The organism is Saccharopolyspora spinosa NRRL 18395 (assembly GCF_000194155.1).
GTDB lineage: Bacteria > Actinomycetota > Actinomycetes > Mycobacteriales > Pseudonocardiaceae > Saccharopolyspora > Saccharopolyspora spinosa.
This window is the reverse complement of the sequence record NZ_GL877878.1, coordinates 3432899-3490569: the sequence shown is the minus strand read 5'-3', so window position 1 is coordinate 3490569 and position 57671 is coordinate 3432899. Positions and strand designations below refer to the sequence as shown.

50 protein-coding genes (1 of these 50 cut by a window edge) are annotated in these 57671 nt (G+C 67.3%); 19 read left to right on the top strand and 31 right to left on the bottom strand.

Features of this window, described 5'->3' with window-relative positions:
- Window positions 1-267 precede the first annotated feature (267 nt).
- The 6 genes from SSPN_RS0117125 to SSPN_RS0117105 all read left to right on the top strand — a co-directional run bounded on the left by SSPN_RS0117125 (window position 268) and on the right by SSPN_RS0117105 (window position 4675).
- Window positions 268-522: a hypothetical protein gene (locus SSPN_RS0117125; protein WP_010696423.1), complete on the top strand. Its 255-nt coding sequence runs from the start codon at window positions 268-270 to the stop codon at window positions 520-522.
- Window positions 519-1331, top strand: a complete 813-nt coding sequence (locus tag SSPN_RS54885) for a CdiA C-terminal domain-containing protein (protein ID WP_143539566.1) — start codon at window positions 519-521, stop codon at window positions 1329-1331. The genes SSPN_RS0117125 and SSPN_RS54885 overlap by 4 nt, the downstream gene beginning before the upstream one ends.
- Window positions 1331-1786 (top strand): hypothetical protein, encoded by a 456-nt coding sequence (locus SSPN_RS0117120; RefSeq protein WP_010696421.1) that lies wholly within the window; start codon window positions 1331-1333, stop codon window positions 1784-1786. The genes SSPN_RS54885 and SSPN_RS0117120 overlap by 1 nt, the downstream gene beginning before the upstream one ends.
- A gap of 470 nt (window positions 1787-2256) precedes the next feature.
- A complete protein-coding gene (locus SSPN_RS0117115) occupies window positions 2257-2655 on the top strand; it encodes a putative antibiotic biosynthesis monooxygenase (protein WP_010696419.1) in 399 nt (132 codons plus the stop codon).
- Between the two features lie 11 nt (window positions 2656-2666).
- Complete coding sequence (solA, locus tag SSPN_RS0117110) at window positions 2667-3842, top strand: N-methyl-L-tryptophan oxidase (RefSeq protein ID WP_029535428.1); 1176 nt, start codon at window positions 2667-2669, stop codon at window positions 3840-3842.
- 98 nt (window positions 3843-3940) lie between these two features.
- Window positions 3941-4675, top strand: a complete 735-nt coding sequence (locus tag SSPN_RS0117105; RefSeq protein WP_010696415.1) for a GntR family transcriptional regulator — start codon at window positions 3941-3943, stop codon at window positions 4673-4675.
- 214 nt (window positions 4676-4889) lie between these two features.
- Here SSPN_RS0117105 and SSPN_RS0117100 read toward each other — a convergent pair whose 3' ends face one another.
- Window positions 4890-5819 carry an NAD(P)H-binding protein gene (locus tag SSPN_RS0117100; RefSeq protein WP_010696413.1) on the bottom strand — a complete coding sequence of 310 codons (930 nt, stop codon included), beginning with the start codon at window positions 5817-5819 and terminating at the stop codon, window positions 4890-4892.
- 453 nt (window positions 5820-6272) lie between these two features.
- On the opposite strand from SSPN_RS0117100, the gene SSPN_RS0117095 reads away from it, so the two are divergent.
- From SSPN_RS0117095 to SSPN_RS0117085, 3 genes are all read left to right on the top strand, one after another.
- Window positions 6273-7433, top strand: a complete 1161-nt coding sequence (locus SSPN_RS0117095; protein WP_010696411.1) for a hypothetical protein — start codon at window positions 6273-6275, stop codon at window positions 7431-7433.
- A gap of 151 nt (window positions 7434-7584) precedes the next feature.
- A complete protein-coding gene (locus SSPN_RS56770; RefSeq protein ID WP_010696409.1) occupies window positions 7585-7746 on the top strand; it encodes a hypothetical protein in 162 nt (53 codons plus the stop codon).
- A gap of 19 nt (window positions 7747-7765) precedes the next feature.
- A complete protein-coding gene (locus SSPN_RS0117085; RefSeq protein WP_010696407.1) occupies window positions 7766-8980 on the top strand; it encodes a helix-turn-helix domain-containing protein in 1215 nt (404 codons plus the stop codon).
- Between the two features lie 145 nt (window positions 8981-9125).
- Here SSPN_RS0117085 and SSPN_RS0117080 read toward each other — a convergent pair whose 3' ends face one another.
- From SSPN_RS0117080 to bioB, 12 genes are all read right to left on the bottom strand, one after another.
- Window positions 9126-11498: a glycoside hydrolase family 65 protein gene (locus tag SSPN_RS0117080; protein WP_044574236.1), complete on the bottom strand. Its 2373-nt coding sequence runs from the start codon at window positions 11496-11498 to the stop codon at window positions 9126-9128.
- Window positions 11499-11518: 20 nt separating this feature from the next.
- Window positions 11519-12289 (bottom strand): HAD family hydrolase, encoded by a 771-nt coding sequence (locus SSPN_RS0117075; protein WP_010696405.1) that lies wholly within the window; start codon window positions 12287-12289, stop codon window positions 11519-11521.
- A 336-nt stretch (window positions 12290-12625) separates the two neighbouring features.
- A complete protein-coding gene (locus SSPN_RS0117070) occupies window positions 12626-13594 on the bottom strand; it encodes a LysR family transcriptional regulator (RefSeq protein WP_010696404.1) in 969 nt (322 codons plus the stop codon).
- Window positions 13595-14051: 457 nt separating this feature from the next.
- Window positions 14052-17834 carry a DNA polymerase III subunit alpha gene (locus tag SSPN_RS57725; protein ID WP_420187966.1) on the bottom strand — a complete coding sequence of 1261 codons (3783 nt, stop codon included), beginning with the start codon at window positions 17832-17834 and terminating at the stop codon, window positions 14052-14054.
- A gap of 541 nt (window positions 17835-18375) precedes the next feature.
- The gene (locus SSPN_RS0117060) at window positions 18376-19131 is read right to left on the bottom strand and encodes a thioesterase II family protein (RefSeq protein ID WP_010696402.1); all 756 of its coding nucleotides are present in this window, start codon (window positions 19129-19131) and stop codon (window positions 18376-18378) included.
- Between the two features lie 393 nt (window positions 19132-19524).
- Entirely contained in the window at window positions 19525-20340 is an 816-nt protein-coding gene (locus SSPN_RS0117055; protein WP_010696401.1) for an enolase C-terminal domain-like protein, read from the bottom strand.
- Window positions 20340-20510, bottom strand: a complete 171-nt coding sequence (locus tag SSPN_RS56765) for a hypothetical protein (protein ID WP_010696400.1) — start codon at window positions 20508-20510, stop codon at window positions 20340-20342. Before SSPN_RS56765 ends, SSPN_RS0117055 begins: the two co-directional genes overlap by 1 nt.
- A 34-nt stretch (window positions 20511-20544) precedes the next feature.
- Window positions 20545-21432 carry an NsdA family TPR-like regulatory protein gene (locus SSPN_RS44250; protein ID WP_010696399.1) on the bottom strand — a complete coding sequence of 296 codons (888 nt, stop codon included), beginning with the start codon at window positions 21430-21432 and terminating at the stop codon, window positions 20545-20547.
- Window positions 21433-21803: 371 nt separating this feature from the next.
- Complete coding sequence (gene bioD, locus SSPN_RS44245; RefSeq protein ID WP_010696398.1) at window positions 21804-22565, bottom strand: dethiobiotin synthase; 762 nt, start codon at window positions 22563-22565, stop codon at window positions 21804-21806.
- Window positions 22562-23701, bottom strand: coding sequence for an 8-amino-7-oxononanoate synthase (locus tag SSPN_RS0117040; RefSeq protein WP_010696397.1), 1140 nt, complete (start codon window positions 23699-23701; stop codon window positions 22562-22564). Before SSPN_RS0117040 ends, bioD begins: the two co-directional genes overlap by 4 nt.
- The gene (locus SSPN_RS0117035; RefSeq protein ID WP_010696396.1) at window positions 23698-24957 is read right to left on the bottom strand and encodes an adenosylmethionine--8-amino-7-oxononanoate transaminase; all 1260 of its coding nucleotides are present in this window, start codon (window positions 24955-24957) and stop codon (window positions 23698-23700) included. The genes SSPN_RS0117040 and SSPN_RS0117035 overlap by 4 nt, the downstream gene beginning before the upstream one ends.
- Before the next feature lies 1 nt (window position 24958).
- Window positions 24959-26032 (bottom strand): biotin synthase BioB, encoded by a 1074-nt coding sequence (bioB, locus tag SSPN_RS0117030; protein WP_010696395.1) that lies wholly within the window; start codon window positions 26030-26032, stop codon window positions 24959-24961.
- Between the two features lie 102 nt (window positions 26033-26134).
- Here bioB and SSPN_RS0117025 point away from each other — a divergent pair, with 102 nt between their 5' ends.
- The gene (locus SSPN_RS0117025) at window positions 26135-26689 is read left to right on the top strand and encodes a TetR/AcrR family transcriptional regulator C-terminal domain-containing protein (protein ID WP_010696394.1); all 555 of its coding nucleotides are present in this window, start codon (window positions 26135-26137) and stop codon (window positions 26687-26689) included.
- A 211-nt stretch (window positions 26690-26900) separates the two neighbouring features.
- On the opposite strand, the gene SSPN_RS0117020 is transcribed toward SSPN_RS0117025, so the two are convergent.
- The 8 genes from SSPN_RS0117020 to SSPN_RS44230 all read right to left on the bottom strand — a co-directional run bounded on the left by SSPN_RS0117020 (window position 26901) and on the right by SSPN_RS44230 (window position 37183).
- A complete protein-coding gene (locus SSPN_RS0117020; RefSeq protein ID WP_029535424.1) occupies window positions 26901-28163 on the bottom strand; it encodes a nucleotide sugar dehydrogenase in 1263 nt (420 codons plus the stop codon).
- A 104-nt stretch (window positions 28164-28267) separates the two neighbouring features.
- On the bottom strand, window positions 28268-30310 hold the full coding sequence (locus SSPN_RS49960) for a GNAT family N-acetyltransferase (protein ID WP_010696392.1): 2043 nt from the start codon (window positions 30308-30310) through the stop codon (window positions 28268-28270).
- Window positions 30307-31047, bottom strand: coding sequence for a sugar transferase (locus SSPN_RS0117010; protein ID WP_237710572.1), 741 nt, complete (start codon window positions 31045-31047; stop codon window positions 30307-30309). The genes SSPN_RS49960 and SSPN_RS0117010 overlap by 4 nt, the downstream gene beginning before the upstream one ends.
- Window positions 30995-32443, bottom strand: a complete 1449-nt coding sequence (locus SSPN_RS44235; RefSeq protein WP_010696390.1) for a hypothetical protein — start codon at window positions 32441-32443, stop codon at window positions 30995-30997. Before SSPN_RS44235 ends, SSPN_RS0117010 begins: the two co-directional genes overlap by 53 nt.
- Entirely contained in the window at window positions 32440-33699 is a 1260-nt protein-coding gene (locus SSPN_RS0117000; RefSeq protein ID WP_010696389.1) for a lipid II flippase MurJ, read from the bottom strand. Before SSPN_RS0117000 ends, SSPN_RS44235 begins: the two co-directional genes overlap by 4 nt.
- 366 nt (window positions 33700-34065) lie before the next feature.
- Window positions 34066-34974, bottom strand: coding sequence for a GumC domain-containing protein (locus SSPN_RS0116995; RefSeq protein WP_010696388.1), 909 nt, complete (start codon window positions 34972-34974; stop codon window positions 34066-34068).
- A 2-nt stretch (window positions 34975-34976) separates the two neighbouring features.
- Window positions 34977-36080: a DegT/DnrJ/EryC1/StrS family aminotransferase gene (locus SSPN_RS0116990; RefSeq protein ID WP_010696387.1), complete on the bottom strand. Its 1104-nt coding sequence runs from the start codon at window positions 36078-36080 to the stop codon at window positions 34977-34979.
- On the bottom strand, window positions 36077-37183 hold the full coding sequence (locus SSPN_RS44230; protein ID WP_237710571.1) for a Gfo/Idh/MocA family protein: 1107 nt from the start codon (window positions 37181-37183) through the stop codon (window positions 36077-36079). Before SSPN_RS44230 ends, SSPN_RS0116990 begins: the two co-directional genes overlap by 4 nt.
- 708 nt (window positions 37184-37891) lie before the next feature.
- On the opposite strand from SSPN_RS44230, the gene SSPN_RS0116980 reads away from it, so the two are divergent.
- The 7 genes from SSPN_RS0116980 (at window position 37892) to SSPN_RS61660 (ending at window position 47149) form a co-directional block, all read left to right on the top strand.
- The gene (locus SSPN_RS0116980) at window positions 37892-38860 is read left to right on the top strand and encodes a chitinase (protein WP_063713925.1); all 969 of its coding nucleotides are present in this window, start codon (window positions 37892-37894) and stop codon (window positions 38858-38860) included.
- Between the two features lie 345 nt (window positions 38861-39205).
- Window positions 39206-40300, top strand: coding sequence for a phenylacetate--CoA ligase family protein (locus tag SSPN_RS0116975; protein WP_148271981.1), 1095 nt, complete (start codon window positions 39206-39208; stop codon window positions 40298-40300).
- A gap of 490 nt (window positions 40301-40790) precedes the next feature.
- Window positions 40791-41252 carry a VOC family protein gene (locus SSPN_RS63275; RefSeq protein ID WP_010696383.1) on the top strand — a complete coding sequence of 154 codons (462 nt, stop codon included), beginning with the start codon at window positions 40791-40793 and terminating at the stop codon, window positions 41250-41252.
- A 551-nt stretch (window positions 41253-41803) separates the two neighbouring features.
- Entirely contained in the window at window positions 41804-42745 is a 942-nt protein-coding gene (locus SSPN_RS0116955) for an ABC transporter ATP-binding protein (RefSeq protein ID WP_010696381.1), read from the top strand.
- Window positions 42742-44100, top strand: a complete 1359-nt coding sequence (locus SSPN_RS0116950; protein WP_010696380.1) for an ABC transporter permease — start codon at window positions 42742-42744, stop codon at window positions 44098-44100. Before SSPN_RS0116955 ends, SSPN_RS0116950 begins: the two co-directional genes overlap by 4 nt.
- A gap of 7 nt (window positions 44101-44107) precedes the next feature.
- Complete coding sequence (locus SSPN_RS0116945; protein ID WP_010696379.1) at window positions 44108-46864, top strand: bifunctional YncE family protein/alkaline phosphatase family protein; 2757 nt, start codon at window positions 44108-44110, stop codon at window positions 46862-46864.
- Window positions 46865-47014: 150 nt separating this feature from the next.
- Window positions 47015-47149 carry a hypothetical protein gene (locus SSPN_RS61660; protein ID WP_010696378.1) on the top strand — a complete coding sequence of 45 codons (135 nt, stop codon included), beginning with the start codon at window positions 47015-47017 and terminating at the stop codon, window positions 47147-47149.
- A 110-nt stretch (window positions 47150-47259) separates the two neighbouring features.
- Here SSPN_RS61660 and SSPN_RS0116935 read toward each other — a convergent pair whose 3' ends face one another.
- Window positions 47260-47754 carry a GyrI-like domain-containing protein gene (locus SSPN_RS0116935; RefSeq protein WP_044573014.1) on the bottom strand — a complete coding sequence of 165 codons (495 nt, stop codon included), beginning with the start codon at window positions 47752-47754 and terminating at the stop codon, window positions 47260-47262.
- A gap of 293 nt (window positions 47755-48047) precedes the next feature.
- Here SSPN_RS0116935 and SSPN_RS44220 point away from each other — a divergent pair, with 293 nt between their 5' ends.
- Window positions 48048-48635: a zinc-binding dehydrogenase gene (locus SSPN_RS44220; RefSeq protein WP_143539571.1), complete on the top strand. Its 588-nt coding sequence runs from the start codon at window positions 48048-48050 to the stop codon at window positions 48633-48635.
- Window positions 48636-49055: 420 nt separating this feature from the next.
- Here SSPN_RS44220 and SSPN_RS0116925 read toward each other — a convergent pair whose 3' ends face one another.
- The 9 genes from SSPN_RS0116925 to SSPN_RS44215 all read right to left on the bottom strand — a co-directional run bounded on the left by SSPN_RS0116925 (window position 49056) and on the right by SSPN_RS44215 (window position 56773).
- Window positions 49056-49835, bottom strand: coding sequence for a putative hydro-lyase (locus SSPN_RS0116925; protein ID WP_010696375.1), 780 nt, complete (start codon window positions 49833-49835; stop codon window positions 49056-49058).
- Complete coding sequence (locus SSPN_RS0116920) at window positions 49832-51142, bottom strand: MFS transporter (RefSeq protein WP_010696374.1); 1311 nt, start codon at window positions 51140-51142, stop codon at window positions 49832-49834. Before SSPN_RS0116920 ends, SSPN_RS0116925 begins: the two co-directional genes overlap by 4 nt.
- 180 nt (window positions 51143-51322) lie before the next feature.
- Window positions 51323-52279 carry a 5-oxoprolinase subunit C family protein gene (locus tag SSPN_RS0116915; RefSeq protein WP_029535421.1) on the bottom strand — a complete coding sequence of 319 codons (957 nt, stop codon included), beginning with the start codon at window positions 52277-52279 and terminating at the stop codon, window positions 51323-51325.
- Window positions 52273-52929 (bottom strand): 5-oxoprolinase subunit B family protein, encoded by a 657-nt coding sequence (locus SSPN_RS0116910; protein ID WP_010696372.1) that lies wholly within the window; start codon window positions 52927-52929, stop codon window positions 52273-52275. Before SSPN_RS0116910 ends, SSPN_RS0116915 begins: the two co-directional genes overlap by 7 nt.
- A gap of 7 nt (window positions 52930-52936) precedes the next feature.
- Window positions 52937-53695, bottom strand: coding sequence for a LamB/YcsF family protein (locus SSPN_RS0116905; protein ID WP_010696371.1), 759 nt, complete (start codon window positions 53693-53695; stop codon window positions 52937-52939).
- Window positions 53692-54270, bottom strand: coding sequence for a thiamine pyrophosphate-dependent enzyme (locus SSPN_RS0116900; protein ID WP_010696370.1), 579 nt, complete (start codon window positions 54268-54270; stop codon window positions 53692-53694). The genes SSPN_RS0116905 and SSPN_RS0116900 overlap by 4 nt, the downstream gene beginning before the upstream one ends.
- Complete coding sequence (locus SSPN_RS0116895) at window positions 54267-54809, bottom strand: thiamine pyrophosphate enzyme-like TPP-binding protein (RefSeq protein ID WP_010696369.1); 543 nt, start codon at window positions 54807-54809, stop codon at window positions 54267-54269. Before SSPN_RS0116895 ends, SSPN_RS0116900 begins: the two co-directional genes overlap by 4 nt.
- A gap of 87 nt (window positions 54810-54896) precedes the next feature.
- Complete coding sequence (locus SSPN_RS0116890) at window positions 54897-56075, bottom strand: pyridoxal phosphate-dependent aminotransferase (protein WP_010696368.1); 1179 nt, start codon at window positions 56073-56075, stop codon at window positions 54897-54899.
- The gene (locus SSPN_RS44215) at window positions 56072-56773 is read right to left on the bottom strand and encodes a GntR family transcriptional regulator (RefSeq protein ID WP_010696367.1); all 702 of its coding nucleotides are present in this window, start codon (window positions 56771-56773) and stop codon (window positions 56072-56074) included. Before SSPN_RS44215 ends, SSPN_RS0116890 begins: the two co-directional genes overlap by 4 nt.
- Before the next feature lie 91 nt (window positions 56774-56864).
- Between SSPN_RS44215 and SSPN_RS0116880 the strand changes: the two genes are divergently transcribed.
- A protein-coding gene (locus SSPN_RS0116880; RefSeq protein WP_010696366.1) for an NAD-dependent succinate-semialdehyde dehydrogenase crosses the window boundary here: on the top strand, window positions 56865-57671 show its 5' portion. Its footprint extends 663 nt past the window's final position; only the first 807 of its 1470 coding nucleotides appear in the window; its start codon is at window positions 56865-56867; the stop codon falls past the right edge of the window.

Below are 57671 nucleotides of genomic sequence, written 5' to 3'. Positions count from 1 at the left end.
GGCCGCACACGCCCACTCCCCATAAGCCCCGGTGCGGGTGTCGTCGTCATAGCCCCCCAACCGGCACCCGCACCGGTTCCCGTCCCCTGAGTGACCCACTCGCGAAATCCGCTCCCTGATCCGGCCCGGTGCTGTAACCGCCCGCCCCTTGGAAGCACCGGGCCGTGCCTGGCCAATGCGCGAGGCACAGTGCCGGACCGCTGCCTTGGCCAGGCATCCAAACCTCACCAACTGTCCACAGTAAACACCTAGACGGAGGAGTAATCCTTGTCCATCGCCGAACAGGCGCAGCAGTTGCACGCCTTGGCCGACGACGTGCCCGTTGGTCAGGCCGAAGCGATCAGGGAACAGCTTGGATCCATGCAACAGCAGGTCGCCGGCATCCTCGGGGAGACCTCCAGCGCCCAAGAACTGCACGGCCAGATCAGCGCCGTCTCCAACGAGGTGCGCGCCGTCTCCGCCGGGCTCGAACACCTCCGGCAGCTGGTGATCGACAAGGCCGCATACCACCAGCAGGGATGAGCGACCACACCATCGGCGGACAGGCGGAAGCCCTCCGTCTGTCCGCCGACGCCGTGCCACTTACCTACGCCAACGCACTGTGCGACACCATCGAAGTCCTCCGGGACCACCTCGCCGCAATCCTCGGCACCAACGACGAAATCGTCAGCGAAGCGCACCGCATCGCAGAGACCGCAGCCGACATCGTGCGAGCCCTCGCAACCCTACGGGCCAAGATCGAAAACGCGGGCAACTATCACCACGGAAGCGCAGGAGCTCACAGACCCACGAACATTCCCAACCCCACGGCTCGCCCGCAAACTCTCGATAGACCATATGACCGCCTACCAAAACCGCTGATATCCAAGCCGCAACCACTGCCAGCCGAAGTCACCGACGACCCCGCAACATGGCCCGGCAGAATCGAGGACAGCGGAACCACCGACGAACAAAGATTCAGCGCCGACGAAGCCTCTGTCGCCAAACGGCTCGCCCAGACCGGGCGCAACATTGTGCGAAGGTTGCCGACCAGCGACCGCCGTACAGCTGACGCTACCGTGAACGGTCATGCAGTAGAGTTCAAGACACTACAACAAAAAGACGGCAAGATACCGACACGCAAAACCGTAAAGAAAATGCTTCGAAATTCACAGAAAAACGGAGGGCAAAGTTCCGACGTCATCATCGACGCAAGGCGCACAGGCCTAACGCAAGACGACGCAGTTAGTGGTTTAAAGGCTTTCGTGAATGCCCCTGGAAACGAGAGCAAGCTCACCCGGGTAAGGATCTGGGGAAAGAATTTTGACTTCAACTGGAGGCGAGGAAGCTGATGCCCAGCTATTTTGAAGTGTTCTTTGGTGGTAGCGATCAGGAATCCATAGTTGGCACTATCGAGCAAATTATCCGGCTTAGGCTCGACCCAACCGAGGAAGAATATGCAGACTTCATAGGCGTACGCGATTCCGGTACCGAACACTTCGTTTCCTTCGAGCTGCTGCTTAAGCACAGGCTTGACTACGAGGCTGACGAAGACACCGGGATCCCTTTCGAACAGATGCCCAGCAGTCTGACCGTCCGGGGGCCACGAGGCGACGAAGAACAACACGAGGCACTCGCACACGGTATCTTCACCCAGCTTAAGGAAAGCGGCTACAAGCCGATCTATTTCGTCTGGGACCTCGACCAAGTGATCGAACTCTGGGATCCCGACCAAAAAGGCGACTCCGAAGTCATGGAATTCTGGGAACCCGGCCAGAAAGGCGACCACGGCAAAGCGGAGGACTAACCCATATCGGGCTTGCCCCGTTTCGGTTCCTGTTGGCCGAGCGGGGCATCAGCCGAATTACCAGTCATCCGGAGAAAAAAATGGAGAGGCTGGCACTGGGCGAGTCGAAAGTTGGCGAACGGCGAGTGTTAGTCTACTTAAAGAAGTCCGCCGTGCCTCGCATCTAAATGCCGACATGCACGTGGCCTTACTCGCGCCGCCCTTGGCGAAGCATCCCGCGTACTTGCGTATGTGGGGTACCTCCCTTGTTGTCAGGGTAGTAGGAGCTGTGCCGTAGGGCGTGTCAGCCAAATTTTCTCCAGTAGATACTCATTCCGCGTAGGTGACCACCCGCAGCGGAAGAACCTGCGGGTGGTCACCTCGCACACGTGGGCCAAGCGGCTCCGCCGCTGCCAAGGCGGATAGCGGAATGCGAAACCGCGAAATGACATCGGCTTGATCGACCGACGACGAAACGTGAGGAAAGCACCATGACCAAACGACGTGACGTGTTCATCTACGTGTGTGAGCCCGGCAAGGTCGGCGAGGCCCAGGCCTGCCTCCAGGGCTTCCTGCGGTCCCTGGACGGGCACCCCGGCTACCTGGGCGGCTCGGTCCTGGAGGAAGTCGCGGGCGAACTGCTTCCCGGCACGCTCGTGCTGATCATCGAGTTCGAGTCCACCGAAGCGGCCCGCGCGCTGTGGCCGAAGATCGAGAACACCACCAACCCGCTGTACCCCGACGACAAGTCCGACAAGTCGCCGGATCAGGGCGCGGCGTTCTTCAACGGCACCGAACTACCGTTGAAGTTCTCGCGCGGCAACGGCTTGCTGGCGCGCATGCTGCACATCCACGCGGCCGAGGTCGACGAGTTCGTCCCTGCGGCCTGAGGCAGCCGTACATGCGTCCAACAACGAAGTACGCCGCCGACGTCGCAGTGATCGGCCTCGGCGCGATCGGATCCATGACCGCGTGGCGGCTCGCCGTGCGCGGCCATCGTGTCCACGGCTACGAACGGTTCGGCGTCGGGCACGACCGAGGCGCGTTCTCCGGGCAGACCCGGCGGTTCTCCGTGCAAAGCCAGCGCGAGCCGCGCCTCACAGCGCTCGCGCTGCAGGCGTTGGACCTCTGGCGCGGACTGGAGAGCGCGACCGGGCGCAGCCTCCTGCACCTCGTCGGAGGCCTGATCCTCGGACCCTGCGACGCGCCCGCGCTCGTCGCGGCGCACGCCTCGGCGAAAGCGGCCGGCCTCGCCCACGAAGTCCTGGACAGCTCCGAGCTGAAGGAACGATTCCCGCAGCACCTGATCCGGGCCACCGATGCCGGTGTCATCGACCCCGAAGCGGGTTTCCTGCGGCCGGAGTTGTCGGTGGTCACCGCGGCGCGGCGGGCGGAGGAGCTCGGTGCCGCCGTGTTCGACCACACCCGGGTGCTGGGTCTGGAGCCCGACGCCGACGGGGTCGTCGTGCGGACCGAGAGTGGTTCCCAGCGCTACGCCCACGTCGTCGTCGCACCTGGCGCGCGGGCCCGGGACGTCCTCCCGGCGATGCGCACGGCGGTGCTGCCGAGACGCCTGGTGCAGGCCTGGTACGTGCCGGACGACATCGACCGGTACCGCGAGAAGGTCTTCCCGGTCTTCGAACGCGTGGGGGACCTCAACGCCTACGGCTTCCCCACGCTCGACGGTGCCACGATCAAGATCGGGATCTACACCACGGGACACCCGATCGTCTACGACACCGACAACACTCCGCTGACCGTCGGCGGGGAGCTGCTCCGCCGCTTCCGGGAAACGGTGGAGGTCTACTTCCCCGGACTGCACGCGGACCCGGTGACCACCACGGTCGGCGTGGAGGGCTACACCACCGACGGCCACCCGCTGCTCGGACCGCTGCCCGAGGCATCGCGGGTCATCCTCGCCTGCGGGTTCTCCGGTGCCGGGTTCAAGTTCGCCCCGGCCATCGGCGACGTCGTCGCGGACCTGGTCATCGACGGGCGGACCACGCGCGACGTCGGCTTCCTCGCCCCGGACCGGCCGCTGGCGGACTGGCCGCCGGACGCCCTCACCCCGGCATGATCCGCCGTCGCGCTGCCGACCGGTACCATCGGTTCTGATATGTCACGAAACGTTTCATGGCAGCTGCTCGTGGGAGCGGTCGAAGGGGGCTCCGCCTCATGACGGTGCCACCGGGCAACGCTCCGCAGCGCGGCAGCGCGACCGAGAATGCGTACGAGCACATCAAGCACCTGATCCTGACCAGCGAACTCGCGCCGGGGGAGGAGCTGCGCGAAGTCGCGCTCACCGAATCCACCGGATTCGGCCGCTCACCGGTCCGCGAGGCCCTGCGCCGCCTGGTGCAGGAGGGCTTCGTCGAGGTGCGCCCCAGGCAGGGCTACCGGGTCTCCGTCATCACGCTGGCCAGCGTCCAGGACCTGTTCGAGATGCGGCTGGTGCTCGAACCGGTAGCGGTGGAGTTCGCCGCGCAGCGTGCACCGAAGGAAGAACTCGAAGCCCTGCACGCGCTGGCGCACAAGACCTACGTCCACGGCGACACCCGCAGCTACGAGCAGTTCCTCCAGGACAACCGCGAGTTCCACGTCCGCATCGCGAAGGCGACCGGCAACGAGCGGCTCGCCCGAGCCTTGCAAGGCCTCCTCGAAGAAATGCAGCGCCTGTTCTTCATCAGCCTCGGCAACCGGGACCGGGCGTCGGAGATGGTGCACGAACACCACGGCCTGCACGACGCGCTGCTCGCGCGAGACGCGGCCCGCGCCCGCGAGATCGTGGTCGAACAGATCGAGGCGAGCCGGGCACGCGTGCTCGAAGGCCTCATCGAGGGCACCAATCGCGGTGTCCGCCCCGCCACCGGCATCGTCCTGGCGGAGAAGACCTCGCAGCGTCGCAAGTAGTGACCACCCGTTGCCGGACCCGCACAGCCCTGGCCCAGCGAGGTTGGACTGCCGCGGCGAGGTGTGGTCGCCGGCGGGTGGCGGACGGTGCTCAGGGTGTCGATCAGAAGCAGCACAGTCGATCATCATGCGCACCTGCGTCGGCTCGGTGCGGGCGTTTGGGTCTGCTGAGCGGTTGCCAAGGTGTGGCGGGTGGCCGTGGAGGGGAAGTGCCTTACGGCTCATCTCGCCGGGAGCTGAACATTTCGCGCCGTTCTCGCACGTATTGCTCCACTGTTCGGGCGGGTTGGCCGGTGATCTGTTCGACGTCGGTGGTGGAGCGGTTGTAGCGGTCGTCGCGGTGCAGCTTGGCCATCGTGGCGATGTGTTGCTGCACGTGGGGGCTCAAGTCGGCGCTCGTCATCTGGTCGAACCACTCGTCGTAGGAGAGGTGCGCGGCGGTGATGGGCCGGCCCAGTGCGCGTGAATACTCGTGGGCGAGTTCGTCGATGTCCAGGGCCACGGGGCCGGTCAGCTCGTGCACCGAGCCGATGTGGCGTTGCGGTGCGAGCAGAACGGCGGTCACCACGTCGGCGACATCGCTGGCGGCGACGGGGGAGGTGCGGCCTGTTCCGAAGGGCAGCGCCAGCTCGTCGTGGTCACGGATCGATTGCGCGGCGAGCACGGAAAACAGCGGGTTCTCGAGCAGCACCGTGGGCCTGATGTGCATGGCCGGGACCGCGGACCAGTCGATGACGTGTTCGGCCAGCCAGTGCAGGCGTTGCTGGTGGGATTCCGCCGTGCTGGTCGCCGTCATCTGGGAGACGGTCATCTGCGACATGTTGACCAGTACTTCGATGCCGGGCGGTTCTCGGACTGCCGCGCAGACGACAGTGGTGGCTTCGAGGTAGTCGGGTGAGACGCTCATGTTGAAGAACATGCGGCTGATGCCCTCGGTTGCCGCGGCGACGTGCACGGGGTTGGTTAGGTCGCCGACGACGACATCGGCACCGAGGGCACGCAGCGCTTCGGCCCGGGCGTCGTCGTGGTGGACCATGCCCCGAACTGCCCGTCCGCGAGCGAGGAGCCGTTCCACGACGAGTCGGCTCATCCCGCCGACTCCGCCGCCGGCCCCGGTGATCAGGTAAGTGGGTTCGCTGGCCATCGAAAACCCTTGCGCATCATCGGTCCTTGGTGTTCCTGTCACGCCGCTTGCGGGTGCTTCGCCGCCGAGAACTCCCAGTTAGCGGCCGGCACCGGCGATCTCGGGCTTGTCGTTGGTCGCGGGAGTCCTTGCGGGAGCGGCACCCTGCGGCACTGGACGGCGAACGGCGCTGCCCAACCACTGCCCCGGAACTGCGTCGTCCCGTTTCCCACCAGCGGTTTCGCCAGTTTCCGCTCCCGAACTGCCAGCGCGCTAGGTTCGTTGGTCCCGCGTTTCCCGGGGTACTCCGAGACGAGCCTGATCGGTGATGGCCAGCTGGGCACCTCCGCAACACGGCTCTATCCGCATCGCCGCGCTCAACATTAGACTTTTCGGGTCAATTCGATGCTCGGAATGATCGAAAGGCCGGTGACCGGCGGGGAAAGTTCACAGTGGATGGTTAACGGGATGTGCATGGCGCAGTTGGACGGGAGGACGGCCGTGCCGACCGGCGGCGTCGGCCCGGCTGTTGCGGTCGTCGTGGCCGTCGTGGGCGGTCTGCTCGTGGCGGTGGTGACGGCGAGCGTCGCACGGACGCTGGTCATCGCGCGTGCGCGCCCCGGTGGTCTCACGCGTTTGGTCCGCAGGGCGGTGGATTCGTTCTTCGTGCTGCTCACCAGGTCTGCGTCCGACTACGCGACGCGGGACCGGATTCTCGCTGCGCAGCCGGTCACCTTCCTCGCCGCGATGCTGGCCACGTGGCTCGCGGGTTATTTCCTCGGCTACACGCTTCTGCTGTTCCCGTGGGAGCCAGGTCTGACCGAGTCCGCTCGGGAGGCCGGGTCTTCGCTGTTCACGCTGGGTTTCTCCACCACCGCCACGGCAGCTCCGAGCGTCATCGATTTCCTGGCGGCCGGAACGGGACTTCTGGTCGTGGCCCTCCAGATCGCCTACCTGCCAGCCTTGTATTCAGCATTCAACCGCCGCGAAACCGAGGTGACCTTGCTGGGGGCGCGGGCGGGATCTCCGCCGTGGGGACCGGAGCTGCTAGCCCGCACCAGGTACGGCATCCAGCTCGGCGAAGATGACCTCACCGAGTTGTACCGGATCTGGGAGAGGTGGGCGGCCGACATCGGCGAGAGCCACAGCAACTATCCGGTCCTGGTCTGGTTCCGCTCCCCGCAGCCGCGCCATTCGTGGCTGGTCGGACTGCTGGCCGTGCTGGACTCGGCGGCGCTGCTGCTCGCGCTGTGCCCGAGCCGGGACCGGATCGAGCCGCGGCTGTGCCTGCGGATGGGCTTCACCGCTCTGCGGCAGATCGCGTTTGCCGTGGGCATTCCGGTCGACGAGGACCCGGATCCGGACTCCGGAATTCAGCTGTCGTACGGCGAATACCGCGCCGCGGTCGACCGGCTGACCGAGGTCGGGTTCCCCGTGGAGCGCACCCCGGCGGAAGCGTGGCCGCACTTCCGGGGCTGGCGGGTCAATTACGAGCCCACCGCGTACGCGCTCGCGGCCGCGACCGACGCCGTGCCCGCCCTGTGGTCCGGACCGCGACGCTGGCCCAGCCACCCGATCCCGCCAGTGCGCCCGGCGGACCGCCGCCCCGGGCCCGGCGGTGAGAACCCGTCCTGAGCTCGATGGGATTCAACGCGCCCTCGACATGACAGGAGCCGGCGGTGGGAGCATCGCCGGCTGTCCAGCGGCGTCGCGGGTCTCAGGCCACGGGGCCGTGAGTCTTTTGGGTTGCCATACCAAGAGTTCATTTGGATCCTTATTTGGGTGTATGGGTGATCTTGCGGGTCAGGGGCAGCGGCGGTCGGTTTTCGATTCCTACGCGCGGTTGTCGCGACTGCAGGAGACGGGCGAGCTGGAGAAGATCGAGACGCAGCACGCCGACAATCGCAAGGTGATCGAGCATCTCGGCGGGGTGCTGGGTGAGTCGTAGCACGCCGGAGCCTTAAGCGTTGAGGCACGGCTGCTTCGCAGGCAAGACCATCGGCGAACGACTTCAGATCATTCGTGAACGCACAGGGAAGTCCCGGACGGTCGTCGCTGGCCTGGTTGGCAGGTCATCTGACTGGCTCAAGCAGGTCGAGAAGGGGAAGATCCAGACGCCCAGGCTTCCTACCCTGGTGAAGCTGGCAGAAGCTCTTGGCGTCCATGATCTGGCCGAAATTACCGGTTCAACCGCCATGCCAATCGACCTGAGCCGCCGCGCCGGCCATCCGGCAGTCGAAGCGCTGCGCGAAGCCATCGAAGAGATGCCCCTTGCGGTCAACGACCGGCAGCAGCCGAACGTTGATGCATTGAAACACGCATCTGCTAACGCTTGGCACCTCTGGCACAACAGCCCGACACCGCGTAGCTCAGTCGGCGCATTGCTACCCGCCATCATCCGAGATGCCAGACGCGCCGCCCGGATCTTGGACGTGGAACCGCGGCGAAGTGCCTACGCGACGCTCACCAGTGCTTACGGCCTGGCTCACCAGGTGCTTGCATGGGTGTCCGACACGCCATTGTTGTGGCTGGTTGCTGACAGGGCCATGAACGCAGCTGAACATGCTGGAGACCCCGAGTCGCTGGCCTTGGGCGCGTGGGTGCTTGGTAATGTCTGGCGCGCATCCGAACGAGAGGAAGACGCTTACCAGCTTGTGACCGAAGCCGGGACGTTGCTGGAGCCCTACCTCAACAACGGTGACGACACCACACGCGCTCTTTGGGGCGCGCTTCACCTTCACGGCGCGATTACGGCGGCGCGCCTCGGCCGAGAAGGAGATGCACTGTTCGCGCTTGACCAAGCAGACAAGATGCCTAGAAAGATGCCATCCGGCTACGTCCATTCGTCCACTGTGTTCGGTGCTGCCAATGCCGACACGACAGGTGTCAACGTCTATACGGATCTTCGAAAGTCGGCACACACTCTCGATGCCGACATCGACGCGTTGCCCTCCGTGCACCGCAGATCTCGGCTCTGGCTCGACATGGCCCGCAGTTACCACCAGCGCAAAGACCGCGTAGCCACGCTTCAGATTCTCCAACGCGCGACCGACACTTGCGAAGAATCGATGCGGCACCATCCGATGGCCCGAGGAATCGCGGGCGAGCTTGTCAGCAACGGTGGGCGCAACGTTCAACGGGATGCGCGAGTTCTCGCTAAACGCCTTGGGTTGACCGCCTAGCCTCATTGGTCCGTTCAGGTAGGGGCACTAGCAGTCGCCGCGCAGGGAAGTGGACGGGAAGAAGTCCAACACGCTCAAGGAATGCTTCGCGTGCAGGTGGGGTCCCACGCCGCATGCGGCTCACGCCGCATTCCGCAAGGACCCCTCAGCCGCCGGGAGTCGGTTGGAGCCGGCGGCGGGTCGGAGCGCGCCCGGCGGGCTGGCGGGGCAGTGGGTTCTCCGGCGGCCGTGGTACAGGCATGGTGATCGGCTGGCCCTGGGTGAGCAGGATCGGGCGGCCGTGGTGCGAGGTCCGAACCGGCTCGCCGTGGCTCAGCGCGTAGGTCGCCTCGTCGCGGTGGATGGTGACGCAGATCCGGCTGCCGGCAAAGCACAACCGGAACGAGATGCGGCTGAGTTCGGGCGGCAGCCGGGGCGCGAAGCTCAGCTCGCCGCCGTGGTCCCGCATTCCGCCGAACCCGGCGACCGCAGCGATCCACGCACCTGCCAGCGCGGCGATGTGCAGGCCCTGGCGCACGTTCTGGTAGATGTCGTGCAGATCCGCCAGCGCTGCCTCGGCGAAGTAGTCGTAGGCCAGTTCGAGGTGGCCCACCTCGGCGGTGAGCACCGCCTGCACGGATGAGGACAGCGACGAGTCGCGCACGGTCAGCGCCTCGTAGTACGCCACATTCCTGGCCTTCTCCTCCGGGGTGAACGCATCCCCGCGCAGCCACATCGCCAACACCAGGTCCGCTTGCTTGACCACTTGCTTGCGGTAGAGGTCGAAGTACGGGTAGTGCAGCAGCAGCGGGTAACCCTCCGGGGGCGTGTTCGCGAAGTCCCAGTGGGCGTGCTTGGTGAACCCCTCGGACTGCGGGTGCACGTCGAGCGCTTCGTCGTAGGGCACCACCACCCGGTCGGCCGCGTCCCGCCAGCGGGCCGTCTCCTCCTCGTCCACGCCCAGCGCGCTCGCCAGTTCCGGGTGCAGTTCGCAGTGGGAAGCCGCCTCGTGCAGGTTCCGCTGCGCCATCAGGTTGGTGTAGACGTTGTTGTCGACGACGGCGGTGTACTCGTCGGGACCGGTGACCCCGTCGATGCGGAACCGGCCGTGCGCGTCGTGGTGTCCCAGCGACGTCCACAGCCGTGCCGTCTCCACCAGCAGTTCCAGCCCGGCGGATGCCTCGAAGTCCCCGTCCCCGGTGGCCGCGAGGTAGCGGGCGGTGGCGTCGGCGACGTCCGCGTTGATGTGGAACGCCGCTGTACCGGCCGGCCAGTAGCCGGAGCACTCGTCGCCGTCGATCGAGCGCCACGGGAACGCGGCGCCACTCTGGCCGAGCTGAGCAGCCCGGGTCCGCGCCTTGTCCAATGTGGAGTGACGCCATTGCAGCGCGTTGCGGGCGGCGTCCGGGAGGGTGTAGGTCAGCAGCGGTAACACGAACGATTCGGTGTCCCAGAACGCGTGCCCGTCGTAGCCGGGGCCGGTGAGCCCCTTCGCCGGGATCGCCCTGGTCTCCCCGCGGGCACCGGCCTGTAGCACGTGGAACAGCGCGAACCGGACCGCCTGCTGCAGCTCCGCGTCGCCGTCGACCTCCACGTCGGCGGCTTCCCAGAAGTCGTCCAGATAGGCGCGCTGCTCGTCGAGCAGGCCCTGCCAGCCGCTTTGCCTGGCACCGGCCAGCGCGGCCTCCACCTGGGCTCGCAGGGCCTGCGGGGACCGCTGGCTGGACCAGCCGTACGCGACGTACTTGGTCAGCGCCAGCTTCCGCCCTTGGGGCACCTCGGCAGCCAGGGTCAGCCGGGCCAGGTCACCCTCTGTCCAGTTCTCCGTCGACACCTCTGCGGGCGCGTCCACCTCGTGGTCCATCGCCGCGGCCATGCGCAGGCCGGACCGGCGGGTGTGGTGGCCCAGCACGGCGCGGCTGCCCTCGCCCACGGCGAAGTCCGAGACCAGGGCGCCCTTCAGGACGGCGGCGACTCGCGGATCGTCGACGTCCCCGTCGATCGGTTCGTTGGCCAGCAGCTCGGACTGCACCACGAGTTGTGCCTGCCCGTCCAACGGTTCGACCTCGTAGTGGATCGCGGCGATGGCGCGCTGGGTGAACGAGACCAGTCGCTCCGAGGTGATGCGCACGCGCCGACCGGTGGGCGACACCCACTCGGTGTTGCGGCGCAGCGTGCCGGAGCGGAAGTCGAGCACCCGCTCGTGGTGCGGGGCCGAGCCGTAGCGCATGTCCACCGGTTCGTCCTCGACCAGCAACCGGATGATCTTGCCGTCCGTCACGTTGACCACGGTCTGCCCGTCTTCCGGGTAGCCGTACCCGGCTTCGGCGTACGGCAGTGGTCGCCGCTCGTAGAAGCCGTTGAGGTAGGTGCCGGGTAGGCCGCGCGGCTCGCCCTCCTCGAACGAGCCGCGGAATCCGATGTGGCCGTTGGACAGCGCGAAGGTGGATTCGGTGCGGCGCAGGGCGTCCAGGTCCAGCCACCGCCATCGCAGCTCCCACGGGGCCACCTCGTAACCCGGTAGTCGAGGAGTCGTCACGTCGTCCACCACCTCGTGCTTCAGCGGTCCACGGCCAGGAGGTCGGCCAGGTCCGGCACCACGACGTCGGCGCCGTGCGCCCGCAACTCGTCCGCGTGGTGGGTGCGGTCCACGCCGACCACCCACCCGAACCCGCCGGCCTGGCCGGCTTGCACGCCCGCCAGCGCATCCTCGAACACCGCCGCTTCGGCCGGTGCGACGCCGAGCGCCCGGGCCCCGGCCATGAACGCGTCCGGCTCAGGCTTGCCGCGCAGCTTCTGCTCGGCGATCACTAGGCCGTCGATCCGCGCCTGCACGAACCGGCTCAGGCCCGCCGCCTCCAGCACCGACGCGCCGTTCTCCGAGGAGGTGACCACGCCGATGGCGAGTCCGGCGTTCCGCACCGCCTCCAGATAGCGCACCGACCCCGGATACGGAGTCACCCCGTGTTCTCGGATGATCGCTTGCAGCGTCTCGTTCTTCCGGTTGCCCAGACCGTGGATCGTTTCCGAGGCCGGTGGGGCGTCGCGAGGCCCTTCGGGCAGGGAAATGCCGCGAGAAGCGAGGAACTGGCGCACGCCGTCCGCTCGCGGGCGCCCGTCCACGTGCTCCAGATAGTCACGTTCGGTGAACGGCGAGAAGCGCTCGCCCTCCCGATCTCGCAGGAACGCGTCGAACGTCTGCTTCCAGGCCGCCATGTGCTGCGCGGCGGTGCTGGTGAGCACGCCGTCGAGGTCGAAGAGGCAGGCCGTGATCCTCTCCGGCGCCACGCAGATCTGCTGCGCGGCGTGGTCCCGCCAAGGCCGGTCCATGCTCGAAGGTTTTTCCGAACGCGCCGGACTCCAAACGTCGACCGTCCGTGCCCGGCGCTCCGCGCGGCTGTGGTCCCGCCGGGCACGAGTCCGAATTCGACGGCGATCATCACCCGAGCACCGGGGCTCGGCGTCCGAATTCTGGCCGTTGATCAGCCAATCCATCCACTTCGGACCTTTGGTCGGCGCTGCCCGGCCATCGGATCCGATACCGGCGCGGCGGCCGGGTCCAGGCGCTGGCCGAGAAGGGCTGGATCTGAGCGACACCGCACCCTTGGCAGCGCTCCCCAACACGCGGGTCGGCATCTGTCGCGGAGAGTAGGAGGAAACGGGGTATCAACTGCGGCGGTTCGGGTCGTCCGCTTCGGCACCGAGGCCGCCCGTGCACATCTCCGCTGGTGGCAGCCAATGGCGTTCGGGGTCGAACGGTCGGAGGCCGGCGATGACGTGGCCGATCAGCAGGGGCAGCGCGGGGTGCCGGTTGTCCCGCCGCCACAGCATGGACAGCGGGTAGACCGGTGTCGGATCGACGATGGGGACTTGGACGATGCCCGGGTGCCAGGGGATTCGCAACCGCTCGCCGCCGAAGGTGAAGCGGTCGCGCGATGCGGCGATGTCGTCGAGCATGTGGTCCAGGCCGAAGTTCGGGCCGGAGGCGTCGATGGTGAGCCTGAATTCGCGGGCGAGACAGTCGTAGAAATCCGCCCATTCGCTGCCCGGTTCGTTGCTCGGCATCCAGGCGATCGAGTCCCGCAGCTGGGTGAGCCGGACCTGGCGTCGGTCGGCGAGGGGGTGCTTGCGGCCGACGAGGATGTGTAAGGGGCCGAAGTAGGCGGGGATGTGCTCGATGCTCGGATCGAGCGTTCCCACCACCCGCGCGAAGGCGACGTCGATCGAGCCGTTGGCGAGCGAGGCCCGCCCGCTCCGCAGCCCCTGGGACGTGACGACATCGATCTCCACGTCGGCGTGGGCCTCGTGGAACGTCCTGATCAACTCCGTCGACGGGAGGCGGGTACCGAGCACGTCCACCCGCAGCGGGCGGTTGCGAGCCCGAATCGACTCCACGGCCTGGTCGGCCAGCGCCAGCAAACCCTGGGCGTGGGGGAGAAATGCCGCACCGTCCTCGGTCAACCTGGTCCCGCTGTGGGTGCGGTGGAACAACGCCGTGCCCAGATCGGCTTCCAGCTTCGCTATCCGCCTGGAGATCGCCTGTTGCGTCACGCCCAGCCGGTCCGCGGCCTCGCCGAAGTAATTGGTGTCCGCGACGGCGATGAAGGCCCGGACCGCGCCCAGGTCGAGTTCCATCCTGCCCTTTCCACAACTACCGGCCGTCGGCGGTGCGCCCCTTTCCGGGCGGCACCTGCCATACCGCCTCCAGCGCTAACGTCCGGGCTACAGTACTCACGCGACGAGTTCAGGATCGCTAACGCCACCGGCCGTTGTCATACGGTCAGCGTGGCGGCGTTGGCCAATCGGCTAGGCCTCGGTGGATTCGAGATCACGGCGGTGACCATCCCGCCCAACCCCGCAGGCCAGTAGGAGGGCGTAGCGCCAGCTCACGCGCTCGATGTTGACGAGGTAATCCGATCCCGCCAAGGGGTGCGGCGGGCCGATTTGGCCCGCTCAGCGGGAAGCAATCCCTGTCTTGTGCTCTCGTGGTGTGCAAGATCTTGATCGCCAACAGAATCGCTCCATTCGATTCGGAATTCACCCGCCGCGAGCAGCCAGGCACCCGAGCAAAGACCCACCAGCAACGACCCGGTCAGAAGAGGACACGCGTTCCTCGGAGGCTCTTGAGCTCCCCGAAGAGGGCCGGACCGGGCTCGACTGGGTATTGGTCCACCGCCAACTTGGTCCGTCGGTCGCCGTGCCAGACGATGACGCGCAGGGGAGTGCTGCCCCGGTTTGTGCGCAGTGTCGCCCGGAGCTCGTGCATGTAGTCCCGGTCGACGTGGCGGGCATCCACTTCCAGGGTCAGCGGGTTCACGCCGGCGTCGGTTTCCGCTGCGGAGATGTCCACTGGCACCGCATCGGAGGCGAACACGCTGATCGTGCCTTCGCGTTCGTTGATGCGGCCTTTGACTGCGAGCGCGGTGTCTTCCATCAGGCAGTCGGCGAACATCTCGTAGGACTTCGGGAAGAACAGCACCTCTACGCTGGCGTCGAGGTCTTCGAGTGTGACGATGGCCCAGGGGTGGCCGTTTTTGTTGATGCGGCGTTGGATTCCGGAGATCATGCCGGCGATCTTGAGTTGTTCCTTGCCGTTGCCGAACTCTCGTTCGCCGCCGACGAGGTCGGCGATCCCGGTGTCCTGGTAGGGGGCGAGCAGTCGTTCCGCGCCGTCGAGGGGGTGGGCCGAGACGTAGAGGCCCAGCATTTCCCGCTCGTAGGACAGCAGCTGTTTGCGTGGCCATTCCTCGTGGGTGAAGTGCAGGTGTGCCAGGGGTGAGGCGTCGGCGCTGTCTTCGGAGGTGTCCGCGCCGAAGAGGTCGAACTGTCCCATCGCCTGCTGCCGCTTCAGGCCGATCACGGCATCGACGGCGGCTTCGTGGTGCTGGACCAGGGACATGCGGGTGTGGCCCAGGGAGTCGAAGGCACCGGCCTTGATCAGTGATTCGATGACCCGCTTGTTGCAGGCCAGGATCTCGGATTTGTCGAGGAAGTCGGTGAAGGAGGTGTAGCGGCCCTTTTCCTTGCGGGTCGTGACGATCGAGGCGACGACGTTGGAGCCGACGTTGCGGATCGCGCTCATGCCGAAGCGGATGTCGGAGCCGACGGCGGCGAAGGTGTCGCGGGAGTCGTTGACGTCCGGGGAGAGGACCTTGACACCCATCCGGCGGCATTCGGCGAGGTAGACCGCCATCTTGTCCTTGTTGTCGCCGTTGGAAGTCAGCAGCCCGGCCATGTACTCGGCCGGGTAGTTGGCCTTCAGATACGCCGTCCAATACGCCACCAGGGCATAACCCGCCGCGTGCGACTTGTTGTAGGCGTAGCCGGCGAACGGGAGAATGGTCGCCCAGAGTGTGCTGATCGCCTCGTCGGAGAAGCCTTGGGCGAGCATGCCGTCCCGGAAGCCCTCGAATTCCTGGTCCAGCACGGACTTCTTCTTCTTGCCCATCGCGCGGCGCAGGATGTCCGCTCGGCCGAGGCTGTAACCGGCGACCTTCTGCGCGATCGCCATGATCTGCTCTTGGTAGACGATCAAACCGTAGGTCTCGGCGAGGATTTCGCGAAGAGCATCACCAAGTTCGGGGTGGATGGGTTCAATCGGTTTGCGGCCGTTTTTCCGATCCGCGTAGTCGTTGTGGGCGTTGACTTCCATCGGCCCCGGCCGGTACAGCGCGTTGGCCGCCACCAGGTCGCCAACGTCCTCGAGATCGGGATGGATCGGCTCGATCGCCTTGCGACCGTTCTTGCGGTCGGCGTAGTCGAGGTGCGCGTTGACATCCATCGGCCCCGGCCGGTACAGCGCGTTGGCCGCCACCAGGTCGCCAAACTCGGTGGGCTGCAGGCGTTTGAGCAGCTCCCGCATGCCGCCACCTTCGAACTGGAACACGCCCAGGCTCTCTCCTCGGGCGAGCATCTCGTAGGTGGTCTTGTCGTCCAGCCCCAGGTTGGACAGGTCGATGTCGCGGTCGTGGTTCTCCTTCACCATCGTCAACGCATCACCGAGAATGGTGAGGTTGGACAGCCCCAGGAAGTCCATCTTCAGCAGGCCGATGGCCTCACAGGACGGGTAGTCCCAGCCGGTGATGATCGACCCGTCATCCCGCGCCCACAACGGCACCGTGCCCAGCAACGGCTGCGAGGACAAAATCACCGCACACGCATGCACACCGGCATTGCGGATCAGCCCCTCCAGACCACGCGCGGTATCGAAGATCTGCGACACCGCCGGATCCGTCTCGATCAGACTGCGAACCTCGGCGGCCTCGGCATAACGCTCATGCTGCGGATCCACGATCCCCGACAACGGGATGTCCTTGGCCGCGATCGGCGGCGGCAACGCCTTGGAAATCTTGTCCGCGATAGCGAACCCCGGCTGACCGTGATGCACCCGCGCGGAATCCTTGATCGCCGCCTTCGTCTTGATCTTGCCGAAAGTAATGACCTGCGCGACCTTGTCCCGGCCATACTTATTGATCGCATACTGCAAGACCTCGTCACGACGGCGGTCGTCGAAGTCGAGGTCGATATCCGGCGGCGAGTCACGCTCCGGGTTCAAAAACCGCTCGAAGATCAGCCCATGCTCCAGCGGGTCCAGGTTCGTGATGTGCAGGATGTAGGCCAGCAGCGAACCCGCCGCCGAACCACGACCCGGCCCCACGTGAATACCCTGCGACTTCGCCCACCGGGTCAGGTCACCCACCACCAGGAAGTACGCGCAATACCCCTTGGTGTCCAGCACGTCCAACTCGACCTTGATCCGCTCCAGGCACTCCTCGGACGCCCCGTCCGGATAACGCGTCGGCAGATACTGCCGGACCTCGGCCTCCAGCAACTCACGCTCGCTGCGGCCACTGCCATCGGTCACCCGCGGCATCCGGTCCTGAAACGACCACACATCCTCGTAGGACTCCACCATCTCCGCGACCAGCAGCGTGCTGTCCGCCGCGCCCGGCACCTCCTGATCCCAGTACTCCCGCATCTCCCCCGCGGACTTCAGGTAATAACCATCACCATCGAACTTGAACCGGCTCTCATCACTGAGCGTCTTACCCGACTGCACACACAACAACGCCCCATGCGACTCGGCCTGATCAACAGTGACGTAATGACTGTCGTTGGTCGCCAACGGCTTCAGCCCCAACTCCCGGGAGATCTTCAGCAGCCCCTGCCGCACCGACCGCTCGATCGGCAGACCATGATCCATCAACTCCAGGAAGAAGTTCTCCGCCCCGAAAATGTCCCGGTAATCCGCCGCCGCCTGCAACGCCTCATCGAACTGCCGCAACCGCAACCGGGTCTGCACCTCACCCGACGGACACCCGGTCGTAGCGATGATCCCCTCGGAGAACTCGCTGATCAACTCACGATCCATCCGCGGCTTGCGGTAATAACCCTCGAAACTCGCCCGGCTGGACAACGTGAACAGATTCCGCAGACCGGTCGCGTTACGCGCCAGCATCGTCATGTGCGTGTACGCACCCGCACCCGAGACGTCACCACCCTCACCGAACTCATCGGTCCCACGCTGCTTCGCCTCACCCCAGAACACCGGCTTCTTGTGAAACCGGCTGGTCGGCGCCAGATACGCCTCGATCCCGATGATCGGCTTGATACCGGCCCGGCACGCCTGCTGGTAGAACTCATCCGCCCCGAACATGTTGCCGTGATCGGTCATACCCACCGCGGGCATCCCCAACCGTTCGGCTTCGGCGAACAACGCCCCCACCTTCGCCGCACCGTCGAGCATCGAGTACTCAGTGTGCACATGCAGGTGAACGAAGGGCATGTTGCCGTGATCGGTCATACCCACCGCGGGCATCCCCAACCGTTCGGCTTCGGCGAACAACGCCCCCACCTTCGCCGCACCGTCGAGCATCGAGTACTCAGTGTGCACATGCAGGTGAACGAAGGGCTCCATGAACTCTCCCAGCGGGCTGTACGACGGGCGAGCACATTCGATCCGAGTACGGCCACGAGTGTCCAACAAGCGACACGCCGTAACCGACAATCAGTAGTTGTAAGCCCGGCTCAGGTGCGGTCCGACCGCGAATGACCGATCATCTTTCGTTGCTGATGATCAGCGCTCGGGCAAGTCGGTGGCGGGAATGCGCTAGAACTGCACCTGATTGGAGTTCGATTGTGCGATAGGCGGCAGCGCTTGTCTTGAAAGGCATTTCCCATTTGGTAATACGGTTATGAACTAGTTGCGTAATGAGCCGTATTCCAAGGTCAATCGTTGGGTGAGTGGTGCCTCGTTTTCCGTCTCATAGCGTGGGTTCATAGCGCCCAGGCATGATCGAGCTTCGGCCCGACAGCCGGTCCAGGTCGAGAAGCCGGCATCCCGCTCGTGGCCGCGCAGAGTTGCCCGCCGCCGTGGTGCCAGTGCAGGCGGCGGGCAATGCGCCCATCATGGCGGGTCAGCTCTTCGCGCCCGCCTTGAGGATGTGGTCGGAAATGGCGTTGACGATGACGGACTTGTGCTCGTTGAGGTAGAAGTGCCCGCCGGGGAAGATCTGGAGGACGAACTCGCCGGTCGTGTGCCCGGCCCACGCCTGGGCTTCCGAGGGGGTCACCTTCGGGTCCGCATCCCCGATGAACGCGATCACCGGGCAGGTCACGTCGGAGCCCGGTTCGTACCGGTAGGTCTCCACGGCCCGGTAGTCGTTGCGGAGGGAGGGCAGGATCATGCGTGTAATCTCGTCGTCGATCAGCTGCGATTCGGTGCCGCCGAGGCCCATGACTTCGCGGAGCAGCTCCTGGTCGCTGCTGCGGTGCATCGCTTCCTCGCGGTGGCAGGAGGGCGCGCGCCTGCCCGAGGCGAACAGCCCTGCCGTAACCACTCCGATCCGCTCCAACCGCCGCGCCACCTCGAACGCGAGGGTCGCGCCCATGCTGTGCCCGAAGAAGGTCAGCGGCCGATCAGTCCAGTCCAGCAGCACCGTCGTGACGGTGTCGGCCAACACGGTCAGGTCGTCGACCAACGGGTCCTGGCGGCGGTCCTGCCGACCGGGGTACTGGATGGCGAGCACTTCGACGGAAGGCGGCATCGCCGCCGAGACCGGGTGGAAGTAGCTCGCCGATCCACCCGCGTGCGGGAAGCACACCAGTCGGTTCCCGGCTGTCGGCTTCGGGTGGAACCGCCGGATCCACGGGCTGTCCTCTCGGTTGGTCATGATCTCCCTCGTCACGGAACGGTCATCAAGAGCCGGAACGCCGCGAACCCCCGACGGTGGAGTGGCGACGCCGAGGGCCGCCCCGGCTCTGGAACCACCACCCGACGGCATCACGCGCGCACGTCCGGAGTGAGATGTTGCCAGCTATCGGCCGAACAGTGAACACCACCCTGCCGACATCGATCGCCCGCCCCACGCAGATCAACAGAGATTGGTCAGGGTGTGCCGAAGCTTCTGTATGCCCCGCGTTGTCAAGCGCGCGATCTCCAAATACCAGGCACGAGGACCGAATATCGACCGAACCAGCTACAAAGAGACACCCTGAACATCGACATCCTCACGCCCAAAGACCCTTGACGAACACTACGACCGCCAAACTTCACGGCCTGGCGCCTAGTCCGTGTGGTGGGTGTCGTACATGGTGCGGACGCGGGTGAGCCGGTCACGCCACCATGCGGCTTGGTCGGGGTCGGTGAGTTCGTAGGTGTTGAGCAGGCTCAGGTCTGGCGCGGGTGGTGTGCGCGGCACGGGCAGGTAGCCGTCCACTGCCCGTAGGGACTCGGAGCCGGACACGAGATCGCTGTTGAGCAGCGAGAGCGTGCCGAGGCCACAGGCGAGGTCCAGTTCGGGCAGCGCACCGGCGAGGGCGACCTGTGCGGCCAGCCCGACGCTGGTTTCCAGCGCGGACGACACCACGCACGGCAGTCCGGCGGCCTCGGCGACCTCCAGTGAACGCCGGACACCGCCAAGCGGTGTGCACTTGATGACGGCGACATCGGCCGCGCCCGCGACGGCGACGCGCAAGGGATCCTCGGCGCGGCGGATGGATTCGTCGGCGGCAATACGCACGTCGACCTGGCGACGGACAGCGGCCAGCGACTCAGGATGGTCAGCGACCTTAACTTTGGCGGTACGGCATCCGGAGTTGGCGGCAATCGCGTGGGCGCGCTCGGGGCCGACGGCGGGCACGGTGCAGTTGATCGGGATGCGGTCCCGTACGGGTTCGGGCCAGCCGAGGGTGCATTGTTCGATCGTGGTCGCCAGCCACGAGGCGGACACGGTGTCGTCGTAGTCGGCGAACGGGCAGAACTCGCCCCAACCGGCGGGTCCTTCGATCAGCATCCCTTCCCGCACGGTGATGCCCCGGAAGCGGGCGCGCATGGGGATCGCGTAGATGCGGGCGCCATCGAAGTCGATCTCGTTGGTCATCAAGTGGCGATGTCCTCGTCTCGGCGGGTGCTGGTGCGGGTGAGATCGGTGATGCGGTCGTCCAGCTCGCGCACGTCCGGTGAGCTGCTGCGCAGCGGCCGGACCTGCCGTTGCAGGGTGCGGAGCCGGTCGAGTGCACGAGTGGAGCTGACTTGACCCGCCGTGCGCACGGCATCCCGGCCCAGCGAGGCAGCCCGCTCTAGATCACGACTGACCAGGTGGGCGGTGGCGAGGTCGGTCTGGACGAAACACCGGCTGCGCACCCGCCACGGCTCGTAGCCGTCCAACGCCTGCTTGATCAGCCGGGTGCCCTGGTCGGGTTCGCCCGCATCGCGCAGGCATCGGCCGAGATCCGAGATCGGCGGCGAGTCCGGCCTCGGTGTAGAAGCCCAGCCACGTGGGTTCCTCGTCCGGGCGTGCCCGTTCGTAGTGCCGCTCGGCTTCGAGTACGGCCGTGCGGGTGGCGTTGGCGTCGCCGGACAGAGCGTGCCCGCGCGCCTCGACCGCGTGCAGCAGCGAGGACAGCACCGGAGTGGGCTTACCGTTGGCCACGTTCTGACCAGCGCGAGCTAGGGCGATGGCTTGGCGGGCGTGGCCGAGCCGGTGGTGTTCCGTGACAGCTCCGTGTCCAAGTTGGACGGTCAGACGACTCATGTGGGACAACACATTGGCCGCATACAGTCGATCGCCCGCACTCATAGCGAGGTTGAGCGTCTGGATGTAGTAGCGCTGGGCCAGCGAGTGCCGCCCGACATCGGCGGCCATCGACGCGGCCAGCCATGAGGCTTGAGCGACCGCGCCCAGCAGGGCCTTACCGGTCTTCTCCGAGTAGGTGCCGTGCATGACTGTGCTGGCTTCGCGGTGCAGCATCTGCACGACTTGTTCACGGACGCGGCCGGACCCGTAGCGATGATCCAGTCGGCGGAGATGGGCGATGTGCTCGGTGATGATCTCGACATCAGCCATGCCGATGCGCTTGCCCGCCACTCGCGCGGTGCTCTCAGCCGGGGCCACCGTGAGCGCGTACAACGCTGGTTCGGAAAAGACCGCCGCTGTGAAAGCGGAGCCCAGCAGGAACTTTCGCCGGTTCATATCCCGTCCCGACAGCTCGACGACCGTACGGACCGTGCCGTCCAGTGTCCCTGAACAGTTCAGCCCGTCGTGTAAATCGTCTATAGCGGGAGTGCGATCGGCAAACCGAACTGAAGTTCTGACCATCACAGCCATTCATCACGTGCGTCCGCACGCCCGCGAGAAGCCGCCAGCCGTGAGTGCGATCCGCAGGTCAGGGCGGGGGACAAGGACCGCCGCACCAGACTCCGAGTGATTAGTCACAATCAGCCTCATTTCACGTCTGCTGCGAGGGTGCGCAGCCGCAAAGCGGCGGCTGGAGAGCCAGACGGGGCGCTGTGGGCCAAGCTGATGCCTCGGGATCGTCTGGTGCTGGAACTGGTTGCTGAACATCATGTTCTGACCACGGAGCAGCTTCGTGCGTTGGTGTTTCCGTTGATCTCGCGGGCACACCATAGCTGGCTGCACTTGGCTGATTTGGGCGTGTTGTGGCGCACGCAGAAGGAATCGACCTGGGTCTGGAAGTGCTCCGGATCGAGACCGCCGACGCCGTCCGGGAGGGCGGCCACGATCGGCACTCCGGTGACGCGGGGTAGCTCGGTGATGTTGCACTCCTCGGCCAGGCCGAGCGCTTTCGGCACCGCGCCGAGCACCAGTCCCGCCGGTTCCAGACCTCGTGAACGCAGGGTGTTCACGGTGAGTTCGGTGTGGTTGAGGGTTCCGAGTCCGACGCGGGTCACGACGTACACCTGCACCGGGTGATCCCGGGCGAGTTCGACGGCGAGGTCCGGCAGGGTGCCTCCGTCGGCGTCGAGGCGGACCAGGATGCCGCCGGCGCCCTCGACGATCACTGTGTCGTGGGTCCGGGCGAGTTCGCGAACGCGGGCGGTGTGCTCGCTGATCGGTGGGATCTCGATGCCGCGCAGTCGGGCGGCCGTGTCCGGCGCGAGCGGGTCTTCGAGCCGGGTGAACTCGGCGACCTCGCAGCCGGTCAGGCGCGCCACGACGGAGATGTCGGGTTCGTCGGTGCCGATGCCGATGCCGGTTTGCACGGGCTTCACGACGATCGTTCCCGGTCCGGAGCGGGCCGCGAGCGCCGCGGTGGCCACGGTCTTGCCGACACCGGTGTCGGTGCCGGTGACGATGATGATCATTGTTGCCGTCCGTGGTCGTCGATGACGCGGGTCAGCACGTCCACCGCGTGCGCCCAGCGCTTGTCGTCGAGGCCGACGTGGGTGGTGATTCGGAGCCGCGAGATCCCGTCCGGCACCGACGGCGGCCGGAAGCACCCCACCCGGACCCCGGCCGACAGGGCTGCGGCCTGTGCAGCGACGGCGACCTGCGGGGACCGCATCGGCACCGAGAGCACAGCGCCCGCCGACCGCTGCACGCCGAGTCGGTCGGCCAGCTCACCACCACGCTTGTGGATCCGTGACGGGAAATCCGGTTGCTGGCGCAGCCGGCGGAGGGAAGTCAACGCGCCGGCGGTGGGAGCCGGTGCCAGCCCGGTGTCGAAGATGAACGGGCGGGCCCGGTTGGTGAGGTGGTCGATCAGCGCAGCGGAGCCGAGCACCGCACCACCCATCGCGCCGAGCGATTTCGACAGCGTCGCGGTCATCACCACGTGTGGGTGGTCGGCCATGCCGTGGGCGTGCACCAGCCCCCGGCCGCCGTCACCGACCACGCCGAGCCCGTGCGCCTCGTCGACGATGAGGAGCGCGTCGTGGTCGGCGCAGGCCGCGGCCAAGTCCGCGAGCGGGGCGGCGTCGCCGAGCACGGAGAAGACAGACTCGGTCAGCACGATCGCTCGCCTGCCACCGGCTGCGGCCAACGCTGCCCGGACTGCGGCAACGTCGTTGTGCGGGACCACCTCGATCGCCGCGCGAGACAGCCGCGCGGCGTCGATCAGCGAGGCGTGCACGTGCGCGTCGGAGACGATCAGGGACTGCTTGTCCGCGAGCACGGTCACTGCGGACAGGTTGGCGTGGTATCCGGTCGAGAAGACCAGCGCCGCCTCGCGGCCGGTGAACTCGGCGAGTTCGCGCTCCAGGTCGGCGTGCAGCGCAGTGGTGCCGGTCACCAGCCGGGAGGCACCCGCCCCGGCGCCCCAGGTGAGGGCGGCATCGGCGGCCGCTCGGCGTACCTCGGGGTGGCCGCTCAACCCCAGGTAGTCGTTGTTGGCGAGGTCGATGACGTCGTCGTCGGCCGCCCGCGGCCGCAGCGTGCGCTGCAAGCCGGAGTCCTCGCGCACGACCCGCTGTTCGGCGAACCATTCCGTCCAGGTGTTCATCCGACCTCCGCAGCTGCCGTGATCCCAGCGCAGATGGCGGCGATGTCATCGTCGGTGCACACGTAGGGCGGCATGGTGTAGATCAGGTCGCGGAACGGGCGCAGCCAAACGCCTTGGGCCAGCGCGGCTTCGGTCGCCTTGACCACGTCTACCGCGTGGTCGAGCTGGACCACGCCGACTGCGCCGAGGGTGCGCACCTCGACGGCGTCGATCGCGTGCAGCGCCTGTAACCCGGTGTTGATCCGTCGCACGTCTCGCGTCCAGTCACCGCTGGCCAGCAGGTCAAGGCTGGCCGAGGCGACCGCGCAGGCCAGCGGGTTTCCCATGAAGGTGGGGCCGTGCATGAGAACTCCGGATTCGCTGGCGGACAGGCCACGGGCGACCTCCGCCGTGCAGACTGCGGCGGCCAGCGACAGGTAGCCGCCGGTTAGCGCCTTGCCGACGCACAACACGTCCGGCGTCACGCCGGCGGCCTCGGCGGCGAAAAGTGTGCCAGTGCGGCCGAATCCGGTGGCGATCTCGTCGAAGACCAGTACCAGCCCGTGCTCGTCGGCGACCTCGCGGAAGACCGTCAGGCAGTCGGCGGGGTAGGGGTGCATGCCGCCGGCGCCCTGCAGGAGCGGTTCCACGATCAGCCCGGCGAGCCGGTCTTCGTGCTCTGCCGCGAGCGACCGGAAGCCCGCGGCCCAACTGTCGACCTCGCCGTCGAGTCGGGGCGGACGTTCGCCGAACACCTGCTCCGGCAGCACGCCGGACCACATAGCGTGCATCCCGCCGTCGGGGTCGCACACGCTCATGCAGTCGAAGGTGTCGCCGTGGTAGCCGCCGCGGACGGTGAGGAACCGGGTCCGTTCCGGCCGGCCGAAGCCGCGCTGGTACTGCAGCGCCATCTTCATCGCCACCTCGACGCTCACCGATCCGGAGTCGGCCAGGAAGACGCGGTCGAGACCGGCGGGCGTGAGGTCGATCAGGCGCCGGGCCAGCTCGACCGCAGGCTCATGGGTGAGCCCGCCGAACATCACGTGCGACATCCGGTCGAGCTGGCGGCGCACCGCCTCGTCGAGCACGGGGTGCCGGTAGCCGTGGATGACCGACCACCACGACGCCATCCCGTCGACCACCTCGCCGACGCCGTCGAGGGTGATCCGGCTGCCCGAGGCGCCGGTGACCAGACGGGTCGGCGTCGGGTCGGTCATCGATGTGTACGGGTGCCACAGGTGCTCGCGGTCGAAGGCGAGCAGCGCTTCCGGGGTCATGTCAGGCGTTGGGGAGGACGTCGGTGCCCGCGCCGCGGCGCCGGATAGCTGGATCGATCGGCTCGGCCCGCTCGGCCTGCTGGGCGAGGTCCTCTTCGGAGCCCAGGACGACGAAGCCGTTGTCCCGGATCATCTCGAGGTCCGCCTTGGCGTCCTGGCCCTCCGAGGTGAGGTAGTCGCCGAGGAAGATCGAGTTGGCGACCTGCAGCGCGACCGACTGCAGCGAACGCAGGTGCATCTCGCGACCGCCGGCGATCCGGATCTCCTTGTCCGGGCAGACGAAGCGCGCCATCGCCAGGATCTTCACGCAGCGAGTGGGGGAGAGTTCCCAGGTGTTCTCGAACGGGGTTCCGTCGAACGGCATCAGGAAGTTCACCGGGATCGAGTCGGAGCCCAGCTCCCTGAGCGCGAACAGCGCCTCGACCAGCTGATCGTCGGTTTCACCCAGGCCGGCGATCAGGCCGGAGCAGGGGGAGATCCCCGCACCTTTCGCCTTCTCCACGGTGTCCACCCGGTCGGCGTAGGTGTGGGTCTGGACGATGTTGGCGTGGTTGCTCTCGGCGGTGTTGATGTTGTGGTTGTAGGCGTCCACCCCGGCGTCCTTGAGGCGCTCGGCCTGGCCGTCCGCGAGCAGGCCCAGGCAGGCGCAGACCTCGACGTCGGGGTACTCCTCCTTCAGCGCCACGACCATCTCGGAGACCTTGTCGATGTCCCGGGTGGACGGTCCGCGGCCGGAGGAGACCAGGCACACCCGGCTGGCGCCGCCCCTGAGCCCGGCACCGGCCTGCTTGAGGGTCTCGTCCTTGGACAGCCAGGAGTACTTGAGGATAGGGGCGTCGGAGCCGAGCGCCTGCGAACAGTAGTTGCAGTTCTCCGGGCACAGGCCCGACTTGAGGTTCACCAGGTAGTTGACCTTCACCGTGTTGCCGAAGTGCGCACGGCGCAGCCGGCCGGCGGCGGCCACGACGGACATCAGCTCGGCGTCGTCGGCGCGCAGCACCGAGCGAGCGTCTTCGGGCGTGGCCGGGATCCCGGCGAGGATCGCATCGGCGAGGTGCTGGAAGGTGGCGCTCATCGTTTCTCCGGTGTCGGCTGGTGAAGCAAACCTGAACAGTGTTCACCTGAACAGCGTTCAGGCTAGACTGGGTGGGTAGATCGGTCAACGGGAGGGATCCGCGTGCGCTACCACCGGGGCGACGTCGTGGACCGCGCGATCGTGGTCCTCGACGAGTACGGGCTGGAGTCGCTGACGATGCGCCGACTGGCCGCCGAGCTCGGTGTGCAACCGAGCGCGCTCTACCACCACGTGCCGAACAAGCAGACGCTGCTGGCAGCGGTCGCCGACGAAATCCTGACCCGGGGCCGGCGATCCCGCCGGGCCCGGAAATGGGACCGGCGCGTGGTCGAGGTCTGCGCCGAGCTCCGGGACGCGATGCTCGCCTACCGGGACGGTGCCGAGGTGGTCGTCACGGCATACACCTTCGGCCTCGGTGCCGGCGAGCCCGCCAGCCAGTTGCAGGAAGCACTGCGGGACGGCGGCCTGCCCGACGACCTGGTCGACGTCGGCACCCGCGCCCTCCTGCACCTCGTCTTCGGGCACACCGTGGAGGAGCAGATGGCGCTGCAAGCTGCGAGCGCCGGCGCGATCGATCGGGCGCCCGGGGGGCCGGCCGACTTCGAGCGGGGACTCGAATTGGTGCTGGACGGCCTCCGGTCCAAGGTCAACGGCTAACCACGCCGCGAGGCGATAGCGGAAACGCGCCAATGCCGACGCGGGGCATCACGATCCGGAGGCGCTGGAGAGAGCGCGTGACCGGCTGGCCCGGGACGCCCCGCGCCGCGACGTGCTCGAAACCAAGCTCCGCCCGCTGCTGGAAGAAGACGCGTGCCGCACCTCCGCTTCTCGGTTGGATGTGGGGGCTCCGTTCGTGTCGCGGAGTTGGTCAAAACCGTTCCACCTGCGGAGAGCGGAGCCGGTTGCGGGTGTCCAGCACGCGGTCGGCGTAGCGCTCCAGCAGCGCCCAGTCGAGCATGTCGTGGTCGGTTAGCACGATGATGAGATCGGACTGGGAGATCTGGTCGGCATCGAACCCCACCAGTCGCACGTGTGGCGGAACTTCGTCCGGGTCGATGAGGGGGTCGACCGCGCGAAGGTCGGCGCCGAGCCGGTGGAGGCGCTCGGCCACGGCCATCGATGGGGAGTTCCGTGCGTCGCCGGAGTTCGCCTTGTAGGTCATCCCGATCAGCAGGACGGCGCTGCTGTTCACGGATTTGCGGCGCCGGTTCAGGTGTTCCGTGGCGCGTGCGACGACATGGTCCGGCATGTGTTTGTTGATATCGTTGGCGACGTCGACCAATCGGAACTCCTGTCCCAGGGAACGCCGCACCTGCCAGGACAGGTAGGAGGCGTCGATCGGCAGGCAGTGCCCGCCGACCCCGGGCCCGGGCGAGAAGCGCATGAACCCGAACGGTTTGCTGGCCGCCGCATCGAGGACTGACCACATGTCCACCCCGAGTCCGTGTGCGAACACCGCGAGTTCGTTGACCAACGCGATGTTGATGTGCCGGAAGGTGTTCTCCAGAAGTTTTGTCAGCTCCGCCTCCCGAGTGCCGGGCACCGGAACGGTCACATCCACCAGCTGGTCGTAGAAGTCGCGGACGACGCGCAACGATTCCGGGTCCACGCCGGACACGATCTTGGGCGTGTTGTGGAACTTCCACGTCGGGTTGCTCGGGTCGATGCGTTCCGGGCTGTAACCAACGTGAAAGTCGTTTCCCGCGCGCAATCCTGAGCCGGTTTCCAGGATCGGCACGAAGATTTCCTCCGTGGTCCCGGGATAGGTCGTGGACTCGAGCACTACGCAGCAGCCGGGCGTGATGTGCGTGGACAACGCACGAGCGGCATCTTCCACGTAACGCAGATCCGGCGCCCCGTCGTGCAGTGGAGTGGGAACGCAGACCGAAGCGAAGTCGAACCCGCAAAGCTCGGCCTGGTCGGTGGTCGGTAGGTACCGGCCCGTCGCCAGAGCCGCCGCGAGTCGCTCGTCGTCCACGTCGTCGATGAAGGACTTGCCCCTCTGGAGCAGATCGATGCGGTCCTCGGCGACGTCAAGACCGACGACGTCGAATCCCGCCTCGCAGGCGCGCATGGCGACGGGAAGACCCACGTAGCCCTGGCCTACGATGACAACGCGTGCACCGGGCATTCCGATCACTTCTTCCGGGCTTTTCCGGCATCCGTCCGCGCGCGGAAATGCAACGGCACGCTTCGCGTTCTGGGTTGTACGGTCATCTCGCTGCATGAGGGCTCCTAGCAGAAGTAGCGGTAGAGCAGGGAACCGGCTTTCCCGGTGATGTCATCGGAAACGGATTCGTCGGTGAGCAAACCGGTGATCGCGCCGAGTAGATCGTCCACTTCGGACCGGGTAGTCGACGACTCGCCTGGCGAGCGCAAGGCCACGACCTGCTTCTCGTCGTCGGCGTACTTCCGCTTGAAGTGCAGCAGCCCTGGCTGGTCGAGGTCGCTAACACCCCAGTCGACCAGCCGCAGCCCGCGCTCCACGGCCCAGCGGATCGCGGCCCAGTAGATCGCATCGTTGGGGCGCAGTCGCAGCCGATCCGGCAATGACGAACCGAACTTGAAGTGCAGCACGCCGTTCCACTGCAGGAACACGGCAGCGGCGACGGGTTCGTCGCCCACGCGCGCTGTCATGGTCACGACCGAGTCGTCGGAATGGAACTGCTCCCAGATGTTCTCGAAGAACTCCATCGGCTGGGCCAGCATTCGGTACTTGTGCTTGCGCAGCCGGACCTGCATCCGGTAAAAGTCCCGCAGCGCTTCCACCCCGGTGTCGGCGCTGATCCGGACGCCGTTGCGCTCGGCTGCGGCTATGTTGCGGCGGGCGGTGGCGGAGATCCGTTGGTGGAGTTCGGGCAGGGGAACGTCCAACCGTGTCGCGTGCCAGGCGAGCCGACCGGCTTCCTGCAGCCGCGGATCCCGCACGGGAGCTTCGGAACGCAAACACCGCAACGCAATTGGGATGCCCTGGTCGACGACCCCGTTGGTGAGCTGGTGCCAGACAGCCTCGTTGGGGGCGAACGGGTCCGCCCAGTCGGAGAACGGGAGGCTGCACAGCCGTTCTCCGCGGACGTCCCGCACGCGGACCCAGGCAAAGCCGCCGACTACCGCTCCCGATGCGTCCACCGCGATGCGAGCTTCAGGGGTGAAGCCGTACGTTTGGCACACCGCCTCCAGCCACGGCTGGGAGGTGAATACGCTGCCGTGCGGACCAGCGGCGAGTTCGGCCCATCGCGAGTCTTTCCGCGGGTCGACGGTGACGATCTCGGGTGTGGTGCTGCGCATCGGGGCCGCCTTCGCGGGCGTTCGGGAGAGCTGGAACGGCGGTGGCTCCCGCAGCGTTCCCACCGCCGTGGACCGAGCTGCTAGCAGGTCATCGACGGTGATTTGGCCGAATTCCCGGTGCAGTACCAGGCCGCGGCGGCCGAGTTCGGTCGCGAGCTGTCGCTGGTGGTCGTCGATGGCCTCGCCGAACCGGCGCTGCCGGGTGACCACCACCGGCGCCTTCCCCGCGTCGAAGGCCAGCAGCACGGATCCGGTACCGGAGTGGCTGATCACCACGTCGGCCGACGAAAGCGCCTCCGCGAGCTGGGTGATTGGCAGGTACGGCTTGGTCTGGATCGGAAGGTCGTCCACCGGCGCCGGACCGGTCTGCCAAAGCACCTCGACCGGCAGGCCCGTCGCGCGGTGCAGCGCACCCTCCGGCTCGAGCAGCGGCACCAGCGATTCGATCATCCGGCGGAATGGGTACGCCGATGCGCCGACCGTGACCACCACGCGCAACCGGTCTCCCAGCGGGCGGTCTGCCGTCGTCGCCCGGTAGACGTCGAACTGGCTGCCGCCGTGGCGCCAGCCGCGGCCAGCGGCCTGCGGGTACTGGGTGTAGACCCGGACCCGGGGAACCCAACGGAGCAGTCTGCCGGTCAATGACGGGCTGTTCACCCGCGCGGCGCTTTCAACGTAGTGGCACTCCACGCCCCGCGCGGCCAGGTAGGGCAGGAAACCGAGTGCGATGCCGGAACCGGTGGAGATGGCCCGGGTGATGCCCCGGGCACGCCACAGCCGGTGCGCGATCGGCAGGCACCGCAGCACTCCCGGCACGCTGCGGCCTCCGACCGGCGGAACGTAAACGACGTCCCGATCCGCCAGCATCGACGTGCTCTGCTCGTTGCGGCTGGTCACCCACACCGCCGGGCCGTCCGCGGGAATCCGCTCGGACAGGCTGTGCAGCTGGGCCAGGTGACCGCCCGTGGTTGCCACGAAGAGCGTCGTCATCGGGCACCGTCCCCGCGCAGCATCGACGGCAGGGTTCGGGCCAGGATGCCGAGGTCGGTCCGCAAGCTGCAGGACCGCACGTAGACCAGGTCGAGCCGGAGCATGTCCAAGGTGCCCACGGTGCTGCGGCCGTTGACCTGCCACAGCCCGGTCAGCCCGGGTTTCACCGCGCTGCGTTCGTCGAACTCCGGCGGGAACATCGCGGCCTCCCATTCGAGGCACGGACGTGGGCCCACCAGTGCCATGTCGCCGCGCAGTACGTTGAGCAGCTGCGGCAACTCGTCGAGGCTGGTACGCCGCAGCCAAGAACCAACGGCGGTGATGCGCGGATCGCGGTCCAGCTTGAAACTGCCGTCGGCGGAGGTGTCCTCGCCGCGCAACTCGCGTGCGATCATTTCGCGCAGCGGTTCCTCGCTGCACCCGAGTCGCATGGTGCGGAACTTGTATAGCGTGAACGGCTTTCTGCCCTGACCGACCCGGCGTTGCCGGAACAGCGCCGGGCCTCGGCTGGTGAGGCGGATGATCCCGGCGACGATGAGCATCGGCGCCGCGAGCACGGCCAACCCGACGGCTGCACCGACCACGTCGATCCCGCGCAACACGGACCGTTCCCACCGAGGTCGCCGACCGCCCGGCGTCAACGGTTCCGGTGGGCAGTCCGCCCGCACCATCCGCGTTGGTCTCCTAGGCTGCGCGAGACCGATCGAGAGCAGGATCTTGAGCGCTGTGCTCGTCATCACCAAGCCTCCCAGACATGATCGCCAGCAGAACGAAGAGCAGATCGCCGAACCCGCGGACCACCAGGTGGATGTCGATCAGCGACAGAACTAGGACCATCCACCAACCGATCTCCAGTGCTGCCGCGCACGCCCCTACCGAGCCCGGATGCGGGGCGAGCCGGCGGGCCTCGCGCAGCACCGCAACCGACAGCCACGCGAACGCGACCAGCAGCGGAATCCCGCCGACCCAGAGGAACTGCAGGTAACCGGATTCGAGGTAGATCACGTCCCGCCAGGTCTCCGGGGCAGTGAGCACCGAGTTCGGCGAGATCCCGAGGACGAAGCGTCCTTCCGCCAATTGCGGCAAGTAGAAGGTGGTGAGGTTGTCCCACCGGCCGAGCCAGCTGCGGGGCACGGCGAAGCCCTGCGCGAAGTCCGCCATGCGGCCCAGGAACGCGGGCGCGCCGACGAGTGCGGCGATCCCCACGATCGGCAGGAACCTGGCCACTTGGCGCCGGGCCTGGGGGTAACGGCGCAGGATCAGCACCCCACCCACGAGTGCGGAGATCCAGGTCGAGAACTGCCCGCTTGCGAGGACACCGGCACCGAGCAGGACGCCGAGCCCGATCCGTTCCCACTTGCCGAGGATTCCGCGAGTGCCGCAGTACAGCAGGAGTGCCAACCCGACCATGATGTAATCGCCGGTCGCGATCGAGGACCCAAGAGTCGCCGTGCCGCGGTCGCTGGCCTCGGTCACGCTCGCATGCCAGAACTCGCTCAGCAACGTCAGCACGGGTTCGACACCCAGCGTCTGCAGGATCGCCACTATCGACAACCCAGCGGTCGGCCAGACCACCAGGCGGATGCAGCGAAGCCGTTGTTGTTCGGTGTGCACGGTCAACCGGACGAGCAGGAACAGCACCGCGAGTTTGCACACCGGCAGCAGCGCCACCAGATCGGAGCCGTGAGGTTCGTTGCCCCGCAACATCATCGACGCGATCGGCCAGACGGTGCTGAACACCACGAAACCGGCCAGCGCAACGTCCAGCGGCCGCAGGCGCAGCGGGATCGGGTCACCACGTAGCAGCCGCAGCCAGCCACCGACGCACGCCCCGGCCACCAGCACGGCGAAGATCGCCTCGTTCGGTCGTGCTTCCGGGATCAGCGTGCCCCGGTCGATACCCGCGAGAAACGGCAAGGTCAGCAGGTAGGCGTAGGTCGCGAACGCGGGTCGGTACGCGGCTGCGGCGAAAAGCGCCGCCGCCACCAGTGATCCGGCGACCAGTGGCCCGGCCACGGCGATGGACAGTCCCGCCAGCGATGCGCACAAGGCCGCCTTGGTTATCAGCAGGGTTTCCGGGCGGTCCGGAATCCTGCCGGAGATCTCGTCGCGTCGGGGCAGCAAAACGTTCATGGGCACCGTCCGATCCAGCTGATGCGCACCGCCCCGGCGTAGACGGCGATGGCCGCCAGTCCGCACACGCCGAGGGCGATCACGTACCCAGCCCGGCTGGTCTCGCCGATGCTCAGGAACCAGCGGCCGAAAGCGACGATCGGCACCATCGAGACGCAGGCGAGGAAAGCCCGCGCGATCTGCGCGCGGTCGATCCAGCGTTCGGGTCGCAACGCGGCTCGCAGACCGAAGAGCACGGTCACCGCTCCGGCCAACTCACCCGCCAGCAGGCCCGCGCACAGCACCACCAAGCGGGATTGGTCGTCCGGCACGAGCAGCGAGGTGACGGTGACGGTGAGCGACGCGGCGAGCAGTGCGTAGCTGGCCAGCCGCGGGCAGCGGGTGTTCAGCCGCGCGAACAGCGCATCGAGGCCGACCATGTGCACGCTCGCCGCGAACTGGGCGACTGCGATCACCGCGAGGCAGGCCGCGAGCTGGTCGATCAGCTTGTCCGAGTGCAACTGCCCGTTCGCCAGCATGCTCGCCACCGGGTGCGCCAGCACGGTGAGCAGGAGCAACGGAGGCAGGCTGGTGATCGACGCGAGCGTCAGCGCTTGTCGCCACGACGCGGCGAAACCGCTGTGGTCGTCACGTGCGACTGCGGCTGACATCCCGGGCAGCACGACGGTCGACACCGCGCGTGCCCCCAACGCGGTCGGCACCTGCATGACCGTGTACGCGCTCTGCACGACGATGACTCCACCGGGCACAGTCGACGCGACGGCCAAGAGCACGTACAGCGCGACCGAACGTGTGAGGGGCAGACTGATCGAACTGCGCAGCCGTCGCAGAACGGACGCCACCTCCGGGTCCGATCGCCACTGCAACGACGGACGCACCGGCAGCCCCGCCCGGGACGCCCCGAACAACTGGAGGCAAGCGTGCACCGCCACAGCGAGGGTGCTGCCCAGCCCGAGAACGACCAGGGGACCAGCCGAAACCTCCGCGACATCGAGCCCCGTGCCCCAGTGCGAACCCACCACGACTACGGCGGCGATGAGCACCACGTTCTCCGCTGCGGGAGCCACGGCCGCCAGCGCGAAGCGTTCGCGGGCCTGCTGCGCGGCGGCTCCCAGCGCTGCCGCTGTGTAGAGCATGACCTGGGGCGCGACCAGCAGGACGAGCACTGTCGTCGTCTGCTCGGCCTGCTCCCGGAGCGCGGGTTGCGGGATGCCGAGGCTCAGGCACCACCCGAGCACCGGCGCGGCGAGCGCCACGAGTCAGTCCGGCCAGCACCGCTGAGGCGATCACCAGGAATCCGATCAGCAGGAATCCGCTGACCCGACCGAGCAGTCTGGTTGCCACGTCTGGCCCGCCGCGTGCGAGCACCTGCACCACGGTTGGGACGATCACCAGAGCGAGTGCGGGCCCCGCGATCACGCTGTAGGTCAGGTTGGGAACCATGTTCGTGGCGACGAACGCGTTCGCGAAGTAGGTCGGGCCGAGCACCGCGCCAACCACCACGACCCGGATCAGCCCGGTCAGCCGGCTGATGAGGATTCCGCCGGAGACGACGGCAGAACGCCGCACCGTTCTCCTGACGGCTGGCCGGGACAGGTCGGCGCGCAGCGCGGGGCGGGCACTCACCGGTTGCTCCACCGGCGGACCAGGAACACAGCGGTGATGGCTGCGACCAGGAGTCCGGTGAGCGCTCCGGCTGTCGTGGCGAACAGGGGGCGGGGGCTGACGGGGTCGGTCACCGAGTAGGCCGGCACCACGACCTTGGGTTCGGAGCGCGCGAGTTCGGTCATGCTGAGCTGGTCGAGCTGCGACTGCAACTGCTGCTCGCGTTGCTGCAGGCTTCGCACCAGAGCCTCGGCGGAGGCCAGCGAGGGCGAGCCGGGTTCTGCGCGCTCTCGCGAGACCTGGGCGCTTGCCTCGTCGAGATGCGTCCGGACATCGGCGAGCTGCCCGCGCACATATCCGTCCACTCCGGACTCGCTGTTGGTCCGCGCGATGTCCCGGTAGCGGTCGACGATCTCCCGGGCCCGGCGCAGGGCGACGTCTGGGGTGCCGGCCCTGGCCTCCACCTGCAGGACCTCGCTGCTGTCCAGCAGCGACATGGTCACCGCCTTCTCCAAGTCCTCCACCGGAAGCTGCTCCTGGGCGGCCACTGGACCGAGCACCTGCCTGCTGCGCAGCAGCACCAGTTGGGTCGTCAGACTCCGGTCCTCGCGCAGGAAACCGGTCGACTTCTCCTCGCTGATCACGAAGAGGATCTGCGCGCGCGCCGCATACACCGGCGGCCACACCAGTGCCCCGATGAACGCGGTGCCAGCGCCGATCAGCACGATCAGCAGGGACACGCCGAGCAGTCGCCGCTTGTTGGCCAGCAGTGCGGACCACGCCCGGTTTTCCGGTGCGGGCGGCGGGGTCAGGTCTTCCTGAGCGCCGCGGCGCGGACCGATGGGCGCGGCACGGGTTGTCACCGCTGCGGCGTCCAAGCGCTGAGCGTTGACCGGCTCGCCGTTGGAGTGCTGGGTTTCGGTCAAGGTCAGACACCTCGCAATGCATCGCAAACCCGAACGACGTCGCCGTCGTCGAGCGTCGGGGAGATGGGCAGGGACAAGATTTGCGTGGCCGCCTCCTCGGCGACGGGAATCCGTTCGTCGCATCCGGCGAAAGCCGGTTGCCGGTGGCAAGGAACCGGGTAGTGCACGCCCCAACCCACACCGGCCGCCGATAGCGCCGCACCCGCTTGTTCCCGCCGCAACGTCCGCACCACCGCGAGGTGGTGCACGTGCTCGGCTGCGGGGTCCACGGCGACTGGCTGGAAGGACGCCGGCAGCGATTCCCGGTACCGGCGCATCAGTTCGCGCCGACGCGCGTTGTCCGAGTCCAGCCGCGCGAGTTTCAAGGACAGCGCCGCGGCCTGGATGCTGTCGAGCCTGCTGTTCCGGCCTGACAGCTCATGGCGGTGCCGGTCGTGCGCGGCTCGACCGTGGTTCGCGAGGCACCGCACCCGGTCGGCCAACTTGACGTCGCTGGTGACGACGGCGCCGCCGTCGCCCAGCGCCCCGAGGTTCTTCCCGGGATAGAAGCTGAAAGCGGCGGCGCGTCCGGCACTTCCAGCGGGGTGTCCGCTGTAGCGCGCTCCGTGCGCCTGTGCCGCGTCCTCGATGAACGCGAGACCGCAGCGGTCAGCGAGCGAGCTCAGCGCTGGCACATCGACCATTTGGCCGAACAGGTGGACCCCGATGATCGCAGCAGTACGTCGGTTCACCGCTGCGGCGGCCGCTGCGGGATCGATCAGCAGCGTGTCGGGGCGGACATCGACGAATACCGGCCGCGCGCCGGCCGCACGCACCGCTTCCGCGGTGGCGACGAAGGTGTTCGCCGGAACGATGACGTCGTCACCGCTTCCGATGCCCAGCGCGGTCAAGATCAGTTCGATGGCATCGGTGCCGTTGGCCACGCCGACGCAACTGCGCGACTCGCAGTACGCGGCGAACTGCGTCTCGAACCGTTCGACTTCCGGCCCACCGACGAACCGGCCGTGTTGGAGGACCGCCTTCCACGCCACTTCCAGATCCGTCTGCAGCTCGGCGTTGATGTCCACGAGGTCCAGGAAGGGGACCGCACCGGTGTTCCCGTTCATTGCACTGCCTCTCCGTAAGCCGCTGGCCCTGCGAGCAGCTGCGCGGCGTCCACGTCATCGGAGGCGCGCGGGGCCGGGACGTCCAGCACCCGCACCGGCCGACCGGTGACCTGTGCCAGGTCCGACGCGCTGAGCACCCGGACGATCTCCAGGCCGCTGCGACCGGAGGTGTTGGGGGATTGACCGGTGCGCGCGCAGTCGATGAAGTGGGTGTCCTGCACGAGCAGTGGCTCGCGGAACACCACGTGCGGCGAGACGATGTCGCCGGATCGGTAGGTGATCGGCATCGCGTGGGCGTCCGCTGGATCGTCGAGGCCGTGCGAGTCGACGCCGATGTCGTAGACGCGGATCCGGTCCTCATCGGAAGTGTCGTCGTAGACCGCCATCTTCCGGTCGCCGACGACCGTCACGCGGCGGACCTTCTGCGGATTGAGCCAGCTGACGTGGACGAAGGCGTAGGTCCCGGACTTCTCCAGCTCGAGGCGCAGGTGCGCCACGTCCGCGTGTCGTCCGTCGACGTGGTGATGGGCCCACGTGGTGACAGACGCGGGAGTTTCGTCCATCAGGAACGAGATGATCGAAAGGTCGTGCGGTGCGAGGTCCCAGACGACGTTCACATCGCGTTGGTAAAGACCGAGGTTCAGCCGCGCGGTGTCGATGTAGAGCACGCGTCCAAGATCACCGGAGTCGATGATCTCCTTGAGCTTCCACACGGCGGCGTTGTACTCGAAGGTGTGGCCGGTCATGAGTACCACGCCACGTTCATCAGCGGTATCGACGAGTCTGCGGGCGTCCTCGATCGAGGTCGCCAGCGGCTTTTCGACGAGGGTGTGCTTTCCTGCGAGCACGGACCGCAGCGCGATCTGTGCGTGCGAACACGGTGGAGTTGCCACCACCACCGCGTGCACGCTGGGGAGGACCTCGTCCAAGGCGCACGCCGTGCCCGCCGCCGGGAAGTTGCGGTGGGCCTCGGCCAGCCGTCCGAGATCCTGGTCGACGACCACCACCTCCACGCCGGGCAACGTGCTGAGAACCCGTACGTGCTTGGAGCCCCAGTAGCCGTAACCCACTACTGCAACGCGCATGCTGTCCGTTCGAGCCATTAACGCCTCCAGAAACCGGTTGGGGTGCAACAGGGATCCGGTAAGTCATCGTTGGACTTCAAGTGGAAGTCCGCTTGCTTGGCAATACCAAAGTGGATGCTCCGCCGATTCGTCGCACAGCGTCAGCGCGGTTCTGCCTATCCACGAGGGGACGAGCCCCGGGAGTGGGATCCAGTGCCGTCACCTGCGCGCCTGACGGCGGGCGCGCAAGGTGACCATGATGGAGAAAGGCGAGCTATCTTCGCGGAATAGGTTCGGGTATCCTGTGTGGACGAAAAAGATCCTTTTCTCTGCAGCTGAAAAACGCAGCCGGATCGAGTGACGTAGACCTGTCGCGGACAGAATCAGCAGCGGAGCAATGGGAGCGAGGTGTCGGGAAATCCCGTAGATCTTCGGCGGAAGATCGAATTTTCCTGGATTTCAGGTCGGCGTCCGGTCGTCCGGTCGTGCGGTTGATCGTGATCTGGCGCGACCGCCCGCTGGTACTCGAAAGCCGTCCGGCACGATCACCGACGTTGCCGATATGAAGGCTCGCTGAGCCCGCGCGACACGCACTCGTTCGACATCGAGTTCGACATCGCGTTCGACTTCTGGGGAGGTGCTTGCCGGCTTGTTCGTGGAACCACCACCGAACGAGTACACGATTATCGGACCATCCATGTGGTGACGCGGCAGGCGGCTCTCGTGGCGGCACGGGAGAATCGGACCATGCCGAAGATGCGAGCGCTTCTCATCGCCCTCATGATCGGTTGGGCATTCGTCGCGTGCGGAACGCACAGCCACAACGTTTCCCGGAGTGAGGCCGCGGTGACGTCATCACCATATCTCTTCTTCGGGTGGGGCAACCCCCCTGACCCGGTTGTGGTGATGAAGGAAACCGGCATCAAGGCATTCACCCTTGCTTTCATCCTCTCAGGTAATGGCTGCGATCCCGCATGGGACGGTGAAAGGCCGCTGCACGGCGACGATGCCGCCCAGATCAAGCGAATCCGCGATGCGGGCGGTGATGTCGTCGTCTCTATGGGGGGCAGCGCCCAGGAGGGGCGAAAGCTGGGCGAGGTCTGCCCAGACGAGCAAGCCCTCGCGAACGCGTACCAGAAGGTCATCGACGCCTACCGGCTCAAGGCGATCGACATCGACATCGAGAAGGGCGAGTTCGAATCCATTGAAGCGCAAGACCGCGAACTCGGCGCATTGAAGATCCTCAAGCGGCGCAACCCCGAACTGAAGACGATCATGGTGTTTCCCACGGATCGCTCCGGTCCGGACGACCTCGGCAGGCGGCTCATCCGACGAGCGCACGAGCTGAACGCCAACGTCGACGTCTTCACCATCATGCCGTTCAACTTCGGGGGCACCGACATGACCCGCGACACGATCTCGGCCACCGAAGGGCTCGTGTCGGATATCGCCAGCACCTTCGCAATACCGATCGAAGAGGCGTACCAGAAGGCCGGCATATCGTCCAAGAACGGTGGGATCGAGGAAATAGTGCGGTTGGAGGACTTCCACAACATGCTGGACTACGCCAACCATCACCGCCTTGGCCGATTCACCTTCTGGGCGGTCAACCGCGACCGTCCCGGCGACCCGAGCCATGACGCCGGGAGTGGCATCCCCCAGCGCGACTGGGACTTCACCCGGGTCGTAGCCGGTTACCGCTCCACGGAGCCCTGATCGGCCCGCGAGAACCACAGAACTGATTCTGCCCGTGTCACGAAGACTTGCTGATTGAACGGTCCGGGAGTTCGGATGATGTCTCTGCTCCGCCTGCACACCGCCTTGCGCCCGCGCGTGGTCTCTGCCGTCACATGCGGCGTTGTGGAGCCCGTTCTCCGGGCACCCTATCTGAGCACCGCCCGGTGGTTGCCGGAGTTCTTCGCGTGGCCTGAGCAAAAGCGGCGGGCTTGGCAACGGGACCGGTTGCAAGCTGTCTTGCGGCACGCGCGGAACGAGGTGCCGTACTACCGCGACGTGCTGGCCGGGCGGGACGTGGATGGGGTGGACCTCACCGAGCTCCCCGTGATCGACAAGGCGATGATGCGGCCGTGCATGGACAATTTCTTGAGCCGGGGCTGGCGAGACATCCCGCACATCGCCAAGAAGACCGGTGGTAGTACCGGCGACCCGTTCCAGTACCCGCTCGACAAGCGCGCTTGGGTGCACATCTACGGAGCGAACCTGTACTTCTGGGAAAGCACCGGCTACCGCTACGGAGAGCGCCTGGTAATGGTGAGTTCCCCGCCGTCATTGCAGTCCGCGAGCGAGGGTTTGAAGACTCGCTTGCGCTCTGTCCTGGAGGGGCGCGTTATCTCCGCAGCGGGATGCCACATCGACCCGGAGACGAGCCTGGAACGGGCACTTGCCGCCGGGCGTGCGCGGGGAGCGCTCTGGTACGGATACGCGAGCCATATCGCAGCGATGGCCGACGCCGTACTGGAAGCCGGTGTGCGCGTGCCGGCGCCGAAGGCGATCGTCACGACGGCTGAGCTTTTGTTCCCGACCTGGCGCGAGCGCATCGAGCAAGCCTTCGAGGCGCCACTGCGCGACCAGTACGGGTGCAACGACGGCGGCATCATGTCGCAAGGATGTTCGCACGATCGGCTTCACCTCGCCGAGAACGTGTCGATCGTCGAGATCCTCGACGACGCCGGCCGCCGGTGCCCACCGGGCGAGGAGGGCGACGTGGTCGTGACGAACCTGCACGCCCGGACACTGCCCTTCCTGCGGTACCGGATAGGGGACCGGGCCGTACTCGGCGCGGGGACATGTCCGTGTGGCACGGAAGGCACTTTCCTGGAGCGGGTGGTCGGTCGGCATGGCGACAACTTGCAATTGCCCAACGGCAAGCACGTTTCCATGCACCCGCTCGGGAAATGCTTCTTCGATGCCCGCCACGTCCGTCGTTACCAGTTCGTCCAGCCGGAGCCCGGTCGCATCCAGGTGCGTCTCGAGGTCGAACCGGGTTTCGACGCGGACGAGCGTTCGATGATACTCGGCGAAGTTCGACGTGTGGTGGGCAGCGTGGTCGACGTCGACCTGACGACCGACGAGCCGATGGAAATCACTCGGGGCGGCAAGCACCGCGTAATCGTGCGGGCCTTCGACACGGCGTGACCTCATTGCGCGCTGGCCTCTCTTCGCGATGGTGTGCAGGACGGATTTGAGGAGCCAGGAGGGCGATTTCGTTCATCGAGGCCAGCAGCATGTGTGCGCCCCAGGGCATGGCGTTCTTCGATCCCGCGCCGCTGCTGCTGTGATAGCCAGAGCAGACGGCGACGAACACATCATTCAACAAGGCGAAGCCGCCGCCGACGAGCTCTTGGCCCGCCTCCGGCACGCCTGACCGCCACGCACATCCGTCGCTGCATGCGGCCGGATGGCCGATTCGTTCAATACTTCTCCGCGCCGCCAGCGTGTACTGGCTCGTGGGCGGGATCGGTCGGCGAGGCGGAGCCTCGTCCGTCGGTTGCAACCTTCGCGGGGGCTTTCCCAGCTCCTCGGCGGCCGGCCTGAGCGCACGCGGCCGTCGAGCCGACAACCCTTCAGGCCGCCTGCCACGACGAACAACACAAGCACCCGTTGAAACCGAGCAGAGGAGTCTGGCATGAAGGCGAACATCGGGGCAATCACCCTCGGTGTGCAGGACCTGGAGCGCTCGCTGCGCTTCTACCGGGATGGACTCGGGTTGTCCTCGCCAGGGATCATCGGCACCGAGCACATCGGCGACCACGACGATCCCGGCGGTGCAGTCGCCATGTTCACCCTGGAGAACGGACTCATCCTGTCGCTGTACTCGCGCGACGATCTGGCGCTGGACGCCGACGTCCCGCTCGAACAGGTATCCGGCTCGCCGATGAGCCTCGGCTACTTCGTCGACAGTCCCGAGGAAAGTGGACGGTGTCCTCGAGCAGGTGCGGGAAGCAGGCGGCAGCGTCGTCCGCGCACCACTGGAACGTCCGTGGGGAATCTACGCCGGCTACTTCGGCGACCCCGACGGGCACCTGTGGGAGGTGGTCCATTTCCTGACGGGCGACGGGCCGAACTGACATCGCCGGCGCCGGGCTGAGCGCACCGCCCAGGCCCGGCGCACCTTTCGGAAAAGCCAGGCATGCGAACTGCTTTCGATGATCCCGTCGCTGCGCTCCAGCGACTCCAGCCCGGTGCCGCGCGCCACCGACCGGTCGCATCTCAACACCCACTACCTCGGTGAGCTGGCCGCGGCAGGCGTCCGCCCGCACGATGTCGACACGGTGGTCTGCACCCGTGTCCACGGCGCGCCGGAGGCTGGTGCTGTCGATTGTTGTCTATTGTGGATAGAGCTGGGGCAGAAGGGGCTCAGGGGCAGTTCCTGTGAGTCCGATGTTTGCGGAGTCCCGTTGATCAGCACGTAGGTCAGCGGGCTTTTTCTTGTCTGGTCGTGGATTTCGGATAAACGCCATGATGGGCGCTTTCTCCATTTTCGGTCTTTTGTCCCTGGCGGCGGAAAGTTTCCGCGTTTTGATCGACCGGCGATCTGGTGGTCCCCCGGTTGCCCTCCGTTTCCTGAACGTTCAGCCGGCGTCCCTGCCCGAGTTGATGGCCGTCCCTAAGTTCTTGGCCTGACGAAGGAAGGGAACAATGGACACACCCCCCGCAGTGCGGGCTCGTGGGATCACCAAGTGTTTCGGCGATGTCGTTGCGCTCGACGGCATCGATCTGGATGTGGCGCAGGGGCAGATCCACGGGTTGGTCGGGCCGAACGGCGCGGGCAAGACCACCTTGCTCGGTCTGCTGCTGGGTCTGGCCGTCGCCGACGGCGGCACGCTGGAAATTCTCGGTACGCCGGTCGGCCGGTCACTCGCCGCTCCTGACGCCGTCGCGGGATTCGTCGACGGGCCCGGCCTCTACCCATCGCTGACCGCCAAGCAGAACCTCGCCGCGCTGGCCGTGCTTCGCGGCCGCGACGCGAGGACGGCCGGAATCGACGACGTGCTCGACCAGGTCGGGCTCGCCGATGTCGCCGACGACCGGGTCCGGGGCTTCTCCCTCGGCATGCGTCAGCGCCTCGGGCTCGCCGCAGCCCTGCTCACCAAGCCCCGCCTCCTGGTACTCGACGAGCCGTCCAACGGCCTCGACCCGGCCGGCAAGCAGCACGTGCACGGCGTCCTCACCCGGCTCGCGGCCGACGGCACCTCCGTCGTGCTCTCAAGCCACCGGATGGATGACCTCGAAGCACTGTCCTCCGAGGTCACCATCGTCACCACCGGACGGGTCGTCTTCTCTGGCCCGTTGAGCAAGCTCGCCGCCGAGAACCAGGAACTCGACTACCGGATCCGCACCTCCGACCCGGATGCCGCCCGCCGGCTGGCCGCTGACACAACCGGGGTCCGCGTCGCCGACGACGTCGGGACACGGCACGACACCGAGGTGCTGGTGGTGCGCGCGTTGGTGCCCGCACTCGACGAACTGGTGGTGCGGCTCGTGCACGCGGGCATCGCGCTGCGCGAGCTCGCGCCGGTGGTGTCACCACTCGAAGCCGTGTTCCTCGCCCTCACCGAGCAGCAGGAGTCCAGCCGATGACCGCGACCGTCGCCGATGCCCCGGCTTCCGCCGCCCGTCCTGTCTCGGTGGCGCGAGGCTACCGCTTCGAGCTGGTCAAACTGCTCTCGCAATGGCGGGTGCGCCTGCTGGTCCTCGCCTGCTGGCTCGCGCCTGCACTCTTCGTCGCCGCGGTGAGCCAGCAGAGTTCGCTGCCCGTCGACACCCTCTTCGGCCGCTGGATGAATGCCACGGGTTGGGCCGGATCGCTGGTGATGCTCGGTTTCGCGGGCACCTACGCGCTCCCGCTGCTGACCTCGCTGATCGCCGGTGACGTGTTCGCTTCTGAAGACCGGCTCGGCACCTGGCGCCACCTGCTGGTGGCGGTCCGTTCGCCGCGACGGATCTTCGTCGCGAAGGCGCTGGCCAGCCTCACCATCATCCTGGTGCTCGTGGCCGGGCTGGCCGCTTCCAGCGCGGTCGGCGGGGTCCTCGCGGTCGGCAACAGGGAGCTGGTCGGGCTCGACGGCCACCTGCTGGCGCCGGCGGACGCCGCTGGGAAGGTCCTGCTCGCGTGGGTCTGCGTGCTCGCCCCGTCCCTGGCCCTCGCCGCGATCGGACTGCTCGGCTCCGTCGCATTTGGACGTTCCCCGATGGGGCTGCTGCTGCCCATTGTCGTGGCCCTCGCCATGCAGCTCGTCCAGCTGCTGCCGGTGCCGGTCGCGGTGCGCCTCGCCCTGCCCAGCTACGCCTTCATCGCCTGGAACGGCCTGTTCACCAGCCCTGCGCAACTCGGGCCGCTGATGATCGGCATCGTGGTCAGCCTCGTGTGGGCCGTTGCCGCGACCGCCTTGGCCTACCTGCTTTTCCTGCGGCGCGACTTCACGAACCTCACTCACGACGGCTCCGGGCGCCGCGCGATCACCACTGGCCTCCTGCCGCTCGTCGGGCTGTTCGCCGTCACCGCCGCAGTCGTGTCCCCGGCCACCGGTGCCACCGGCTCCGGGATCGAGCAGGACAAAGTGCAGAGCTCGGTCGCCACGGCCTTCGCCCACCTCTACCGCCTGCAGACCAAGCAGCTGAACCGACCCGACGTCACGGAGGCGCAGTTGAGGGCCACCGCGGCGTGCAACAAGGGCGGCGGCCAGGTCGCGCCCCAGGGGCCGGGCAACGACTGGCGTTGCGTCGTCTCCTGGCATCTCCCCGACGTCGAGGCCGCAGGGACGGCCATCTACCAGCTCGACGTCACCGCAGACGGGCGGTTCGTCGCCGACGGCGACGGACCGAAGGAAGTGAACGGCTACTTCCAGGTGCGAACCCCGGCCGGAGACGCACCGAACCCGCTCTGGCAGTTCGACGGCAACGTCGAACTGCTGCCCACCACCCCGAAGGGATAACTGCAAAATGCAGGTAATACGCCGTAGGCGGCGCATCGAGAAAGGCCTCTCCGGTCTTCTCGGTCGACGCATCGGCCGCCGCATCCCCCTGGTAACTGCAGGTACCACCGCCGTCGCCGTCGCTGTCGCCGGCACCGCTTTCGCCCAGACGCACCAGTTCGGCACCGACCAGGTGGGGCAGACCACCGATCAGGGTCAGGTCGTCTCCGCCGACCAGTACATCGCCCCGATCGGTGAGCGCCTCGTCATCGACAACGGCAAGATCATGTCGTCCTCGGTCAGCCCGGACGGCACCCACCTCGCGGCCTCGGTCACCGACGGTGGGATGGCACTGTCCATCGTGGACTTGAAGAACTGGAAGGTGCAGCAGCTCGTCGGCAACTCCGCGTCGGCGGACCTGCGCATCAGCGGCAACGACGTGGGGCAGGAAGGCCCCACCTACTCGCCCAACGGTTCGCAGCTGTGGTTGGGTCAGACCGACGGCTACCGCAAGTTCACCGTGAACCCGGACGGCACCGTCAGCAACCCGGCCTTCGTCTCGGTCCCGGCGAACGGGCCCAGGCACGCGCTGGTGGGTGAGGCGGTGTTCTCGCCCGACGGCTCGACCGTGTACTCCGCCGTCAACGGCCAGAACCGCGTGGTCGCCATCGACGCGGGGACCGGCGCCATCCGGCAGAGCTGGGCCGTGGGCAACGCCCCGCGTGACATGCTCCAGGTCGGCTCCAAGCTCTACGTCAGCAACGAGGGCGGGCGCCCGGCGGCACCCGGCGACACCACGCTGAACTCCTACAACACCCAGGTTCCGGCCGACCCCTCCACCGGTGCCACCACCACCGGCACGGTCAGCGTCATCGACCTGGCGAACCCGGCTGGTGCCGTCGCGAGCATCGACGTCGGTCTGCACCCGACCGCCCTGTACGCCAAGAACGGGGCGTTGTTCGTCACCAACACCGCCACCAACGACGTGTCGGTCATCGACACCGCAAGCAACAAGGTCGTGCAGACCATCGCCACCCAGCCGTGGCCGGAGGCGTCGGTGGGCTACGAGCCCGACGCGGTGACGCTCACCGACGACGGTCACCTGCTGGTTACGCTCGGCCGTGCCAACGCGGTCGCCGTCTACCGGTACACGAGCCCGCTGGAGCCGGTCAGCTACGTCGGTCTGCTCCCGACGGACTTCTTCCCCGCGGAGATCACCACCGTCGGCAACGACGTGCTGGTCTCCAACACCCGTGGCATCGACGCCCGCCGCCCCACCGGCAAAGCCGGGCACGGCACGCACGACACGACGTCGAGCCTGCAGCGGTTCACGCTGCCGGACGATGGCGCCATCAAGGCCGAGACCGGCAAGGTCTTCAGCCAGAACGGTTGGAACGGCGGCTCGATCACGTTGTCCGAGGGCAAGGGCGACGCGAAGCCGGTGCCGGTCCCGCACCGGCTCGGCGACCCCTCGACGATCAAGCACGTCTTCCTGATCGTCAAGGAGAACCGGACCTACGACCAGGTCTTCGGTGACGACCAGCGTGGCAACGGCGACCCGGCGCTGGCGCAGTTCGGCGAGAACGTGACGCCGAACCAGCACTCGATGGCCCGGCAGTTCGGGCTGTACGACAACACCTACGACATCGGCACGAACTCCGCCGAGGGACACAACTGGCTGATGCAGGCCGACAACCCGGAGTACACCGAGTCGTCGGCCGGTGAGTACAAGCGCAGCTACGACACCGAGGACGACGCGCTCGGCCACCAGCGCACGGGCTTCATCTGGAGCGGTGCGCAGGCGGCCGGCAAGAGCGTGCGGGACTTCGGCGAGTTCCAGCAGTTCCTGACCAAGCCCCCCGGCGCGACCTGGCAGAACCTGTACTGCGACACCAAGAACATGGCGGCGACCGGTCAGGACACCGCCTACCAGATGGTCTCGTCCTCGCCGATCCCGTCGCTCAACGACGTGTCGGTGCACGGCTTCCCGAAGTTCGACACCAGCGTCCCGGACATCTACCGGTCCGAGATCTGGAAGCGCGACTTCGCGAAGAACGGACCGGCGAACCTGAACATGTTCTGGCTCTCCAGCGACCACACCGGTGGTCCGCCGAACGGGGCCGCCCAGGTCGCGGACAACGACCTCGCGGTCGGCAAGATCGTCGACACGATCTCGCACAGCCAGTACTGGAAGGACTCGGCGATCTTCGTGGTCGAGGACGACTCCCAGGCCGGCCTCGACCACGTCGACGGCCACCGCGCCCCGATCCAGATCATCAGCCCCTGGGCCAAGCACGGCGTCGTCGACAGCCACTACTACTCGCAGGTCACGATGATCCGGACCATCGAGCAGATCCTCGGGATCCACCCGATGAACCAGAAGGACAGCGCGGCCACCCCGATGCGTGGGGCGTTCACCCAGGCGCCCGACTACACGCCGTTCACCGCTTTGCCCAACCGGACCTCGCTGACCGCGGGCCTGAAGACCCCGCCTGCCTGCGGTGCGGACACCCCCGCGCCGCAGAACGTCGCGGCCGCAGCCGCCCCGTCGGACGCGGTGCCGGCGGACAAGCAGCAGGTGGCGGCGCAGTGGGACGAGTGGCTGACGCACCAGCACCTGTCCGGACCTGACGCCAAGCCCGACTTCGCGAACCCCGCGCAGATGAACCACTTCACGTGGTACCAGGCGCACGGGTGGACGCAGCCCTACCCGGGTGAGGACAAGGTCTACGCGCCGGCCGACGTGCCGGGCGCCTACATCCCGTCGTCGGAGTCCGACGGCTGACGTGGGCTGATCGCAAAGCGGACCCTGACCGGCTTCACCGCCGGTCAGGGCCCGCTGCTTCGGGTCCGGTCCAGGAGCTCCCGTTGGCAGGCCTGGACCGATCTCTCCACAGTGGAGTCCTTCTCGGTGCTCGCATGCTGCTGACCCTGTTTGGTCGCCGAGCAGGCAGCAGCCGAAGCGGGCGACGACGTCGCCGCGATCCCGGTCTGCCCGATGCGCCACGACGTTCGCCGCGATCACGAACTCGCCGAACCCGAGTTCGCCCGTGGCCTGCGCGTTGGTTGAAGGCGTCGTGCCAGACGTTGGTCCGTTGTCAAGGAACGTTTCACACCAAGCCAACCGACCAAGATCCGCGGAAATCGTTCCGCATCCCAGCGCTGACTGCCCCGCGCAGGTCAGTCCGTCAGTGGCCAGTTGAGTTCGGTACGCAGGTCACTCGGATCCATGTCCGGGGAAGGCTGTGTGACGTAGGTCTCCCACCTGTCCTCTCCGACGGACAGCCCCCGCTCCCGTACCCAGGAGCGCAGCCGCTCCCAAGAGGACCCGAGACCATCGAACGACCCGCAGTGCGTCAGCCGTGCGACCGGGCCTCCGGGCAGCGAACCGACCACGACCCCGGCCTCCGGCCGCACCGCCCGGTCCGTGACGAACCCGACCTCCAGGTCCAGGGACTCTCCCGGCACCCCGTGGTAGAGGCCGAAGGCGGGACTCAGCATGGTGATCCGCTGCGCCTCGATGGTCCGGGCCAGGGCACCGAAGGAAGCATCGAAGAAGTCCCGCAGGCCGGCCATTGGGACGACGCCACGGACGACCGCTGTCATCACCGGGTCCAGATTCACAAGTTCCGGCTCCGAGGCACTGGCCTCGCCATCAGATCCACGACTGCTCATGCCGCTCCCATCCAAGCTCCAAGGCTGCTCAGGACATGTAGACCTGACGTGCGCCGAGAACTTATCGATCACGTCAACATCGCGCCTCGGCGGCCGCACCCATGCCGCGTGCCTCGGCGACGGCAGTCGCCGCGCACCAGCGCGGCCACGCCACGGCTGCGGGAGCGCTCCGGCCAGGCTATGACCAGCGCAGCGGGAGGGCAGTCCTCGATGGGAACGTAGGCCACCGCTTGCCGAGGGTATCTCGCAGCGACCGACCTCGGGAGCACGGTCATCGTCGAGCCGAGAGCCACGTGGCCGCCGCGCTACCGACCTCGGGTATGACCGCGCTCGGCGCGATCGACCACATGCAGGTGCCCGAAGGCGGCGCGCTGCTTGTCATCGGCGCGACGGGAGGGGTCGGCACTTTCGCGGTGCAGGTCGCCGCTGCCCGCGGGATCCGGGTCATCGCGACGGCGTCCGCCCAGCTCGCCGAGCAGGTGCGGGGGCTCGGTGCTGTCGAGATCGTCGTTCGCGGCGCGGAACCTCTGGACCAGGCGCTGCGGAGCCTCACACCGGAGGGAGTCGACGCGATCCTCGACGTCGTCGGCGATCACTCCGTCACTAGGAGCGTGGCCAGCGCCGTGCGGTACGGCGGCGCGCTGTTCTCGACCGCCTTCAGCCTCGACGAGCAGCTCCTCGCCGATGAGCGCATCCGCACTGCGAACTACCGGCTCGATCGCAAGCCCGAGCGGCTCGCCGAGCTCACAAGGCTCGTCACGGCAGGCACCATCCGGCCTGTCACTGGCGCGAAGCTCCCGCTTGAGGAGGCGCCGCGAGCCCTCGCGGGCGGCATCGAGGTCACCGGGCTGCGCGGCAAGACCGTGCTGCAGGTGCGCTGAGCCCCGGCACCGGGAGGAACGGAGGGGCTCGGTTCCGGCGAGGGCTGCGGCGGCCCGGGAACTGACATCCGGTGAATTTGGCAGCCCGAACAAGCTGAACAGCCGGGCGGCGTCGTAAGAAAGTGTGCGGTAGGACCAGGGAAACACGGCCCGGATCCCTGTCTTCCCTCCGGCGGCGAGCGCGTCGAGCCGGTCGCGCTCGCCGCGCAGATCCGCCGCAAGGTCTTCGAATGGCACCTCCGCCGGTCGGCAGTTTCCGGTTCGGTCGGCTTGCCGAACGCAAGGACCATCGTTTCTCGATAATCACCTCGATCAGCTGGGGTGCCGGCGGCAGCATGCTTGTAGGCGTCTCGCCGGCCTGCTTTGGGGGCTTTCGTCAGTTCATGTTGTGGGGTCCGCTCAACTCCGGTCGATCGCTGCTCAGGGGGTTTCGTCGACGTGGTGGTCGAAGATGAACATGTGGCCTGCGTAGTGGGTGATCACGTATTCGGCACCGGAGTTGGGCAGCACTAGCTGTGGGGTGACTCCGCATGCCCAGAACATCGGGACCGTGCCGGGTTCGAGTCGTGGTGGTGGTCCGAAGTCCGGTGTGGACAGATCTGCGATGCCGAGGCCCGCCGGGTCTCCGATGTGCACTGGGGCCCCGTGACCGGTGGGGTAACGGGCGGTCACCTCCACCGCGCGCGCCACCAGATGACCCGGGAGCGCCCGCATGCTCACCACGAGCGGACCCGACAGGCGGCCGGCCGGATGGGTGGGCCGGTCGGTCACGTACACCGGTGGTGCCATCGAATCCGCCGCGTGTGGCACCGGGACTCCTGCGGTGCGCAACGGCCCTTCCCAGGTGTGGCTGCAGCCCAGGAGGAAGCCGACGGAGTCGTCCCGCCAGTATGCGGTGATGTCCGTCGGTTCGGCGACGAGTTCGCCGCGCTGCCACACCCGGTAGCGTGGCAGCGTGGTGCGCAGGTCGGCTTCGGTCCGGCCGAGCCGGATGACTGGGTCTCCCGGGTCGGTCACCGCGACCACCGGACAAGGCTTGGGATTCCGGTTGCAGTACAACAGGAAGTCGAAGGCCAGATCCCGTGGGACGACGGCGAGGTTGGCCTGCTGGTAGCCGTCGAGAACCCCGGCGGTGGGGCCGGTCCAGCTGCTGGCGGCGATCAACTTGCGGAGCTCCTGCGGGCTTGCGGGAGCGCTCATGCGGCGAGCTCCGATCGTGCGGTTTCGCGGACCGAGAGCAGGGACAGCAGCGCGATGGCGCACGCGCCGATGAGCAGCCAGCCGGGGGCGAGGAGGTTGTCGGTGGTCGAGATCAGCCAGGTGGCGGCGTAGGGCATCAGGCCGCCACCGAGGATGGTGCCGATGTTGAAGCTCAGCGACAGACCGGTGTAGCGCACGCGGGTGGGGAACTGCTCGGCGTAGGTGGGGTAGCCGACGGACTGGACGATGGGGAAGGGGATCGCGGCTACTACCATCGCGAGGAAGGCGAGCCAGATGTTGTTGTGGTTCATCACCAGCATCATCGGCGTCACCAGGACCATGTAACCGACGAACCCGATGGTGAGGACGAACTTTCGGCCCTTGCGGTCGGACAGGCCGCCGTAGAGGGGCATCAGCAGTCCCATGCTGAGGTTGACGGCCATGATGATCCAGAAGACCGCGGTCTGGTTGTAGCCGAGGTTCTTGGTGAGGTAGATGTTCATGAACACCAGGCCGACCCAGTAGCCGGCGTTCTGTCCGAACGACAGCCCGACGACCTTGGCCACCGCCGGCAAGTGTCCGGTCAGGACTTCCCGCAGCGGTGCCTTGACCAGTTCCTGGTTCTCCTTGGCGGATTCGAACGCGTGCGTGTCTTCGATCTTCTTCCGCAGCACCAGCGAGAGCACGATCAGCGGGATCGAGCACAGGAACGGGATCCGCCAGCCCCAGGCCGACATCTGTTCTGGCGTCAGCACACTCGACACCACACCTGCGACGGTGGCTGCTGCCGCCCCGCCCATTGCGACGCCCATCGGGGTGAAGCCGCCGAAGAAGCCACGCCGGCCGGTCGGTGCGGATTCGGCGACGTATGCGGCTGCGCCGGTGACCTCGCCGCCGGCGAAGAATCCTTGCAGCAGGCGGACGATGAGCAACGCGGCCGGCGCGAGCAGGCCGGCGGAGGTGTGCGTGGGCAGCAGGCCGGTGACTGCGGTGGCGCTGCCCATGCCGATGACGGTTAGCAGCAGGACTGCCTTGCGGCCGATCCGGTCACCCAGCCGTCCGAGGAGGATTCCGCCGAGCGGGCGGACCAGGAACGAGCTGCCGAAGACGGCCAGGGTGGACAGCAGCGCAGCCGTTGGGTTGTTGCTGGGGAAGAACAGTGGGCTGATGGTGACCGCGAGGTATCCGTAGACCCCGAACTCGTAGTACTCGATCGCGGTTCCGGTCATCGCGGCGATCGCGGCTTTGCGGGTGGTCTGTTGGTTGGTGCCGACTCGTGGGGTGTGGACTCCGGTGGAGGTGGACATCGATCACTCCAGCGTTTTCAGGGTGTGCTCAGGCAGATCAGGAATTTGATTCGGCGAGCTGTGCCGGTGCCGTGAGCGGAGATGGCTACCGCTCGACGACCGAGGAAGGGCTGGTTGGACGCTTTCGTGCCCTAGCGATTTGCTTCGATCCTGGCACCGCGCGTCGCGGCGCCTGCGAGATCAAGAACTGGTTGGAATTCGTTGCCGGGAAGCAAATTTTATGATGCGGCTTCCGCTGGAAATGGGTTGGAAGCGCAATCCGATACCTGGTGGAGCCTGCGCCACCAGGTCCAGATCGCGCTCGATGACCGCGCCGATCACCGGATATCCGCCGGTGACCGGATGGTCGGCCAGGAACACGATGGGTTCACCCGAGGGAGGCACCTGGATCGCGCCGCGCACCATGCCCTCGCTGGGCAGGTGGATATTGCCGATTCGCAAAGGATCGCCCTGCAACCGGACCCCGACCCGATTCGAATCTGCGGAGACCCGCCACCAGGTGGTGGTGAGCCGTTGTCGATCGGACCGGTCGAAGAGTTCGTGTCGTGGACCCCACCGGAATCGCACGATCGTGGTGGCCTGTGGGAGTCGGCTGATCGCCAACTCGACGGGAACCTGCGGGCACGGGTTGGCCACACCGATGGCGAACTCATCACCGGCGCGAAGCGGGTGCGGTCCGTGTCCGGCCAGCACGTCATGCCCGGCACCGCCGAGCACGGGTTCGACGAGCAGACCACCGGAGATCGCGAGGTAGGTGCGTAGGCCGACGCTGGGGCGTCCCAGCGACAGCACGTCTCCGGCGGTGAGCCGGAAGCGCGTCGGATCGGCCACCGGGCGGCCGTTGACCAGCGCGGGCACCGGTGCCCCGGTCAGCGCGACCACCCGGGCCGCGTCGAGCCGGATGCTCAACCCGCCGAAGGTGCATTCCAGGGCTGGGGTTCCGGGGAAATTGCCGACCAACCGGTTGGCCAGTGCGAAGCTGGCCCGGTCGGCGGCACCGGATGGGCTCACCCCGAGGTGCGCGTAACCGGTCCGTCCTTGGTCCTGCACGGTGGTGAGCGGGCCTGGTGAGATGACGGACAAGCGCGTGGTGTCGTCCTTGGGCGGAGCCGGCGTGGATCGGGCGGCTGTCAACACGTCGTCACCACCCGGAAGGCCACACGATCGCCGACTTCCAGCCGGTTCGGCGGGTTGTTGTCGGGGTTCCACAACCGCCGTTCGGTGTGACCGATCAAGTGCCAGCCACCCGGCGTACCGCCCGGGTACACGACGGTCTGGTTGCCGGCGATCGCCACGTACCCGGCCTCGATCCGGGTGCGCGGGCTGGTTCGGCGCGGTAGCGCCAGGACGTCTGGGCAGCCGTCGATGTAGGCGAATCCCGGTGCGAAACCGAAGAATCCGACGACGTGTTCCGCGGCGGCGTGTTCGCGAGCGACGTCAGCGACACCGAGGCCGAGAGCATCGGCGACCTCGGGGAGGTCCGGGCCGTCGTAGTGCAGTGGGATCTCGATCGTCCGGGGCCGTCGGCCGGGCCCCGGACGATCGAGAGCTTCTTCCAGCAGTGAAACCAAAGCGCTGCCCAGCGCGTCTGTCCAGGCGCAGTCGATCGCGGTGACCAGGACGGTCTTCGCGGCCGGGACGACCTCGGCGACCTGTGCTGCCCACGGCTGATCGTGGACGGCCGCGGCGATCGCGGTGGCGCCGCCGGAGGGCAGTTCCACCAGCCAGCCGCGGTCGCCGGCGCGCAGCAGGCGGGCCGTGGTCGGCGCGGGGATGCGCTGGAGCATTGTCACCTCATCGAATGGGGACCAGTGAAACGTCTGCGGCGCGCAGGGCGGCGGTGACCGCGGCGGCGATTTCCACGGCACCTGCGGTGTCGCTGTGGAGGCACAGCGTGCCCGGGGACAGCTCGACGTCCTCCCCGGTCACCGCGGTCACCTTGCCTTCTGCGGCCATCCGCACCGCTCGTGCGGCGGCTTCCTCGGGTTCGGTCACCAGCGCGCCAGGTTGGCCGCGCGGCACCAGCAGCCCTTCGGCTGTGTAGCCGCGGTCGATGAAGCCTTCGGCCAGCGGCCGGATCCCGGCTTCCTCCGCCTGCCGCCATGTCTCCGTGCCGGGCTGGCACAACAGCGGGATCGATCGGTCGAATGAGGCGACTGCCTCCACGATCGCGGCCGCGTGCTCGCGGTGACGAGCCGAGGCGTTGTACAAGGCTCCGTGCGCCTTGACGTAGCCGATTCGACCGCCTGCGAGTTCGGCGAACACCCGCAGCGCGCCCATCTGGTAGAGCAGGTCGTTGACCAGGCTCGCTCGCGGCACGTTCAGGAACCGCCGGCCGAAACCGGCGAGATCCCGGTAGGAGACCTGGGCGCCGATGGCCACGCCGCGCCGCACCGCCAGTTCGCAGGTGCGGCGCAGGATGTCGGGGTCGCCGGCGTGGAAACCGCAGGCCACGTTGGCCGCGCTGACCAGCCCGAGGAGTGCTTCGTCGTCGGTGAACTGCCAGACGCCGAAGCCTTCCCCGATGTCGGTGTTGACCGCGATCTCGGTCAAGCCGCGATCCGGTCGGTCAGCCAGCGGCGGAAGCGGTCGGCGTGCACGACAGGATCGATGAGCAGCAGTGGTGTGCCCGGTTCGTTGCCCGGCTCGATGCGCACGTGCACGAACCACGGGCCGGGCTCGGCCAGCGTTCGCTGCAGCGCGTTGTCCAGTTCGGTGGTGTCCGCGGCCCGCAGGACCTGCAGCCCCACCGATTCCGCGATCGCGCCCAGGTCCAGTTTCTCCGCCTGGGTGGGGATACCGGCCGTTGACGCGTAGACCCCGTTGTCCAGCAGCAGGATCAAGAGGTTGTCCGGGGCGAGGTAGCCGGCGGTGGCCGCCGCGCCGAGGTTCATCAGGAGCGACCCGTCCCCGTCGACCACCACGCTGCGCGAAACCTTGGTGCCGGCGATTCCAAGCGCGACGCCGGTGCCCACGGACACCGTGAGTCCCATAGCGTCCAGCAGGTAGAGGTGGTTGTCCCGGTCGGCCACGGCGGCCAGTTCGCGGCTGGTGGCCGCGCAGGTCGCGGTCACCGGGAGGTCGGGGGTCCGGTCGGTGATCACGCGCAGGGCTTCAATGCGCTTCATGCGCGGCTCTCCTTGTCGTTGAAGTCGAAGAATTCCATCAGGACCACGACGGGGCGGTAGGTCATCCGGGCGTGGTTGCCAGCCTCGGTCACGGTCGCCTGCCAGTCCGCCGGGGAGTTGCGCCGGTCGAGCCCGAAGACGGGGATGTTCGCGGCGCGCAGGATGTCGGGCACTGGAGCGGAGATCGAGTGGATCATCGAGTTGTACTCGCCGAGCCCGCCGCGGGTGTTGGCCAGGATGACCACCGGCAGGTGGTAGGACGTGGCGAAGGTGGTCAGCGCGGTGAGTGCGTTGCCGAACCCGTTGTCCTGCATCACGATCACGCCGAACTTGCCGGCCAGCGGGAGCGCGCCGATGACGCCGACGGCCTCTTCCTCTCGCGACACGGGGAAAACACGGGTGTCCGGGCCGGCGTTGTCGATGAGTCCGTTGATGATTCCGGCGATGCTGTTGCTGGGCACGTAGGCCACGGCGTCGGGGTCCATCCCGAGTACCGCTTCGACCACGTTCTTGTGGCGTTGTTGCGTCGTCGTACTCATGCCGCTGCTTTCTCTCGAGGTCGGGGTGGGCGTGGTCGCGGACCGGCGACCGCGGAACTGGTGCGACCTGCGTGAGGCCGGCCGCCGTTACAGTGCGGCGATGATGCGCCGGAGGCCTTCGGTCAGGTCTTCCAGCGGGCACGCGTAGGACACGCGGAACGCGTGCGTCCCGCCGTGCGGGTCGAAGGCGGTCCCGGGAACCACGGCGACGTGGTGTTCCTCGAGCAGGCGCACTGCGAGTTCTTCCGCCGGTTCGGCGGTTTCCGGCTCGTAGCTGAGGTAGAGGTAGAAGGCGCCGTCGGGGGAGGCCACGCGCAGCTTGTCGGTACCTGAGATCGCTTGCAGCGCTGCGTTGCGCCGGGCTTCGAAGGACTGGCGCATGGATTCGGCTTCGTCGCGGGCCGAGCGCAGCGCCGCAGCGCCGCCGTCCTGGATGAACGTGGTGGAGCAGACGGTGGTGTACTGCCGGACCCGCAGGGCGGGTGCGATCAGCTCGGCCGGGCCGGCCAGCCAACCCAACCGCCAGCCGTCCATCGCGAACGCCTTGGCGAACCCGCCGACCGACAGCGTGCGCGGGTGGAGTTGTTCGTAGGACGCGGGGGAGGCGTGGTCGACCTCGTAGGTGAGGTCGGCGTAGATCTCGTCGGACAGCAGCAGGGCGTCGGTGGGACGCAGCATCTCAGCGATGGCGTCCACATCGGACTTGCTGGCCACGGTTCCGGTCGGGTTGTTCGGCGTGCACAGCACGACCATGCGGGTGCGGTCGCTGATCGCGGCGCTCAGCGCCTCCAGGTCGAGCTGGTAACCGTTGGCGGCGTCAAGCGGCACCTCGACCGGTGTGGCACCGGCCAACCGGATGCAGGACTGGTAGTGGGCCCAGGCCGGGATGGGGACCACTACCTCATCACCGGGCCCGCAGAACGCCATGATCGCGAGGAACACCGCTTCGTTGGCGCCTACGGTGACGATGATCTCGCCGTTCGGCTGGTACTGGGTGTGGCGTTTGTCCGCGAGGTATTCGGAGATCGCGGCGCGCAGGTCCGCGGTGCCGGCGTTCGGCGCGTAATGCACCTTGCCGCTCTCCAACGCGTCGATCGTCGCCTGCTTGGCCACGGCCGGGCTGTCGAAGTCGGGGCGGCCGATCTCGAAGTGGTAGATCTTGTGCCCGTCGGCTTCCAGCTTCGCGGCGCGGTCGAAGATCGCCCTGATCGGTGACGGCTTGATGGCCGCCAAGCGGTCCGCCGGGCGGGCGAATGCGTGGGTCATTGGTGTTGCTCCAGGACGGATTCGGGGTGTTCGGCCCGGTCGTGCCAGGCGGTGCGCAGGCCCTGCTGGCCACCGTCGATGTGGGTGTGGATCTGGTCGGCGAGCGCGGTGGCGTCGCCGTCGGCGAGCGCGGCGACCATCGCCTTGTGCTCGGCCTGCACGCGGTCGAGCGCGTGGGTGCTGTGCACGTAGAAGCGGGAGTAGGGCTCCAGTTGGTGGTAGAGCCGGGAGATCACTTCGTAGCGCATCGGCAATCCGGCCAGCCTGTACATGTCGAGGTGGAACGCGAAGTTCACCCTCGACCAGCCCTCGCTGCCGAGGTTGTCGACGCGGTCCATCTGCTCGGTCATCGACCGCAGCCGGCCGACGTCCGCGCGCGAGCAGCGCTGCACCACGTGCTCGGCGAAGCTGGGCTCGACGAGCTTGCGCAGGTCGTAGATCTCGTCGATCTCGGCGAGGTCCAGTTCGGTGACGAAGGTGCCGCGCCCGGGCGGGCTCTGCACCAGGCCCTCGCCGACCAGGGTCCGGATGGCTTCCCGCAGCGGGATCCGGCTGACCCCGAAGCGGGCCGCGAGCTCCTCGTGGACCAGCCGGTGTCCGGGCGGGAAGACGCCGTTGACGATGGCCGTGCGCAGCTCGTCGGCTATGTCGTTGGGGTTGCGCGGGGAACCTCTCCGCAGGGTGTGGTCAGCAGCCATGCGAACTGTATACAGTGAATACTCGATTGGGGACAAGGGTTAGCGCCCGGTTTTCCCGCTGTTTACGTGTTGAGGATGGTGAGAAGAGCGCATGGTCGACGTCGACCGGGCACGGCTGCTGCAAGCCGTGCCGACTGAGCTGTTCATCGGTGGCAAGTGGGTCTCGTCGCGCAGCGGAGAGACTTTCGCGGTGGTCGATCCGGCCAGCGAGGAACTCCTGCTCCGGGTCGCTGACGCGGGCCCAACGGACGGAATCGCGGCATTGGACGCGGCCGTCGACGCCGCCGCGGACTGGGCCGCAACGCCGCCGCAGGCCCGAGCCGATGTCCTGCGCGCCGCCTACGACGCGCTGATCGAGCGTCGGGAAGAGATCGCTGCGCTGATCACCCTGGAGATGGGCAAGCCGCTCGCCGAAGCCCGCGGCGAGGTGGGCTACGGGGCGGGCTTCTTCCGCTGGTTCTCCGAAAGCGCGACCCGCTTGCACCTCGACGGCGGCTACGGCGTCGAGCCGGGTGGCCAGTACCGGATCGTCACGACGAAGCGACCGGTCGGCCCGACGTTGCTCGTCACGCCCTGGAATTTCCCGCTGGCAATGGGCACCCGCAAGATCGGTGCCGCCCTCGCCGCGGGCTGCACCGTGGTCATCAAACCCGCCGAGCAGACCCCGCTGACGACGTTGCTGCTGGCGGAGGTGCTGCGCGAAGCCGGGCTGCCCGACGGAGTGGTCAACGTGGTCACCACGACCGACGCGGCCGGACTCGTGCGGCCGGTGATGGCAGATCCCCGGCTGCGCAAGATCTCCTTCACCGGCTCGACCCGGGTCGGCAAGCTGCTGCTCGGCCAGGCCGCCGACCACGTCCTGCGGAGCTCGATGGAGCTCGGCGGCAACGCCCCGCTG

Bases quoted from the DNA above. Each gene is read 5' to 3' on its own strand.
- SSPN_RS0117120 (WP_010696421.1), top strand. From the start codon at position 1,331: ATGCCCAGCTATTTTGAAGTGTTCTTTGGTGGTAGCGATCAGGAATCC.
- SSPN_RS44235 (WP_010696390.1), bottom strand. From the start codon at position 32,443: ATGAACGTTTTGCTGCCCCGACGCGACGAGATCTCCGGCAGGATTCCG.
- SSPN_RS0117070 (WP_010696404.1), bottom strand. From the start codon at position 13,594: ATGGAACTCGACCTGGGCGCGGTCCGGGCCTTCATCGCCGTCGCGGAC.
- SSPN_RS57725 (WP_420187966.1), bottom strand. From the start codon at position 17,834: ATGCTCGACGGTGCGGCGAAGGTGGGGGCGTTGTTCGCCGAAGCCGAA.
- SSPN_RS0117010 (WP_237710572.1), bottom strand. From the start codon at position 31,047: ATGACGAGCACAGCGCTCAAGATCCTGCTCTCGATCGGTCTCGCGCAG.
- SSPN_RS0117105 (WP_010696415.1), top strand. From the start codon at position 3,941: ATGACGGTGCCACCGGGCAACGCTCCGCAGCGCGGCAGCGCGACCGAG.
- SSPN_RS0117040 (WP_010696397.1), bottom strand. From the start codon at position 23,701: ATGAACACCTGGACGGAATGGTTCGCCGAACAGCGGGTCGTGCGCGAG.
- SSPN_RS0116920 (WP_010696374.1), bottom strand. From the start codon at position 51,142: ATGTCCACCTCCACCGGAGTCCACACCCCACGAGTCGGCACCAACCAA.
- SSPN_RS56770 (WP_010696409.1), top strand. From the start codon at position 7,585: ATGGGTGATCTTGCGGGTCAGGGGCAGCGGCGGTCGGTTTTCGATTCC.
- SSPN_RS44250 (WP_010696399.1), bottom strand. From the start codon at position 21,432: ATGAACCGGCGAAAGTTCCTGCTGGGCTCCGCTTTCACAGCGGCGGTC.
- bioD (WP_010696398.1), bottom strand. From the start codon at position 22,565: ATGATCATCATCGTCACCGGCACCGACACCGGTGTCGGCAAGACCGTG.
- SSPN_RS0117035 (WP_010696396.1), bottom strand. From the start codon at position 24,957: ATGACCCCGGAAGCGCTGCTCGCCTTCGACCGCGAGCACCTGTGGCAC.
- SSPN_RS0117075 (WP_010696405.1), bottom strand. From the start codon at position 12,289: ATGGACCGGCCTTGGCGGGACCACGCCGCGCAGCAGATCTGCGTGGCG.
- SSPN_RS44215 (WP_010696367.1), bottom strand. From the start codon at position 56,773: ATGGCTGCTGACCACACCCTGCGGAGAGGTTCCCCGCGCAACCCCAAC.
- SSPN_RS0116990 (WP_010696387.1), bottom strand. From the start codon at position 36,080: ATGAACGGGAACACCGGTGCGGTCCCCTTCCTGGACCTCGTGGACATC.
- SSPN_RS44230 (WP_237710571.1), bottom strand. From the start codon at position 37,183: ATGGCTCGAACGGACAGCATGCGCGTTGCAGTAGTGGGTTACGGCTAC.
- SSPN_RS0117095 (WP_010696411.1), top strand. From the start codon at position 6,273: ATGGCGCAGTTGGACGGGAGGACGGCCGTGCCGACCGGCGGCGTCGGC.
- bioB (WP_010696395.1), bottom strand. From the start codon at position 26,032: ATGAGCGCCACCTTCCAGCACCTCGCCGATGCGATCCTCGCCGGGATC.
- SSPN_RS0117115 (WP_010696419.1), top strand. From the start codon at position 2,257: ATGACCAAACGACGTGACGTGTTCATCTACGTGTGTGAGCCCGGCAAG.
- SSPN_RS49960 (WP_010696392.1), bottom strand. From the start codon at position 30,310: ATGACGACGCTCTTCGTGGCAACCACGGGCGGTCACCTGGCCCAGCTG.
- SSPN_RS0117100 (WP_010696413.1), bottom strand. From the start codon at position 5,819: ATGGCCAGCGAACCCACTTACCTGATCACCGGGGCCGGCGGCGGAGTC.
- SSPN_RS0116910 (WP_010696372.1), bottom strand. From the start codon at position 52,929: ATGCTCCAGCGCATCCCCGCGCCGACCACGGCCCGCCTGCTGCGCGCC.
- SSPN_RS0117020 (WP_029535424.1), bottom strand. From the start codon at position 28,163: ATGCCCGGTGCACGCGTTGTCATCGTAGGCCAGGGCTACGTGGGTCTT.
- SSPN_RS0116900 (WP_010696370.1), bottom strand. From the start codon at position 54,270: ATGAAGCGCATTGAAGCCCTGCGCGTGATCACCGACCGGACCCCCGAC.
- SSPN_RS0116890 (WP_010696368.1), bottom strand. From the start codon at position 56,075: ATGACCCACGCATTCGCCCGCCCGGCGGACCGCTTGGCGGCCATCAAG.
- SSPN_RS63275 (WP_010696383.1), top strand. From the start codon at position 40,791: ATGAAGGCGAACATCGGGGCAATCACCCTCGGTGTGCAGGACCTGGAG.
- SSPN_RS0116935 (WP_044573014.1), bottom strand. From the start codon at position 47,754: ATGAGCAGTCGTGGATCTGATGGCGAGGCCAGTGCCTCGGAGCCGGAA.
- SSPN_RS0117055 (WP_010696401.1), bottom strand. From the start codon at position 20,340: ATGACCAACGAGATCGACTTCGATGGCGCCCGCATCTACGCGATCCCC.
- SSPN_RS0116955 (WP_010696381.1), top strand. From the start codon at position 41,804: ATGGACACACCCCCCGCAGTGCGGGCTCGTGGGATCACCAAGTGTTTC.
- SSPN_RS0116925 (WP_010696375.1), bottom strand. From the start codon at position 49,835: ATGAGCGCTCCCGCAAGCCCGCAGGAGCTCCGCAAGTTGATCGCCGCC.
- solA (WP_029535428.1), top strand. From the start codon at position 2,667: ATGCGTCCAACAACGAAGTACGCCGCCGACGTCGCAGTGATCGGCCTC.
- SSPN_RS0116950 (WP_010696380.1), top strand. From the start codon at position 42,742: ATGACCGCGACCGTCGCCGATGCCCCGGCTTCCGCCGCCCGTCCTGTC.
- SSPN_RS0116980 (WP_063713925.1), top strand. From the start codon at position 37,892: ATGCCGAAGATGCGAGCGCTTCTCATCGCCCTCATGATCGGTTGGGCA.
- SSPN_RS0116895 (WP_010696369.1), bottom strand. From the start codon at position 54,809: ATGAGTACGACGACGCAACAACGCCACAAGAACGTGGTCGAAGCGGTA.
- SSPN_RS0117060 (WP_010696402.1), bottom strand. From the start codon at position 19,131: ATGACCAACCGAGAGGACAGCCCGTGGATCCGGCGGTTCCACCCGAAG.
- SSPN_RS0116945 (WP_010696379.1), top strand. From the start codon at position 44,108: ATGCAGGTAATACGCCGTAGGCGGCGCATCGAGAAAGGCCTCTCCGGT.
- SSPN_RS54885 (WP_143539566.1), top strand. From the start codon at position 519: ATGAGCGACCACACCATCGGCGGACAGGCGGAAGCCCTCCGTCTGTCC.